This is a genomic window from Streptomyces sp. NBC_01190 (assembly GCF_045039895.1).
GTDB lineage: Bacteria > Actinomycetota > Actinomycetes > Streptomycetales > Streptomycetaceae > Actinacidiphila.
Genome location: NZ_CP108580.1, coordinates 115,344 through 172,581, shown reverse-complemented (window position 1 = coordinate 172,581; position 57,238 = coordinate 115,344). Strand labels below are relative to the sequence as shown.

The following is a 57,238-nucleotide window of genomic DNA, read 5'->3' as shown; positions in this document are numbered from 1 at the left end:
GGCGAGAGGAGACGGAGTGGTCAGGGCTGTTCAGGCGGTTCAGGGCAGTTCGGGGCAGTTCGGGGCATGCGTGAAGGCGTGCGGCTGGTATGGGGGGTACGGGGGTCAGCGCAGGTGCGGACAGCCGGACGGCGGACCCTCCGAATCGTCCACGCCGTCGGGATGAGCCTCCCGCCGCCGGGGGTGGGCAGCGGCGGTGGGGAGCGGACGACCCTGGGTGTCGTGCCGGGCGAACCACCGCTCGGTCGGCCGCGAGCGCCGCGCGTCCAGCACCATCCAGCCGCCGAGACCGAACTGGAGGAGACTGCGGCCGACGTCCTCCCAGCGGTCGCGCAGCCGCAGCAGCGCCAGGACGGCGGCGATCCGGTGGCGGGGGAGCGGCCTCTCGCGGGCCACCAGCAGACAGGGCGCGCGATGCGGGATGGACCGGGTGTGGGAGACCGATGAGTGCAGGGTGAAACGGCCGAGTACCTCGCGGGTGACCGCCCGCATCACCAGGGGGGCCAGCCGCCAGGCGGGACACGGCCGGTTGGCGGCGACGCCGAAGGGGATGTGGTGGGCGTCCTTGGCCGACAGCCGGTCCCAGCGGTCGGGGTCGAACCGCTCGGGGTCGGTGTAACCGGTGGCGTGGTAGGCCGGGTAGTCGAAGCAGAGCACGGTACCCGCCGGGTAGTGGACGTCACCCAGATCGATGTCCGCGCTGGTGACGCGGTGCGCTATACCGAAGAGCGGATACAGCCGCAGCGTCTCGTTCATGACGTTGCCGAGGTCGTGGTCGTCCTCCGGGTGCTCCGCGAGCCGCCGCTGGAGCGCGGGCCGGGTCGCCAGCACCAGCAGCAGGTGCGCCATCGCCTCGGACATCTGCACCACGGCGGTGTTGAAGAAGGTGCCCTGGAGATAGTGGGCACGGTCGCGCGGGGTCGCGAGTTCGGCGGGCAGCTCGTGCGGCACCTCGCCCGCGGCCAGTCGCCGCAGGAGGTAGCCCGTGAGGCGGGTGCGCCGCCCCATGTGCCGCAGCCGGGTGTTCTTCAGGGAGTTGATCACGTCCTCGGCGTTGTCCACGATGAGCCGCCGCGCGTCCGGCGGGCACGGCTCGCGGAACACCAGCTCGTAGAAGAACTCCGCCCACACCGGCATCATCAGGTCCCGCAGCCGAAGCAGCGTCACCTCGCCGGGAACCAGCTCGTCCAGGACGGCCGCGGCGCGGCGGGTGGCCAGGGCGGACAGCTCCGCGCTGCTACCGGCGAGGATGGCCGTGGTGGTACGGGCCACGGCGTCGTAGCGCGGACCGGGTTCGAGGTGCTCCTGGTGGACCTCGGGGCCGGGCGCGAGCCAGTACCAGAAGAGGTCGGACAGGCCCGCGCCCCGGCTGCGGCCGTCCGCCGCGGGGTGGGCGTACAACTCGGCGAAGCGCTCGGCGTCCACCTGGCTGTTGGGCACCACGACACCCTCGGCGCCGTTGATCCGGGCGAAGACCCGCACCCGCAGTCCCACCACGGCCTTGGGCAGCCAGTACGGGGTGGACAGCGCGACGGCCACCGCGGCGAGAGGCTTCAGCATCCGGCCACCACCCGCGCTCCGCGCGCCACCACCTGATCGGCGGTCAGATCCGCGCTGGCGCCCGCCCCGCAGAGCGCCATGACGTGGGCCACCTCGGCCCGCAGGCCGGCCAGCACCCGCGCCACGCCGGCCTCGCCCTCGGCGGCCAGGCCCCACAGCACCGGCCGTCCGACACCGACGGCGGCGGCGCCGAGCGCGAGCGCGGTCACCACGTCGGCTCCGGTACGTACACCGCCGTCGAGCAGCACCGGCAGCCGGCCGCCGACGGCGTCGACGACGGCGGGCAGCGCGTCGACGGAGGCCGGCGCCGCGTCGAGCTGGCGCCCGCCGTGGTTGGAGACGAACAGGCCGACCACGCCCTCGTCGACCGCGCGCCGGGCGTCGCGCGGATGCAGCACGCCCTTGACCACGATCGGCAGTTCGGTGCCGTCCCGCAGCCACCGCAGATCGTCCCAGGACAGCGCGGGGGACATCGCGATGTCCCGGGTGCGGCCGGGCGGCGCGCCGGGCAGATCGCGCATGTTCTCGGTGGCGAGACCCGGCGGCAGCTCGTGGAAGCCGTTGCGGTCGTCGCGGGTCCTGCGGCCGAAGACCGGCGAGTCCACGGTGACCACCAGCGCGGTGCAGCCCGCGGCTTCGGCCCGCCGGACCAGCGCCCGCGTGACCTCCCGCTCCGGCTGGAGGTAGAGCTGGAACCAGACGGCCGCTCCGGGCCGCACCGCGCGGGCCGCGGCCGTCACGTCGGCAACCGCCGTGGTGGCGGCCATCGAGGTGATCAGGACGGTGCCGGCCGCCGCGGCGGCGCGGGCGGTGGCCAGTTCGCCGTCCGGATGGGCCAGCCGGTGGAAGGCGGTGGGCGAGATCACGACGGGCAGTTCCAGCCGGTCGCCGAGCAGGGTGACCGCGGGGTCGGCCGGGCCCCGACCGCACAGCACCCGGGGAAGCAGGGCGAGCCGGCGGAAGGCCCGCTCGTTCTCGGCCAGCGCCCGCTCGGCTCCGGCGCCCCCCTCGTAGAAGTCCCAGTGCGCCGGATCGAGCCGGGTCCGGGCCTTGGCCCGCAGTTCCGCCAGCAGATCCCCGCCGCTCACGACGGGTTCTCGGCGGCGGCCGGCAGCAATCGGTCCGTCAGGAAGCGGCGCAGCGGGACATGGTGGATTTCCTCCCGGTCCCACTCGTTCTCCAGGTTCTCCGTGAGGTGGTGTTCGGCCAGGAGTTCACCGTCGCGGAAGAGCCGGGTCACCGGGTGGAGATAGCGGCCGTCGAGGCCGGCGGTGTCGGTCTGGGCGATCCGATCGACGGTGATATCGAACGGATTCACCTTGTCGTGGTCGGCGCCGTATTCGAGGGTGACGGTGAGATAGCGGTCGACGGCGCCGAACCTGCCCTCCCCGACGGCCTGGTGCAGCAGGTCGACGGGCACCTCCTCGTAGTAGGCGGCCGTTCCGTCGGGAGCGACCGTCACCGCGTCGGCGAGGAAGCCGAAGAGCTGCCAGAGCGCCGAGGTGCGGTTGATCCGGTCGATGATCGCGTCGGCGACGCCCTCCGGCGTGGCCGGCAGTTCGCGGTGCGGCCAGGGTTCGTCGTGGTAGCGCTGCTCCAGAATGCGGTGCAACGCCTTCACCCCGTACCGGAAGCCGTGGATGAATCCGCTGGTCGACCTCTTGAAGTCCCTTACCTGGGTAATGGTGCCGGCGAAGTAGAGATCAGGAATGTTGGTGGACTCCCAGGCGGCGGTCTGGGCCGGAAAACGGTCCTTGATGGTGAGTTCCGGCCGGCATTCCGGGGCGAAGACGGAGGCGTCGAATCGGAATCCGGTTGCCAGGATCACCCGGTCGTACAAAATTTCCTTGACAACCTCGGCCACCCGCGAGAATTTGACGGCGACACGATAGGAACCGTCGTCGGAATCCTTGGCGATGGAGAGGATCTCACCGTCCAGGAGCGCGTTCTGCGATTTCAGCTGGTAGGTGTCGAGGAAGTTGTTGTTCACCGCCCGCAGGTGCCCCACGAAGTGGGTCTGCCAGGCCAGCCGCAGTGAGCCAGGACCGGCCACATGAATCACGGCGGCGGTCTCCACGAGATTGTCCGCCGTCTCGAAGGCCGAATTACCCCGGCCGATGATCAGCACCCGCTTGCCGGTGAAGTCGGCCGGGTCGACCGAGACCTCGCCATAGCCTTCGGCCAGTTCCACGCCCTCGATGGGCGGAACGTACGGCAGGGTCACACCGGTCGCCATGATCAGCCGCTTGGCCCGGAACTCCGTGCCGTCCTCGGCGGTGGCCTCGAAGTCGCCCCCGGCGGGACGGCTGATGCCGGTGATGCGGGTGTCATGGCGGATGTTCAGCCGGTGGGTGGCGGCGAAGTCCGCCAGATAACCGACGAGGTCGTCGGCGTCCGGGAAGTAGCGCGGGGTGACCGCCGTGAAGAGCGGGGCCGACTCATCGGAGAGCAGTGAGTTCCAGTCGGTCCTGAGTTTCAGCTCCGGGTCGTCCCAGCCGGTGTGCACCTTGTTGATGGAAATGAGTTTGCGATGCCGGGGGAATGTGGTGAAAAAGGTGCCTGGCGCTGCGCCCGCCTCGACCACCAGATAGTCGCGGCCGGCCTTCTCCAGGAAATAAGCGGCCTGGATTCCGGCTGGTCCCGCGCCCACGATCAGGTAATCGACCCGTACTTCTCCGGACATGGACCCTCCCGGCTCCCAAAGGTGATGCTGCCCACCGTAGTTGAGAGTTAAAAGAGGTATCCAGACCGCGAAATGTGATACATATCACACTGGGCCGGGGGGTGTGCTGATTTCCTCGATCCCGATAGTTTCGGCGCGGCGAGCGCCGTCCTTCGGCGTTCGCAGTCGAACGGTGTACGAACGCGCCGCACCGGGTTTCCCGGCGTCCGGAACGCGAACCCGCGATCGTCCGTCAGGATCGGAGGAAGGCATGAACAATCCGGCCGAATCGGTATTTCCGCGACCGCTGCTGGAGGCCTTCGGCCGGCAGCCGGACACCCCCGCCTTCGAATTCCGGTCCCGGCCGGTCCGGCGCGGCGAGGTGCTCGACCTGGTCAGGGCTTGCGTGGCCAACCTGCGCGCGGCGGGACTCGGCCCGGGCAGCGGAGTGGCCTTCACCACCGCCGTCACGCCCACCGGGTTCGCCGCGCAGATCGCCGCCCACCTGCTCGGCTGCCGAGTCCTGGGCCTGCGGCCGGGACTGACACCCGCTCAGCTCGCCCAGGTGCTCGCCGAGGACATCGACGTGGTCGTCGCCGACGCCACCACGACAGACCCCTCGCTCGCCGCGGCGGCCGGCGCCACCCGGATCCTCGACGCCGACCGCGACCTGCTCGCCGACGTCCCGCTGCGCGGCGACGAACTGACCGCCCGCGGCCGCCCGGACGACATCGCGCTGATCACCCTCACCAGCGGCAGCACCGGCCGCCCGAAGGGCTGCGCCCAGACGTATCGTTCGCTCGGCGAGCACTGGTCGTGGCAGCCCGCGGGCTGGACCCAGGTCACCGCCCGACTGGCCGACCGCTACCGGCGCTATCTGGTCTTCGGCACCCTCACCAGCGCGGTGATGCTGGAACATCTCGCCCTCTGCCTGTTCAGCGGCGGTACGGCGATCATCCCCGAACCGCCGCTGGCCTTCCCGGAGGTCTGGGAGCGTTACGCCGTCACCGCCTGTCTGTGCACGGTCCCCCGCCTCTACCAGGTGCTCGACACCCTGCGGGCCGATGGCGCCCAGGGTCCCCGCAGTCTGCGAGCGCTCCTCGTCGCCGGGTCGCCGCTGCCCCCGCACCGGCTCGCCGAGGCGGTGGACCGGCTCGGCCCGGTCGTCCACCAGGGGTACGGCCTGACCGAGACCGGGATGCTCGCCCTGCTCACGCCGGACGACATCGCCGAGCGACGGGACCAGGTGCTGGACAGCGTCGGCCGGCCGCTGCCCGACGTCGGCATCGAGGTACGGGACCCGGCCGGCCGGCCGTTGCCGCCGGCGAAGGCGGGGGAGATCTGGGTCCGGGCCGGCGGCGCGATGTCCGGCTACTGGGGGGACCCGGAACAGACCAGTGAGGTGGTGCGCGACGGCTGGATACGGACCCGGGATCTCGGCGTCCTCGGCGCGGACGGGTTCCTGCGACTGCTCGGCCGGTCCCGCGAGGTGGTCTTCATCAACGCGATCATGTACTACACGGGGGCGATCGAGGCCGCGTTGACCGCCCAGCCGACCGTCGACCAGGCCTATGTGGTGGCTTCCCCCGACGAGCGGACCGGCGAGGCGGCCCACGCCTTCGTCGTTCCGGCGGCCGGCCACGACCTCGACGCGTCCGGCAAGGAGGCGCTGCGCTCCGCCGTGCGCGCGGAACTCGGCGACGCCGCGGTGCCCGCCACCATCACGACGCTGGACGCCGTACCCATGGCGCCGGGCGGAAAACCGGACCGCAAGGCCCTGACCGCCCTCGCCGCCGCCGGAGCCACCCAACCCGGCTGAGCCCATTCGGGTGCCGCGCCGGCGGCTCTCGCCGCGGCGTCCACCGCGGACCCGGAAGCGGCGCCGGGCGGGGTCCCGGCAGCCGGAACCCCGGGGCTACGAAGGCGGGTTGCCGGTGGAGCCCGCGATGAGCGGGGTGATCGCGAAGAGATCGTCGCAGTTGGTGATCTCCCCGGGGAAGACCAGCGACGCCTTGCTGCCCGGCGGGTAGATCCGCAGCCGGACCGAGGTCGGCAGGCAGGTCCCCTGCTGGTTGATGGTGTGGATGGTGTCGCTCGCCGTGTCTCCGGGCTTCAGCACCACGGGGGTGTAGCCGTCGTGCTCCCGGGAGGCGGGCGCACCGATCTGCCGGCCGGACGCGTCCAGCATCGAGAGCCCGGGGAAGCCGGTGAGATGGCACGTCGTCGTGCTCGTGTTGGTGAGCACCAGGTAGCGGTAGAGGTTTCCGGCGCCCGCGTCGCCGCCGCCGAGGGCCGCGGAGAGCTGCGCCGCCGTGCACATCGGGGTGGTGCCCGGCGGCGTATCGTCCGGGGACGCCCCGCCGCCGGTCGGCGTCGGGCTCGCGCCGGAGTGGACCGGGCTCGCCGGGCTCGTCGCCGTCCCGGACGGGGAGGGGGGCGGGGTCGGCCGGACCTCGGGGGAGCCCGCGCTGCCGCCCGCCGGGGGTGGCGGCGTCGTCGGGGCGGGCGTGGCGACCGACGGCGACCGGTCGCGGAGACTGCTGGCGGGCGGACCCACCACATGCGAGCCGCCGCCGGGCTGGAGCGAGCCGGCCAGGTAGAAGGCGCAGGCCGTCACCGCGACCGCGGCGGAGCCGCCGAGCGCGGCACGGACCCGGCGGCGCCGCGCGGCCCGGCGGCGGATCCGCTCGAACGATCCGGGCGGCGCCGACAGGAAGGGCGCGGGGGAGCGCAGCAGCGGCTCCAGCGGATCGGCGAAGGTCCCGTCGAGTGAACCGGGCGCGCCCGGACCTTCCGGGTCCCCGAGGCCGCCGCAGTCACCGAACGCGCCGCTGTCACCGAACGGGCCGCGGTCGCCCGGCACGTGGCGGTCGGCGGAGCGGCCGGACTCGCCGTGCTTGCCGCGCTCGCCGTCCTCGGCGGCGGAGCCGTCGGGGCGGTCGTCAGGAAATCCGGTCATGGTGTCCCCCGAGCTTGGCGCGGAGCAGTTCACGGGCGGCGTGCAGATCGGCCTTGATCGTTCCCTCCTTGCGGCCCAGCAGCACGGCGACCTCGTGCACCGGCAGGTCCGCGTAGTAGTAGAGCAGGGCGGGGTTGCGCAGCCGCTCGGGCAGCGACTGGACGAGCATCCGTACCGACGGATCGGAGTCCGGCTGCCGCTTCACCGCTTCCTCCGTCGTGACCCGGCGCATGGCCCGCCGCTCGCGCTCCATCTTGCGCCAGTGGTCGCGGACCAGGTTGGCCGCCGTCACATAAAGGAAGCCGGTCGGCTCCTCGACCTTCGTCCAGCGGGCCCACAGCCGGGTGAAGGACTCCGCGGCCATCTCGTGCGCGGTCTCGTCGTCGTCCACCAGCCGGCGGCACCAGCCCGCCAGCCGGGGGTAGACCGCCTCGAACAGCTCGGAAGCCGCGCGCTCCTGGGACTGGATGGCCGCTTTCTCCTTCGTTCTCGCCGCGGTTCTCGCCGCGCCGCCGCCCGCCGTGCCGCCCACGGGGGTGACGCCGCCCACCGGGCCGCCCGCCGCGCCCCGTGCGCCGGCCCACCGGACGGCCGCCTGTTCCCGGCTCACGAACCGGCGACCAGCGACGCATAGACGATCACATTGTCCGGGTAGCCGCCGGCGCCGCTCACCCGCGTCCCCCCACACGTGATGAGACGCAGCGCCGGATGGTCCACGTTCCCGTACACCGAGGCGGTCGGAAAGCGGGATTTCGCCATGGTCCGCACCGATTCCACGGCGAAGGTCGCGGTGGACCCGTCCTGGCGGGCCACCGTCAGCCGGTCACCCGTACGCACCTGGTCCAGATGGCGGAAGACCCCGTCGCCGTAGGCGCCGACCGTCACATGGCCGAGGAGCACCGAGGGGCCGGTCTGCCCCGGGGTGGGGGAGCCGTCGTACCAGCCGGCCGGCGCGTGCGCGGCGATCGGCGGTACCCGCACCGTGCCGTCGGCGTTCAGGCCGAGCGCGGTCACGGCGGTGTCGACGCCGATGGCCGGGATCCGCAGCCGGACCGGGACCGAGCGGGCCATCGGCGCCGCCCCGGTGGCCGGCGAGCTGGGGCGTACAGCGCTTCCAGGCGCGGTGCTCCCGGGCGCGGTGCTCGCCGGGCTTGTCGCGGTCGTCGCGGACCCGCCGTCGGCGGGTACTTGGGCGGGCGAGGTCGGGGCGCAGCCGCACAGCACGGCGAGTCCGGCGGCGGCCGGCGCGAGGAACGCCCGGGCGCGGCGGCGCGGGCGGACGGTGGCCCGTCCGCCCGCGGCGGCTGTGAAACGGGAGCGGCTCAACGCTCAGCCCCGGGTGCCGGACCTGCGGCGGCGCACCGCGGCCGCGCCGAGGGCGCCGACGGCCAGCGCGCCGGCCCCGGCGGCCACCGCCACGTCGGTGCTGTCACCGCCGCCGGCGGTGTGCGCGGCCAGGCCGGTGTCCGGAGCGCCCTTGGGGACGGCGGTGACCTGCTGCCCGCCGGTCGTCGCGGCCCCGGCGCTGCTGGCGGTGGGCGACGGGGTGGCCGGAGCCGAGGTGGCGCCGTCGCCCGAACCGCCGTTGCCGGGGTTGCCGGTGCTGCCCGCGGCCAGCGGGGTGACCGCGAAGGTGTCGAAGCACTCGGTGATCTTGGCCGGCACGACGACGGAGGCCTTGTTCCCCGGCGGGTAGACGCGCAGGCTGGTGGAGGTGGGCAGGCACGTTCCCTGGTGGTTGACGGTGTGGATGGTGTCGCTCGCGGAGGCGCCGGCCTTGAGCACCACCGGGCTGTAGCCGGGGTGTTCGCGCGTCGCGGGCTGCCCGATCGGCTGGCCGCCGGCGTCCAGCAGGGACACGCCCGGGTAGCCGGTCAGGTGGCAGGCCGTACCGCTGTGGTTGGTGAAGACCAGATAGAAGTAGAGGTTGCCGGCGCCCGCGTCGCCGCCGCGCTGGGCGACGGACAACTGCGAGGTCGCGCACATCGGGGTGGCCGATCCGGCGAGGACCGGGGTCGAGGCCGTCGCGGGGACGGCGGTGTAAGCGGCGGCGGCGACGGCCGCGGCCGCCACGGCGACTGAACGCTTGCGCATGTCCTGCTCCCTCGTCTCTCCCGCGGCCACCGGACTCGGTACGAGCCCGGGCGGGCCGGGCCGGGAATCGCGAACAGAGACGACACGGCGCCGAGTCCGGTTGTAAAGAGATGTCAAAAAGATCCGGGCCGCCGTCGTCGCCCGGCGGGGCCGGGCCGGCGCCACCGCCATGGACGGGCCGGAAAAGTTGTGGCGCCGACGTGGGGACATCAGCAGTCGCTTGCGTCACACTCATTGGCTGACGCACCGCCACGGCACCCCCGAGCATCCAGAGGTATGTCATGTCCTCGTCCAGATCGCGTCCTTGGTGGCGCGCGGCCCTCGCCGCCGTCCTGCTGTCCGCCTGCCTCTCGCCCCTGCTGCCCGCCGCACCGGCCGCCGCCGACGACGGCACCAACGCGGTCGTGGACGGCTCGGCGCGGTTCGAGGTGATCAGCCCCACCCTGATCCGGCTGGAGTACGCGGGCGACGGCCACTTCGAGGACCGCCCGACCTTCAACGCCGTCAACCGCGCGCACCCCCAGGTGGCGTACACCACGACCGTCACCGCCGACGGCTACCGGGAGATCCGCACCGCCGACGTCGTGCTGCGCTACCGGCGCGGCTCCGGCCCCTTCACCGCGGACAACACCACCGCCCAACTGTCGGTGGCGGGACAGAGCGTCACGGTCCACCCCTACGGCGGCGCCTCGGCCGGTGGCTGCTCCTTCGGGGCCCTGTGCGAGGGGGAGGCGGCGCAGCTCACCACGGGGGTGACGGTGGCCACCGACCACACCGGATTCACCGGGACCGGATTCGCGGCCGGCTTCGAGCAGACCGGCGCGAGCGTCACCGCGACCGTCGGCGGGGTGCCGGCCGCGGGCACGTACTCCCTCACCGTCCGCTACGCCAACGCCGCCGGCAGCGACGGCCAGACCACCAACCGGACGCTGACCGCGACCGTCAACGGCGCCGCCGCGGGCACCTTCACGCTGCCGCCCACCGGCGGTTGGGACACCTGGAAGACCGCCACCCTCGCCGTGCCGCTGACGGCGGGCAGCGACACCGTGCAGATCGGCCGGGCGGCGACCGACAACGGCCGGGTCAACATCGACAGTTTCGCGCTGCTCAACCCCGGCGCGACCTACCCCGGCGGCTCGGCGACCCCGCCGGGCGGCACGGCCCAGCTCGGCGGCTGGTACCGCGGTCTGGACAACCCCGCGGCGCTGCCCGTACCGCTGCACCCCGGGGTGCTCAGCCGCGACGGCTGGTACCTGCTCGACGACACCAAGACCCCGATCCAGAACACCGACGGCACCATCGCCCAGCGGCCCGCCCATGGCGGACTGCCGTACCAGGACGGCTACTTCTTCGGCTACGGCCACGACTACAAGCAGGCCCTCACCGACCTCGCCGCCGCCACCGGACCGACCGCGCTGCTGCCGAGATGGGCCTACGGCGTCTGGTACTCGCGCTACTACGCCTACACCGACGCGGATTACCGCAACACCCTGCTGCCCGCCTTCCGCAGCGACAACGTCCCGCTCGACGCCCTCGTCATCGACACCGACTACAAGTCGCCGAGCACCTGGGACGGCTGGAACTGGAACACCGGCCTCTTCCCCGACCCGACCGGCTTCATGAACTGGACCAGGACCCAGGGGCTCCAGGTCGCCCTCAACATCCACGCCTCGATCGGCGGCAACGATCCCAAGTTCGCCGCCGCCAACGCCACCGCGGGCGGCCTGGCCCAGTCCGGCGGCAACTACGTCTTCGACTGGAGCAACCCGCAGCAGGCGAAGGCCTATTTCGACCTGCACAGCTCCTTCGAGCAGCAGGGCGTCCGCGAGTGGTGGCTCGACTGGTGCTGCGACGCCAGCCAGGTCAGCGCGCCCAACATGACACCCGACGCCTGGATCAACCAGCTCTACAAGCAGCACGACGACGCCCGCGGGGTGCGCGGCTTCGCCTTCTCCCGGATGGGCGCCTCGTACCAGAACTACGGCGGCAGCTACCCGGCAGGACCGTGGGCCGAGCGCCGCAACACCCTCCAGTTCACCGGTGACACCCCGGCCAGCTGGGACATGCTCGTCTACGAGGCGCGGTTCACCGCCGACGAGGCCGCCATCGGCCTGTCCAACGTCAGCGACGACATCGGCAGCTTCCACGGCGGCCACCTGCCCGACGACCTGTACGCCCGATGGGTCCAGCTCGGCACCTTCCAGCCCGTCGACCGGCTGCACTCCGACCACGGCGACCGGCTGCCGTGGAACTACGGCGCCGCGGCGAACGCCTCGGCCGCCTCCTTCCTGCGCCTGCGTGAGGCCCTCGTCCCGTACACCTACGCGCTGGCCCGCCAGGCGTACGACACCGGTGTGCCCATCGTCCGCCCGCTCTACCTCGACTATCCCGCGTCGGACGCGGCCTACACCAACCCCGGCGAGTACCTCTACGGCGACGATGTGCTGGTCCGCCCGGTGACCACCGCCGGCACCTCGGCCACCAGCGGCGTCTGGATACCGCCGGGCAGTTGGACCGACTACTTCACCAACACCACCTACACCGGCCCCGCGACCGTCCAGATCACCAACGACCTGTCCACCATGCCGGTGCTGATCCGCTCCGGCGGCATCCTCGCCACCCGGACCGACCAGGTCGACAACGCCGCCCAGCGGCCGCTCGACCAGGTGACGCTCGACATCGGGGCCGGCGCCGACGGCGCCTTCTCGCTCTACGAGGACGCCGGCGACACCAACGCCTTCGCCGCCGGACAGTCGGCGCGGACCGCCATCACCTACGACAACGCGGCCGCCACCGTGCACATCGCCGCGGCCCAGGGGAGCTACTCCGGTCAGGTCACGGCCCGGAGCTGGACCGTCCGGCTCCGGAACCGGGCCGCGGCTCCTTCCTCCGTCACCGTCGACGGCCGTGTGCTGACCGCCGGCACCGACTGGAGCTACAACGCGACCACCCGGCAACTCACCCTGCGCACCGCCTCGTTGCCCACCAACGCGGCGCACACCGTGGTCGTCCGCGCCACGGGCTGACCGGACGTCGCCGCCTGCTGCCCCGCAGCACCCCGCGGCATCCCGCAGCACCCCGCCGCCCCGGCCGCATCCGCCGCCGGGGCGGCGAGCGCGGCGGGGTGCGCTCATTCCGGATCATTCCTGACGACGGGTGGGATGTCCCGCTCGGTCCGGCCCGGCCCCGCTCGGCCGCTTGGATCAACTCACCGCGCTGACCAGCCGACTTCGGGAATTGCCAAGCCTTCAATACGATCCTGTGATGATCACCAGAAAGGTACTGGCCGCCGGACTGGTCAGCGGCCTGTTCGCCGCGCTGTCCTGCGGTCTGCTGCCCGCCAGCGCGTCCGCGGACGACGCCGACCAACCCCCCGCCGGTCCGCCCCCCAAGGTCGAGCTGGTGCTCGATGTCAGCGGCTCCATGCGCGCCCGCGACATCGACGGCGAGTCGCGGATGTCCGCCGCCAAGCAGGCGTTCGACGATGTCCTGGACTCGGTGCCGGACGACGTACAGCTCGGGATCCGCACCCTCGGCGCGAACTACCCGGGCAACAACGTCAAGACCGGCTGCAAGGACACCCGGCAGCTCTATCCCGTCGGCCCGCTCAACCGGGACGAGGCCAAGGCCGCGGTCGCCACCCTGGCACCCACCGGCTGGACCCCCATCGGACCCGCCCTGACGGCCGCCGCCAACGATCTGAAGGGCGGCAACGGCACCCGCCGGCTCGTCCTGATCACCGACGGAGAGGACACCTGCTCGATCAACCCCTGCGATGTCGCCCGTGACATCGCCGCCGAGGGCATCCACCTGGTCATCGACACCCTCGGGCTGATACCCGACTCCCACACCCGCAACCAGCTGAGCTGCATCGCCGAGGCGACCGGTGGTACGTACACCACGGTGCAGCACCGCGAGCAGCTCACCACCAAGGTGCGGCAACTGGTCGACCGCAGCACCGACACCGGCGTCACCCCGGTGGCCACCCAGGGCGCCGGGACCTGCGCGACGGCGCCGCTGCTGAAGGAAGGCATCTACACCGACCGCGAGGTCTTCTCGCAGAACCGCTGGTACAAGGTCGAGGTCAAGCCGGGACAGGAACTGCGCGCCGCCGTCAGCGTCTTCGCCGACCGCGCGGTGAACGCCGGCTACGGCGTACTGCTGCGGGGCGTCACCCAGCACGGCCGCGAGATCGTCCGCGACGACGAGGGCGGCACCGGACGCACCGACGCGGTGTCGGCCGGCATCCGCTATCCGAAGCCGAGCGCCGACACCGGCACCCCGCCGGAGACCGTCTGCCTCCAGGTCGGCAACTCCTTCTCGGCGCCGGCCGGCGTCAAGACCATCCCGGGGCTCCCCGTCGAGCTGTCCATCGACTTCACCCACGGCCCCGACGACTCCTCCGACGTGGCCTTCTACGGTCTCGGCAGCGGCTGGTGGCTGCTCGGCCTGCTCGCCGCCACGGGCGCCGTCGGCGGTCTGCTGACCGGCTGGATCGCGCGCTGGCGCCTCAACACCGGGAGGACCGACTGATGCGTGCCGCCAAGCTCCTCAGCGCCGCCGCACTGCTCGCCGGCACGGCCCTGGCCGTCCTGGCCGGCCCGGCGGTGGCCGACACCCCGAGCCCCGTGGACTCCGCCACCGACGGGGCGACCCCGTCCGGCACGGCCACCCCCGACGACGCGCCGCCCACGGTCGCGGGGACCAACTTCCGCACCGCCACGGTCGTCCAGCAGGGCGTCCAGGCCACCGCCGACGCCTCGATCGGCGACTACATGTACTGGGTGTTCCCCGCGGACAGCGGGCAGCACGTCAAGGTCTCCGCCACGGTGACCTTCCCGTCCGCCACCGCCCGGCACGGCGCCTCCACCTGGCAGCTCGACGTCTACGACGGGCTGCGCCGCCGCCAGCCGTGCCGGTACGGCGCGCAGACCAGGTCCGCGGCGGCCGACGCCGCCACGGTCGAGCTGGTCTGCAACCTGCGTACGGTGCGGTCCTGGGCCGAGCCGTGGTCCAACGACCCGCTGCGCGGGGCGTACTACGTGCGGCTCACCGTGCTCGACCTGCCGCAGACCGACCTGGGCCTGCCGGTGAAGGCCGCGGTGGAGGCCACCTCGTCCGGAACGGCCGGCCGGCAGGCGGTGGACGGCTCGGTCGCGCCCGTGGTCTCCGCCAACGCGCCCGACGTCCGGCCCGCCGACGGCTGGGCCGGCACCTGGTGGTCACCGCGCTGGCTGTGGACCGGGGGCGGCGGCCTGCTCGCCGTCCTGGTGGCCCTCGCGGCACACCGGCTGGCCCGCGGTCCGGTCCGGCTCCGCGCGCCCTACCGCGACCGGGTCGAGGAACGGCCGCCGTACGAGCCGGGACCCTACGGCGGCTGACCGGCTGACCGGCTGACCGGCCGGCCGGCGCGCCTCGTGGGTCTCCCGGATCACGGGTCACGGGCCCGTCCGACGCGACACGTCGGGCGGGCCCTCGCCGTTCCCGGATCAGCTTCCGCCGTGGCGCGCCGGGACGGTGGTGCCGGCCGGCCCGGGCGATCCCGCCGCGCCCGCCGCTCGTGGCGCGCCGTCAGCCCTCCTCCGGCGGAGCGGCGATGTGCAGATGGGCCAAGTCGTCGGGGAGGGGGGCCGACGGGCGGAAGAGCTGCGGCGCCACGCCGTCCGTGGCCGTCGCTGGGGCGTCGGTGAGCCGCATGCGCTGGCGCAGCCGGCCGTAGAAGTCGGGCTGGCTCAGCCGGACCAGGCGCAGCGGCCGGGGCGCGGCGAACACCCCGATCCAGTCACCCGGGTCGAGGACACCGCGGAGCTGCCCGTCCACACTGACGGCGGCCTGCCCGGAATGCGGGAGCACCCGGAGCGCCACCGGCTCGTCGGCGCTGGCCACCACCGTCCGGTCGAAGGTCATGTGCGGGGCGACCGGGGTGAAGACCACCGCCCGCATCCGCGGCGACAGCACCGGACCGCCCGCGGCGAAGCTGTACGCCGTGGAGCCGGTCGGGGTGGCGACGATCACGCCGTCGGCGGAGTAGGAGGCGAGCAGCCGGCCCGCGATGTAGACGCCGAGGGCGACCTGCCGGTCCCTGGCCAGCTTCTCCAGCACGATGTCGTTGAGCGCGGTGACGTCGAGCGCCACCCCCCAGCCCTCGCCCTCGTCGGTCTCCGGCCGGACCTTGGGCGGCGGCAGGGCCGCGCCGCGCCCGTAGCTCAGCAGGGCGTCCACCCCGCTCGGCATCTCCAGCATGCGCGAGGCCCGCATCGTCAGCGTCATCCGCTCCTCGCACCCGGACTCACCGGCGAGCACCGCCTCAAGCGCCAACTCCACGTCGTCCACCGCGATCTCGGTGAGGAAGCCGACCCGGCCGAGGTCCACCCCGAGCACCTGGATGTCCTTCTTGGCCGCGACCCGCGCGCCGCGCAGAAAGGTGCCGTCGCCGCCGAGCGTGACGATGAGGTCGAGGCTGCCCGCGGCGGCCATCTCGTCGCGTCCGCTGCGGCGGTTCTCGTGGTCGCCCCAGACGTCGATGTCCACACAGCCGATATCGTGCCGGCCGCACCAGTCGCGTACCGTCCGGGCGCCGGTCACCGCCGCCGGACGTCCCTCGTGGACGACGAGCCCCAACCGACGAATCGACATGTTTCCGAACTCCCTGGAACCGAGACGGTGGCGTGTCCCGGCAGGCTATCGGCGTACGGCCCGGTGCGCCCGTGGACGTGCCGGTCCGGCGGTCCGCGGGTCCGGCCGAAGGCCCGGCGTCACAGGCTGACGCCGTGCCCCTTGCCTCCGCCGGCGCCCCGCGGCTGCCGGCAGGGGCGGACCCGGCCGGCCGGCGACCACACCGCGCGGCAGGGGCGGGCGGTGCAGCCGGGGACCGGCGCGCCGGGTCCGGCGGCGGGCGGCGGAAGCGGGGCCCGGCCGCCGTCGTAAGCGCAACCCGAGGGCAGCGGGGCGGAGTTGACCTGACGGAGCCGGCGCCCGATGAGGAGACCGAGCGGGACGGACAGCAGAGTCCAGGCGGCGAGAACCAACACGGCGATAACCAAGAAGTGCGGCATGGCGGTTCCGTATGGACGAGGCGGACGAACTGCGCTTAGCGGCGGTTTACCCTCCCACGCGCGAACCCACCCGATTCTCCGGCAGCAGCTTGGCCCCCTCGCCGTCGACGGTGGCACGCCGCGGTCGGTCGGCCCCGGGAATCTCCCGCCGATCGGTCGGCCGGCCCAGGTCACCGGCCACCGGACCGCCGGGCCGCGGCGGCTGTCGGCGGTCCGGTGGCCGGTCGCCCCCACGACGCCCGCGCCCGGGGGAGTCGGCGCGACTCGTACGGGCACTACGCCAGGTGGACATCCCGATCGGCGACATCGCGCCCCGCGTCCGCCCCCGCTTCCGATGTCAGCAAGGCGAGAGGGGCGAGGCCGAGGAGGGCGCGAGGCCGACGGGACCGGTACATCCCGCCACGCCGTGGGGTGATCCGACGGCCACCCGAGGGCGTGCGGCGGAAGATTCGCGCCCTTGTTATGCTTCCGTACGCTTCTGTCCCTGATGTCCGGACTGTCGTTCACTTAAGTCCGGGCATCGACGGGGAGAACTGATATGAGCGACCTGCCGTCAGCGGTGGTCTTCGACGCGCCTTTCTCGGACCGTACCGCCTGGGCGGCCGGTCGTACCTCCGCCTACCCGCGGAACGGCCGCAACCCGGGGGACAACAAGCTCGACCAGATCGGGCCGCGCTTCGCTCCCACCCCGGACGGGGTCTTCCACGCCCGCCGCGCCGGGACCGCGCTGTGGAACACCGACCTGGTGTCGACCGAGTACGCCCCGGGCGGCTTCGAACTGCTGCCTGGCGATCAGGTGAGCGCGACCTGCCTGGTGTACGCGACGCGCGGCGTCTGGCCGGCGCTGTGGACCTGGGGGCGTGACGGCGCCGGCGGCCGGCCGCAGCCGGGACACGGCGAGGTCGACCTGTTCGAGTACCACCCCACCAATCCGCGGCTGCTGGAGCTCACCAACCACGTCCGGGGCGCCGGGGACTACGCGCACGACGCGATCACCCCCGGCCGGCCCTTCCTGCTGAGCGTCCTCCTCGGCCAGGACAACGTGGAATGGTCGGTCGACGGTGTCCCGGTCTTCGCCGATCACCTGGGCGTGGGCCCGCGCTGGCGCGCCTGGCTCATCGTCTGCGTCAGCGTCTCGGCCGGCGCGTACGGGCATCTGCCGCCCGAGCGCGGGGTGGACGAGCTGAGCTGGCAGTGCACAGGGCTGACCGTCCGCCGTCCCGGGGCCGCGGCGCCCGCCGGACAGGCGGGGCAGGCAGGGCGGGAGGGGCAGGCCGGGCAGGCGGCGGACCCCGCCGACGGAGGGTGACCGGTCGCCGGACCCGCAGGCGATTCCCCGCGCCGCCGCGTCACTGTGCGCAGCCGTCCGGCCGTCGGCTCCGGGCCCGCCGCCAGGGCTGCCCGGCCCCTTCCCGCGTCCCTCGGCCGCCCGTTCGGTCGCTGACGACGTGCCCGGCGCGGGTCGGCGGCGGTCCATGACCCGGAATGACCGGGTAACGTGGTGTATCAGATCACTCGCGCACGGCGATGGGACAGGAATCGCCCGGCTCCGCGCGCATGACCGCGCCCGCCCCGGGCATGCGAGCAGCGCACCCGCCGGGACCCGCGGCCGGGTATCCCGAGACGAGACGGCGACTGTGATGACCGACCAGCAACCGGCGACCGACACCGCGGCCGACCGCGGCGAAGCCGCCCATCCGGGGGCCTCGCGGACCGCGACCGCGAACGCCGGCCGGGGCGCCCCGTGCTGGGTCAGCCTCTCCGCACGGGACCTGGAGTCCGCGGAGAAGTTCTACGGCAGCGTGCTCGGCTGGCAGTTCCGCTCCACCACACTCGGTGACGACTTCGCGGTTGCGCTCAGTGACGGCAAGCCGGTGGCCGGCATCGGCGCCGTCGCCACGGACCTCCAGGTCGCGGTGGTCTGGACGCCGTTCTTCGCCGTACCCCAGGCCGACGAGGCCGCCGCCCGGATCAGGGAGCGCAGCGCCACGGTCGCCCTCGGACCGCTCGCCTTCGCCTCCGGCCGCGCGCTGGTGGCCGCGGACCGCGAGGGCGCGGTCTTCGGCGTCTGGGACGGCCGGCTCCCCGACGGCTGGGAGACCTGGCACGCCCAGGGCCCCGTGGTGGTGCGGCTGCGCACCCGGGACGCCTTCGAGGCGGCCATCTTCTACGGCGGAGTGCTGGGATGGGCCGGCGACGAGCCGGGCGGCTGCTCGGTGTCGTACGAGAACGACCAGGTCGTGGTGCGCTACCGGGACGAGATCGTGGCCCGGCTCAACTCCGGCGCGGTGGAGGCCGCCCCCGACCCGCGGCTGCGGCCGCACTGGGAGGTGCAGTTCACCGTCCCCGACGTGACCGGCTGCGTCGCCGCGGCCCGCTCCCACGGCGGCACGCTGATTCAGCGCGGTACGACCGAGGTGGGCGCCTTCGCCGAACTGCGCGACCCCGACGGCGGGCGGTTCACCGTGGTGACCCAGGACTGAGGCCCGCCGCGCGCCTGTTCCGGCGGACGCCGGCCGGCAAACCGCGCTCCCTGACCGCGCGCCAGGCATCGCATTCGGGCGGCGCCAGGGTTACGGTATGGACACGGACCGGCGGGTGAGCGGCGGGGTCCTGGAAGTGGGGTGCTCGACGTGGACGATGTCAGCCTGTCGGCGCGGGAAGTCTGCGCGCTGCTGGAGTTGGAGAAGAACCTGCGGCGGCAGGATCGCGAGCTCGACCGGCGCATGCGCGTCGGGGGCTGTGCGGTCAGCCGCCCCCGGCGCGGCCCCGGGCCGGTCGCGCGGGTGTTGACCGCGCTGTCGGCCGTGCTGATGGGGCCGGCTCTGCGCAGCTCCGGCCGCTGGACGCGGCGGGTGGCGACGGTGGCGTTCACCGCGGTCTGGGCGCTGGCGAGGGCGGCCTGCCGGCGGAACAGCCCGGCGCGGGCCCGCGCGGACGCGGAAAGCGGTCAGGGACGCTGATCCGGTAGAGACCGGTAGCGATCTCCCCCGGTCGACCGGGGGAGCCCACAGCGCGTCCTGGCCCGGTACGAGTCCGCGCGGCGCCCTGCCGTCGCGCGGCCCGCGCTCACGCCACCGTGTCGCCCGACCGCCGCTGCTTGCGGTACGGCGCGGACCTGGGGCCCGCGGGCGGGGCCGGCCGGTCCGGCGCGTCCGGCGGGTCCGGGAGCAACTCCCTGGCCAGCAGCGTGGCGCCGGCCACCGCCCCCGGCATCAGCGGCACCGCCACCACCGGTACCAGGAACGCCAGCGCCAACGGCACCCCGAAGCCGAGCACCATGCCCAACCGGCCGCGCAACAGGCGCAGTTGCTCGCGCAGCGGCACCTCACGGCGCTGGAGCGCCACCCCGGCCAGCTCCAGGGTGAGGAAGAACCCCGAGACGCAGGCGCCGATCACCGGGACCACCGTCTGCCCCGCCACCGGCACGAAACCCGCGGCGAACAGCAGCACCCCGAAGGCCGTGACCCGTACCAGCACCCGCAGGCTGTCCCGCGCCGAGATCCACAACTCGCGCCACAACGGCCGCCGCGGACCCTCCGGCGGGCCGCCGTGCGCGCGGTCCACCCGCTCGGCGATGGTCTCGTAGAAGGGCTGGCCGACCAGCAGCGTGACCGCGGTGAACGAGATCAGCGCCAGCAGCAGGCCGCCGCCGATCAGCACCGCGGTCAACAGCCCCCGGAAGAGGCCGGCCCAGGGCGTCGCCCAGTGGTCCGCGAAGGGTGTGGCCCAACTCGCCAGGTCATCGGCCCACAGCGCCAGCGCGAGCAGCGCGGCGGCGTAACCGACCAAGCTGATCAGCGCCGGGACCATCCCGAAGCGCCAGTCCTTTCCGTGCCGTACCGCCCAGCGCTGTCCTTCGAACAACAGCCGCACACCCCTGCTGACATCACGCATGGGCGGATCGTAGAGCCTTCCGCCGTCCTTTCCCCAGCGGCGGGCGCACATCCCAGGCCAGCCACACGCATGTACCGCGGGAAAATGACAGAAGTCCGCTGAGCCGGTGCGACGGTGCGTAACTTTCTCGTCACCGCCGGGCCGGCGGACCTGGAGATGTGAGGCGTCCGCTCCCCCTGTGGCCGGCGCCCGCTTTCCGCCGGGCACGGGGGAGGGGGCGCCGCTCGGCCCGTCGCGTACGGTCCCCGCCCGCTTGTTACAGTCGGCCGGTGCCCGATTCCTCACGCGATTCCGCGGCCGGCGCCGGATGGCGCGGTCAACAGCCCGGCGCCTACCGGGAGCTGATGCCCGCTGACGTCCCCCGGGTCTTCTGGCTCAACCCGTCGACCCTGTGGAAGGCCCGCAACGGGCCGCTCGCCTCGCTCTTCGGCGACCCCACGGGAGCCGACCGGCAGCGGTGGGTGCGGGCGCAGTTGGACCGCGGCGCCGATCCGGATCTGGTGATCCGCCGGGACGACCCGGCGGCGTACTCCTTCCTGCTGATGGCGGACACCGGCGAGGGCGACGACCCGCAGTACGCCGTCGTGCCCGGCCTGTTGAAGGCCGGCGAGGGGACCAGGTTCGCGCTGCTGTCCAGCGACGTCCTCTACCCGGTGGGCAGCGCCAACGAGTACGGGCTCAAGTTCTTCCGCCCCTACCGGGATTACCAGGCGCCGATCTACGCGGTCCCGGGCAACCACGACTGGTACGACGGCCTCACCGGTTTCATGCGGGTCTTCTGCCGGGCCCCGGAACTCGCCAAGTCACCCCGGCCCACGGCGCTTTCCCGCGCGTGGTGGCGCACCCTGCTGTGGAAGAGCCCGGACACGCCCGACGACGCGGCCCTCGACCAGGCGCGCCTGATGCGCTCGGACCCGGCGCAGGCGGCCGAACAGCCGGGCCCCTACTGGGCGTTGGACACCGGCCCGCTGCGGATCATCGGCATCGACACCGGTCTGCTCGGGGACATCGACCAGCGGCAGGGCGCGTGGCTGCGCCGGGTCGCCCAGGGCTCCCGGCCCAAGATCCTGATCACCGGGTCACCGATCTACGTGGACGGCGAGCACCACCCCTGCGCGATCGAGGGAGGCGGCACCGTGGACGACATCGTCCGCGACCCCGCCAACAACTTCGTCGCCGCCATCGGCGGCGACATCCACAACTACCAGCACTACCCGGTCGACGTCGACGGCCGCCGGATCGAATACGTCGTCACGGGCGGCGGCGGAGCCTTCATGCACGCCACCCACATCATCCCCAAGGTCGCCGTCGGCGGGGTGACCGAGGACGAGTTCCGCTGCTACCCGATGCGCGGCGACTCGCTGGCCTTCTACAGCCGCCTGTACGGCCACCGGCTCAAACTGCGCAAGTTCTTCGAACTCACCCCGGAACAGGCCGCCGCGGTCATCGGCCGCCGGCTCGGCATCGACCCGACACGCCCCACCGACGCTCCGGTCACCCCGCGCACCCGCTTCGTCGCCACCGTGCTCGGCGTCGCCCGCACCCCGCACCACAAGGCCCGGCTGCGGCTGCCGGTGCGCAAGACCTACACCAAGGTCCTCTCACCGGGCTCCGCCACCTTCTCGCCGCCCTTCTTCAAGAGCTTCCTCCGTCTCGACGTGTCCCCCGGCGCCCTGCGGATCCGCTGCTTCGCCGCCACCGGTATGCGGGAGCAGGAACTCGACCCGCCGGTGGAGGACGACTTCACCATCACCCTCCCGACGGACCCCACCGCGCCCGCCGGGAACGTCCGATGACCACGCGCCCGCTGCCCACCGGCACGCCCGCGGCCCAGGGGGTCGACGCGCGGGGCGTCGAGGACTTCCTCGACGCCCTGGAGGCCGCGCCCGGCATCGAGCCGCACAGTCTGATGATCATGCGGCACGGGCGGCTGATCGCCGAAGGGTGGTGGGCGCCCCACACCCCCGACCGCAAGCAGCTCCTGTACTCCCTGGGCAAGAGCCTCACCTCCACCGCGGCGGGTCTCGCCGTCGCCGACGGGCTGCTCGACCTGGACGCGCCGGTCGTCTCGTACTTTCCCGAGTTCGACGCCGAGATCACCGATCCGGGCAGCCGGGCGATCCTGGTCCGGCACGTCGCCTCGATGGCCACCGGGCACCTCGCCGAAACCCACGTCAGAGCGGTCGCCCTCGACCCGCGGGAGATCGTGCGCGGTTTCCTGCTGCTGCCGCCCGACCGCACCCCCGGCACGGTCTTCGCGTACAACCAGCCCGCGACGTACTCCCTCGGCGCCATCATCCAGCGGGTCACCGGAAAGACCCTCACCGAGTACCTCAGGCCCCGGCTGCTCGACCCGCTCGGCATCGGCGAGGTGGCCTGGACGCAGCGCCCGGCCGGCCGGGACCTGGCGTTCAGCGGACTGCACGCCACCACCGACGCGATCGCCAGGCTCGGCCAGCTCTACCTCCAGGGCGGCAGGTGGCAGGGCCGGCAGCTCCTGCCCACCTCATGGGTGGCCGAGGCGACACGCTCCCAGGTGGCGAACTCCGCCGGCACACCGGAAAGCGCGGCCTCCGACTGGGAGCAGGGCTACGGCTTCCAGTTCTGGATGTCCCGCCACGGCTACCGGGGCGACGGCGCGTACGGGCAGTTCTGCGTGGTGCTGCCCGACCACGACGCGGTGATCGCGACGACCGCGCAGACCGAACTGATGCAGGATCTGCTCAATCTGATGTGGGAGCACCTGCTCCCCGCCTTCGGCCCCGAGCCGCTGCACGACGTGCGGCAGGCGGACCCCGCGCTGCGCGAGCGGCTCGCCGGGCTCCGGATCCCGCCGCTCGCGACCGTCCCGGACACCTCCGTGGACCGCGACGCCTGGTCGGGGAGCACGTTCACCCCCGAGGGCGGCCGCTGTGCGGACCAGCGGACCCTCACCGGCGCCACCCTCACCGCCGACGCGTCCGGCTGGACCCTCTCCCTCGCCGAAGGCGACAGCACGCTCGACCTCCGGTTCGGCGACGACGCCTGGACGGTCGCCGAGTCGCCCGTCCCAACGGCGGTCAGCGCCGGCTGGACGGACGCCGGCACCCTCGTCGCCTCCGTGAGGTTCCTGGAGACCCCGCATCATCTGCTGCTCACCTTCTCGCTACCGGACCGTACCTTCACCGCGCACTGGCCCTGCGTCCCGATGCCCCGCGGACCCCTGCGCTCCTACCAGGCCCCGCGGCGGTAGGGCGCCGGTGCGCGACGTGTTCGCCGGTGGCGTACTGGAGCGGCCATCGGCGCGTCTGCCGCGTTCGGGCGGCGTGGTGGCAGGAGATAGGGGAAGGCCGTAAACAGCAGTCGGATGACGAACGAGGGGTGCACCACGATGACCATCGCCGACGAGAGCCCGACCCTGTCGGACGAGCTCCGCAACCGCGCCGGATCCTTTGTGAACAGCCATGTCGACCTGTGGGTCGCGGTCGAGGACGGCGGCGTACTGGCGCTCGCCGGAAACGAGCCCGCGGCGGTGTTCCAGGCCGCCGCCGACTGGCTGCGGGAAGGCCCCGACTACGTGGTGGCGGACGCCCTGTGGACCTACCAGACCGGTGAGCCGTCCTCCACGCTGCGGATCGCCCTGCGCCACCCCGACGGCGCCGCGTAGGGCGAGCAGCGGGAGCGGGGGCAGGCAGGCCCACCGGCACCGAAACGCGAGGACCGCGGGGCGGTCGGGGGACCACGGCGCCGCCCGGTGGCGCTCGGCGCGCCGCGTCCCCCGCCCGCACGTCAAGCGGGCGCCCCGCCCCGCCGGACGAACGCCGGCGAACGCTCGGTGGTGTCGTAGCTGCGGTGGAACACCGGGGTCGTCGAGCCCGACATGGGCGGCACGATCCACGACCAGTCGGCGCCGACCTCCCGGCCCTTGCGGTCCTCCCTGGCCAGGTGCTGGAGGAAGCGCCGCGACTCGGCGTGGTGATCGGTGATGGTCACCCCGGCCCGGTCGAAGGAGTACAGGACCGCCCGGTTCAGCTCCACCAGCGCCCGGTCCTTCCACAGCGAGCGCTCGGCGCCGGTGTCCAGGCCCAGGCTCGCCGCCACCCTCGGCAGCAGGTCGTAGCGGCCGGCGTCGGCCAGATCACGGGCCCCGATCTCCGTCCCCATGTACCAGCCGTTGAAGGGGGCCGCCGGATACCGGATGCCGCCGATCTCCAGGCACATGTCGGAGACCGCGGGTACCGCGTGCCAGCGAAGCCCCCACTGGGCGTGCCACGTCCGCTCCGGATGGTCGATCGGCACCTCCAGCACGCAGTCGGACGGCAGCGGGAACATCAGCGGCTCCCCGTCGGCCCCCTCGATGATCAGCGGCAGTACGTCGAAGGGAGTCCGTCCGGCGCCCCGCCAGCCGAGCCGGATCGCCAGATCGGTGAGGTCGGCGTTGCGCGGATCGCCGATGATCCGCCCCTCCGCGGTGCGGTGCCCGGCATAGCGGATGAGCTGCTCGCTGTGGATCCGCGGCCCCGGCCGCCCCGGCGCGTCCGGCGCGAAGACGGATATGAGCGGACGGATCCGGCCGCCGTTGGTGGCGATCCGCAGGTGGTTGGCGCACTCCTCGGCGATCGCGGCGGCGCCGTCCCCGCCCGTGGTGCCCGCCGCCACGGTCAGATGCCGCAGATCACGGACCCGTAGCGACCGCCAGTACAGTCGCCCTATGCAGCGGTTGCTGTTCCGCCAGGCCACCCGGGCACCGAACTCCAGCTCCTCGGCCGTGTGCCGGTACGTCCCGGTCTCGGCGAGCTCCGCCCGCACGGAGGCGAGCCTGGCGTCCAGGGAGACGGCCACCGGTTCCTCTCGGTGGTGGAGCCGGAGGAACTCCTCCGCCTGGCGCCACACCTCCGCCCGTTGCCCGGCCGATGGGTCCGGCGGGGGTTCATCGTGCTCCGGCTGGTCGTTCTCCGGTCTGCTGAGAAGTCTGCGTAGCACAGGTACCCCGGTTCGACGGCGCTGTGACGACGCAGAGACTGCCCCAAGCGGCCGCGCCAGGGGGACGGCGACCGCAACCGTCCGTAGCTGGCGCTCGGACCCTCCGATCCGATCACCTCCCTAACCTGAGCCGACCACAACCGATCACTTGGCTGACATCGCGGCCCATTGGTGCGGACCCGTGACCAGGAGATCGTTAGCCCGGCACGTTCACCGGGCAGACGAACCGAGACGTCCGGCGGGACTGCCTGGCCGGAGGGTTCTGAGGGGAACACTGGATGCAGAAGTGGAACGGCCGCCCTTATCCGCTGGGGGCCACCTACGACGGGTCGGGCACGAACTTCGCGCTCTTCTCGGAGGTGGCCGAGCGGGTCGAACTCGCCTTGATCGACAACGCGGGCCGTGAACAGCGCGTGCCGCTCACCGAGGTCGACGGCTTCATCTGGCACGGCTACCTGCCGGGCGTACGCCCCGGGCAGCGTTACGGGTTCCGGGTGCACGGCCCCTGCGACCCCGCGCGTGGCCACCGCTGCAACCCGGCGAAGCTGCTTCTCGACCCCTACGCCAAGGCGGTGGAGGGCCAGAGCGACGGACACGAGTCGCTCTTCGGCTACCCGTTCGCCGACCCCCAGGGCATCAGCACCGCGGACAGCCTCAAGCACGCCATGTACTCGGTCGTGATCGATCCCTCCTTCGACTGGGGCGACGACCGGTCGCCCGGGCACTCTTACCACGACTCGGTCATCTACGAGGCGCATGTGCGGGGGCTGACCCGGCTCCACCCGGCCATGCCGGAGCGGCTGCGGGGGACGTACGCCGGGCTGGCGCATCCGTCGGTGATCGAGCACCTCGCCGGGCTCGGGGTGACGGCGGTCGAACTGATGCCGGTGCACCAGTTCGTGCAGGACGGGCATCTGCTGGACCGGGGCCTGTCGAACTACTGGGGCTACAACACCATCGGCTTCTTCGCGCCGCACAACGGCTACGCGTCGGCCGGCGGCCGGGGCGGCCAGGTCGCCGAGTTCAAGTCGATGGTGAAGGCGCTGCACACGGCGGGCATCGAGGTGATCCTCGACGTGGTCTACAACCACACCGCCGAGGGCAACCACATGGGTCCGACGCTCTCCTTCCGCGGCATCGACAACGCCTCGTACTACCGGCTGGTGGACGACGACCAGGCGCACTACTTCGACACGACCGGCACCGGCAACAGCCTGCTGATGCGCCATCCGCACGTGCTCCAGCTCATCATGGACAGCCTGCGGTACTGGGTGACCGAGATGCACGTGGACGGTTTCCGCTTCGACCTGGCGGCCACCCTGGCCCGGCAGTTCCACGAGGTGGACCGGCTCTCGGCCTTCTTCGACCTGGTCCAGCAGGACCCGGTGGTCTCCCGGGTGAAGCTGATCGCCGAGCCGTGGGACGTCGGCGACGGCGGCTACCAGGTCGGCAACTTCCCGCCGCTGTGGAGCGAGTGGAACGGCAAGTACCGCGACACGGTACGGGACTTCTGGCGCGGCGAGAACGGGACGCTCCCGGCCCTCGCCTCCCGGCTCACCGGCTCCTCCGACCTCTACCAGGACGACCGCCGCCGGCCCCGCGCCTCGGTCAACTTCGTCACCTGCCACGACGGATTCACGCTGCGCGACCTGGTCTCGTACAACGACAAGCACAACGAGGCCAACGGCGAGGACAACCAGGACGGCGAGAGCCACAACCGGTCCTGGAACTGCGGCGCCGAGGGCGAGAGCGACGATGCGGCGGTCCTCGCGCTGCGCGCCCGCCAGCAGCGCAACCTGCTCACCACCCTGCTGATCTCGCAGGGCGTGCCGATGATCTCGCACGGCGACGAGTTCGGCCGCAGCCAGCAGGGCAACAACAACGCCTACTGCCAGGACAACGAGACCTCCTGGACCAACTGGAACCTCAGCGCCGAGCAGCGCGAACTCATCGACTTCACCAGCCGGTTGATAGCGCTCCGGCGCGAGCACGCGGTCTTCCGCCGCCGTCGCTTCCTGCGCGGCGACACCGGCGGCACCGGAACCGGCGACGCCGTCTGGTTCCGGCCGGACGGCCACGAGATGCGCGAGGAGAACTGGCACCGCGACGACGCCCACGCGGTCTCGCTCTTCCTCAACGGCGACGCGATCACCGAACCCGACGCCCACGGCGGAAAGATCGTGGACGACTCGTTCATGATCCTGCTCAACAGCCACTACGAGTCGGTCGACTTCGTGCTGCCCGACCGTGTCTACGGCGACAGTTGGCTGGTTGTCGTCGATACCGCGGCCGAGGCGGAGGCCACCGACGAGGCCGAGGTGAAGGCGGGCGGCACCATGACCGTCCCGGCGCGCGGCACCGTCATCCTGACCAGGCCCCGCCGCACCACCTCCTCGGGGCGGCTGCGCCGCGCGCTGGCCGCCGCCCGCCGGCCGCGGTCGCGCACCTTCGGTTCGGCGCGGCGCGACTGATCACCAACCCTCCGCTTCCGCTTCCATGAGGCCGCTTCAATACGTACGCTCGTCTGACCGGCAGCGGGACGTACCAAGGCGGGGGAGAGGCGGGGGAGTTGGACGTCATCCACGAGCCGGAGGGCTCGGCTGCGCCCTGGCGGGCGAGCGGGGCCGTCGAGATCCGCTCCTCCGCCGAGGGCGCGCCGCACCTCCTCGGCTCCGGACACCGGGTCACCGGGACGCTGGTGCTGACCGCGGGCCATGTGGTGCACCGCGGCGGCGCCGGCGCCCGCCACCGGGTCCGCTTCCTCGACGGCCGGGCGGAAGCCGACCGGGACGCCGAACTGGTCTGGCACAGCGCCGGCGGCTGCCCGCTGCACGACGGCCCGTGCCCGGACGCCGACCAGGACCGCGGCCGGGGGCTCGACCTCGCGCTGCTCCGGCTGCCGCGCGCCGAGCAGCCCGCGCCCACCGCGCGCTGGGGCCGCTTCGTCACCGGCGAGCCCCAGCGGGTCACGGTCACCGGGGCGCCCGGCGGCCGGCAGCGCGACGGGCTGCGCGGCCACCTCGGACTGCCGGGCACCGTCGACCCCCGCGCCGGCCGGCGCCGGGAACCGTACGCGCCGGCCGCGTCGTATGAGACGTATGAGCCGGATGAGCGGTATGAACTTTCGCCCGACGGTGAGGCGGGCGGCGAGGGCGGCGGTGAACCGGGCGGTGAGGGATCCGCTGCGCACCAGCAGATCTGGCACGGTGTCTCCGGCGCGGCCGTGCTCTGCGATGGGCTGCTCATCGGCGTCGTACAGCGCCGGGTCCGCGAGGACGGCACCTTGTACGTGGTGCCCGCCGCCCGGCTGCTGCAACACCGCTGCCTGGTCCGGCTGCTCGCCGAGGACGCCGCCACCGCCCCGGTCGCGGAACCGGTCGAACTGCGCCCCTATCTGACCGCCCCGGCGCCGCCGCCGCGCACCCCCGCCGCGCTGCTCGACCCCGAAGCCGCCGTCGTCCCCCTGGTGGGCGACGCCCCCGACGCGGTGCTGACCTGGTGCCTGACCACCCACCCCGGGGCGTCCAGGGGCCGGCGCGCCGATGTCCGGGTCCGGCTGGTGACCGCGCCGAGCGGCTGGGGCAAGACCCGCACCGCCATCGAGGCCGTGCGACGCCTGGCCCGTATCGGGCCCACCCGGCCGCCCGGGACCGGTCCTGAACCGATGACGTGGGCGGCGGGACTGCTCACCGCCGAACCCGTCAGGCGACCCGACTGGCACCGCCTGCTCGGCGCCCTGACCCGCCCGTTACTTCTGGTGGTCGACCGGGCCGAGACCCGCGCGGACCAGCTCACGCCGCTGCTCGCCGCGCTGGCCGGGTACGACCGGGAGGTACCCGTACGCGTACTGCTGCTGGCCCGCGCCGGCGGCCCCTGGCTCAACCGGCTGCCCGAACCCTGGGCGGAACGGCTCGCCAAGGACGCCCGCCCCGGCGGACCGGTCCCCGCGATGGTCGCCGCCGACGACCACTACCGCGCGGCCCTCGCCGCGCTCGCCCCCCGCCTCGCCGCCCTGGACGGCCCGCCCGCCGCCCCGCACGAGGTCCCCGACCCGGCCGAACACGCCGCCGCCACCGGACTCGGCGGGGCCCAGGACCAGCTCAGCATCGGCGACGTCCAACTCGCCGCCCTGGCCCACCTGCTCACCCTCAGCGGCCACCGCGGCGGCGCCGACCCCCGCCAGCTCCTGCTCGAACGCGAACACGAACATGTGCTGCGCGCGGCCAGGGCCCGCGGCCTGAAGGTCGACCGCGACCTGGTGACCCTGCTGCTGACCGCCCCGGCCCTCTCCCCGGCGCCCGACGAGGCCACCCTCACCGCCGAGATCCAGGACGCGATGGCCTACCGCTACCGCCACATCAGCCGGCGCACCCAGCCGCTGCACGACTGGTCCGCCGTCCAACTCGCCTCCGACCTCGCCGAACTCCTCACCGACCTCTACCCGCCCCGCGACGACGGCCGCCGCGGCTGCCTGCCCGAGGCGGTCGCCGCCGCCCAGATCGCCTACGCCGAGCGGACCACCCGCGGGCGCGGCTTCCCCGGCCAGACGGCGGCCCGGATGCGCGCCCTCGGCCGCACCTCGCCCGGCTCCGTCCTCGCCTCCGCCCGCGAGCTCTATCCCGACAGCACCGCGGACCTCCGCCCCGGTATCCGCGGCGGTCGCTGACCGGCCGTCACTCCCGGCGGCCGGCGTTCCCCGGCCGACCGGCCGGCCACGCCTCGTCACATTACGTACGGCCCGGTGCTGGTGACGGACCGTGGGTAACCCCCCGGCGGGGAGCCGTCACGAAGCCGACATTCACCGGGAAAGCCATGGCCAGGGAACCTCGTTGGCCGCCGCTGCGTCCTTGTTACGAGATGCGGTGCCATTTCCCGAGTGTGCGCGGTGAGCGACGGAGGCCGTGGGTCGACTGCGAACAAGGGTTCCAGTGGGTGGTTTACACCGGAGTCCTGGGGCAGACGAGCACATGGTCACCGGACTGTCGAGTGAGGCCGGCCAGCGGTCCTGGGTTGTCGAGCCGGCGGTGGCACGCGGGGAAGCTCATGCGAAAGGAGTAAGCCATGTCCTGCCCGAACGTGGACTGCCGCCGCGGCGGCTGCACCAGCGACCCGAAGCCGACTCAGGCCGGTGGCACCGCCGGCAAGTAATCCGCCGGCCTGCGCGACGAGGTCGAACGTCGCGACGATCAACCGAACGAGAAAGCACGGTGCGCCGGCGCCAACGGGGACTGGTGAACTTCCGGCCGGCGCACACCTTCTCTTCTCCTCCTCGTTCCCTTTGTCCCCCCCGCTACCGTGCCTCCGGCGCAAGCTCCGCCACCTGCGGCCGCGGCAGCAGCTCGTCGGTCCGCAACAACTGGCCCGGCAGAGCCAGTTGGGCCCGCAGCGCGTACATCCCCGGGTCGTCGAGCCCGCCGATCACCGTATGCCCGTCGGTGCACCGCACCGCCAGCAGTTCGGCCGGATCGATCTCCTCGCTCTCCAGCAGATCCGCGCTGTGGCTGGTCGCGATCACCTGCCGGCGCAGACTCGCGTCACGCAGCGCCGCCAGCAGCGCCCCCGTCGCCGTGGGATGCAGCGCCGTCTCCGGCTCCTCGATCGCCACCGTGCTGTACGTCTCGCCCGGCGCCGAGAACAGCCCCACCAGCACCCCGAGTGCCCGCAGCGTCCCGTCGGAGACCGACTGCGCCGCGAACCGCCACGGGCTCTTGGCCCCCGGCACGTCCTGGGTGAACTCCACCGTCTCCGCGCCGCGCTGCACCCGGCGGGACACGCCCCGCACCCCCGGCACCATCTGCCGCAGATAGCTCTCGATCCGGATCCGGTCCTCCCGGCCCTGCCCGGTCCGGCCCATCCGGTGCAGTACCCCGGCGACGTTCGCGCCGTCGCGCCGCAGCGACCGGCCGGCGTCGGGCGCGCCGGACGCGCGCATCGCCTGCGGTTCGAGGTTGAGCACGCTGACACCGGCCAGCCCCTCGTAGACCGGCCGGAACGCCTTCAGCCGCGCCGCGTCCGCCAGCAGCAGCCGCCGGGGGTCGGCGGCGGGCATACCCGGCTCGGTGGCCGACACCGGTTTCCCGGCCTCGACCCGGAAACCGGCGGTGCTCCCGGCCGCGCCGCCGCGCCCCTGGAACCGTACGCCGCACTCCTCCCGCGCCACCCGGAAGCCGCCCGATCTGGCGCCGGCCACCTGAAGCCGGTACTCGCCCTCGAAACCGGGGCCGCGGAACTCCAGGTCGATGCCGAATCTGCTCGGATGGCCGATGGATTTCCGCCGCACCTCGGCCAACCCGCCCCGCGCCTCCAGGGCGTCCTCGAGCGAGGTGCGCAGCGATTCCGAGACCAGACGCAGCGCGTCGAGGAAATTGCTCTTGCCCGATCCGTTCGGCCCGACGAGAAAAACCAGTCCGCCGAGCTCCACATCGGCGGCGGCGATGCTGCGGTACTGCCTGAGCCGGACCCGGGTGAGCGAGAAGTAGTCGTCCTGCATGGGGCCAGTCTGTCAGCAGCCGGGACCACTCTCGTCCCCGGAGGCGGAAAGTCGGCCAAGCCGGTTGTCCGGAGCGGAGGTTGGCTAACGCCGACTGCCGCCCCCGCCGCCGCCCCCCGCCGTCCCGCCCGCCTCAGTCGACCGCCATGTGCAGCCGGACCGTGGTACCCGTCCCGGGGTCGGAGCGGATCTGCACCAGATCACAGAGCTGCTGCACCAGCCACATACCGCGCCCGCCGAGCTGGTCCGGACGCGGCCGTATCCGGCCCACCAGCGGATCGGACAGATAGCCCGAGTCATGGAACTCGCAGATCATCACCGTCCCGCCGGCGGCCTCCTCGCCCCACATCCGCAGCGTCCCGCCGCCGCCCCCGTACCGCAGGCTGTTGGAGGCCACCTCGGTACAGACGATCAGCAGTTCCCGCAGGCGGGCGCCCTTCATCCCGTGGCGGGCCGCGCAGGAGGTCACCGCCTCCCGCACGGCCGGCAGGTCGCCGAAACCGAAGGTGAGCTCGTTGCCCCCGTCCTGCGGCGCCGGCAGCGCGTCGAAGGCGAAGGGCTCCTCGCCGTAGTCCGGGCCCTCCTCGGGGAGCCCGTCCCGCAGCACCAGCGGATGGCAGCGCCGGGCCAGGGCCAGCTCCTCCTCGCCGAAGGTCGTCGTGTCGTAGGGACAGAGCAGCCACCACATGGGGGAGCGGGCGAACGCCATGTTCAGCAGCCACTCGTGGTAGCGCAGCTCCGCCGTCTCGCCCTCGGTGCGGCCGCTCCACCGGGACTCGCCGATCGCGTGCACCGGGCTGCCGTCCGCCGACCGCTCGGCGATCCACGCCTGCCAGGCCGGGATCATCCGCCCGGGGTTGCGTCCCACCGTCGCCGTGTCCAGGAACGTCACCCGCCCGGCCGCGCCGCTGCCGGGCAGCTCGGCGCGCAGCAGCTCCTCCTTCGGCTCGTCGACGGCGAGCAGCACCACCGCGCCGCCGCGCAGCGCCTCCTCGATGTAGGCGAGCGCGCCGGCCACGAAGGCGTGCTGACCGTCGTACGGGTAGAGCACATGCCGGAAGCCGGGGCCGGCCTGGCCGCTGGTCCCGGTCATGGCCCCAGCTCCACCCGGATAAGGGGGCTGTCGTAGCCGAGCAGGTCCCAGACCCGGCGGACCGTCTCGTTGGCACGGTCGAGCACCACCCGGCGGCCGGGCAGATCCCGTGCCGACCGGGCCAGCGCGGTCATTCCTGCGGCGTCCATCCACTCAAGTTTCTCGCAGTCCAGCCGCACCGTGCCGCACTGGGTCAGCAGCTCGCGCAGGGCGGTACCGAAGGCCGCCGCCCCTTCCGTGTCCACCAAGCCGCTCACGCTCCAGCAGTCGGTCGTGCCCGCGCTGAACAGCCGGAACGAGGGCCCCACCGCACCCGTGCCCAGATGGAGGGGGTGCACGCCGGCGACCGTGTCCAAAGTGGCGGCGCTGAAGCCGGTCCGATGATAGGCGCAGACCACGATAGTGCCGCCGAGGGCCACCATCGCGTCGAGCGTGAGTTCGTGCCGGGCCGCCGCACCCGGACCGGCGTCGCCCCAGCTCGGGCGGTCCCAGCGGGCCAGCACCCGCAGCGCCCTGAACCCCTCGCGGCTGGCCGCCTCGGCCTCCCGGCGGACCCGGCCCAGCAGGCTCTGCCGGGGGTCCTCGTGGGCGGTGCCGGCGCCGAGGTCGAAGAGGGGGTCCGCGCCGCCGCGGCCCGAGACGTCCCGCACGGCGGGCTCGGGTCCCGGCTCGTCCGCCCCGACCGAACCGAGGATCAGGACCTTGTCGCCGACGAGTGCGCCGTGCGCGGTGAACGCCCTGGCGGTGCCGGAGAAGTCCTCCCCGGGACCGACCAGCCAGCACACATGGTCGCCGACCTCGACGGGATCGAGCGTGGCGAGCCCACGCACGGTCCTCACACCTGACTCCCATCGAGCGGTCGCACACCTGACGGCAGCGAATTTACCCGATGCGCCCGTGGACCCTCGTCCGAGCGACCCCGGGGGGCGAAGCCTGCCGCGCCTAACTGTCCGACAAGGAGTTGACCAGGTTGGTCACCAGATCCAACTCGGTGCCCGCGGCGGTCAGCTCCCGCCCGCTCTTGGCGATCAGGCTCTTGTCCTGCTCGGTCGTGCCGTCCCGGCAGTCGGCCGCCGCCTGACCGAGCTGGTCCAGCGCCTTGGACCAGTGCGACTGCGTCCGCGGTTCGGTGAGGGCCGGATACACCTGGGCCTTCTGCACATCGCTGAGCAGCGTCGCGCAGTCCCCCTGCATGCTGGTCAGGTCAGCGGCCCGCTGATCGTCCTGAATGCTCGTCAGATCGCGGGCCGCCGCGGTCAGCAGGCCCTCGCCCCCCTTCGCGTACCACTCCCGGACGGAGGCGGCGGTGTCCGGCGACACACCGGCCGTCGCCCGCCCACCACTGCCGGCGCCCGTCCCGTCCGGTGAACCGTGTCCGCCGGACCGGATGTTGGTGGTGACCAGGATGATGCCGAGCACCGCCGCGAAGGACAGCGTGCACACCAAGGCGGGCACAAGCCGTGACTTCTTCGGTCTTTCGGTGTCCGGCGCCCATCTGTCGCCTATCTCTTCCATGTTCCGCACAACGCCCCCAAGGCTTGGTTCTACTCGGAGACCGGGACTATCTCAGCAAGTCGAACCAGTCGGTCCAGTCGTTGCCAGGTTGTGACAAAAAGATGTCGGATTCCTCTGTCCGGGTGGAACCGGACGATCGCCGCGAGCGGTGAGCGTGGCCGGCGCGGCAACCGTCCATAGTCGTGGATAGCCGTGCGTACCACCACTGATCGGGCAGGAGAGCACACATGGGTGTTCGAGTCGCAGTCGTCTACTACAGCGCCACGGGCAACGTCCACGCCTTGGCGCAGGCCGTCGCCGAAGGTGCCGCGAGCCGGGGCGCCGAGGTCAGACTGCGCCGGGCGGCGGAACTCGCGCCGGACTCCGCCATCGACGGCAACCCGGCCTGGCGCGCCCACGTCGACGCCACCAAGGACCAGGTCGCCGAGGCGACCGTGGAGGACCTGGAGTGGGCCACCGCCTACGCCTTCGGCTCACCGACGCGCTACGGCAACGTCGCCGCCCAGCTCAAGCAGTTCATCGACCGGACCGGCCCGCAGTGGCAGGCCGGTGTCTTCCACAACAAGCCCGCCACCAGCTTCACCTCGTCGATCAACCGCCACGGCGGGCAGGAGTCCACCATCCTGTCGCTGAACAACGTCTTCTACCACTGGGGCTGCCTGATCGTGCCGGTCGGCTACACCGACCCGCTGATCTTCGCCTCGGGCGGCAACCCGTACGGCACGAGCTGGCCGAGCGGCGGCGGTGAGGGCCCCGACCAGGCCACCCTTGAGTCCGCCAAGTACCAGGGCCGGCACCTGGCCGACATCTCCGGTCGGCTGGAGGGCTGACCCGGCGGCCCGCCCGCCCCTGGGGTGCCGGCCCCTTGGGTCGCCCTGGCGCCCTCGCCGCCCTCGCCGCCCTCGCCGCTCTCGCCGCTCTCACCGAACGGGTTGAACGGGTTGAACGGGTGAAACCTGCCGGATCGGTCCAGGGCGTCGGCCGGTCCGGGCGCGCCGGCTGGGATGCTGGACCCCGCAAGTCCGCGATCGACGGGCACCGCTTCGGCCGTGACCGCGGATCCACCCCTTCTACGCCGCGGGAGGCCGGCCCTGCTGGTGCTCTCAGTCTTCTTCGCCTTCCTCGGCGCGGCCAGCAACGCCACGGGTACCGTGCTGCAACGCAAAGCCGCCCTGTCCGTGCCGTCGGAGGACGCCCTCAAACCGCGGATCCTGGCGGACCTGGTGCACCAGCCGATCTTTCTGCTGGGCATCTGCGGCGTGGCCGGCGCGGCCCTGTTCCAGGCGCTCGCCCTGGTCACCGGACCGCTCGCGCTCGTCCAGCCGGTGTTCATCCTGGAGCTGCCGCTCGCCTTGCTGATCAGCCTGCCGGTGCTGCACCGCGCCCTGCCCCGCTCCGGCTGGATCGCGGTCGGCTTCATGGTGGTCGGACTGGTCTTCGGCCTGGCGTGCGCGGCCCCTTCCGGCGGCCATCCGCAGGCTCCGCTGGCCAAGCTGCTCCCCGCGGTCGCGGTGTGCGTCGGGGTCATCCTCTTCACCGTGACGGCGGCCCGGCACCGGCGCGCGGGCCCGGCCCGCGCCGCCCTGCTGGCGACCGGCTCCGCGGTGGGGAACGCGCTCACCGCGGCGCTGCTGAAGTCGTCCGCCGACACCTTCTCCTCGGACGGGCTCGACGCCTTCCTGACGACCTGGCAGACCTACGCCTTCGCGGTGACCGGGATCGTCGCCGTCTTCCTGCTGGAGAACGCCTTGCAGGCGGGCCCCATCGCCGCCTCCCAGCCCGCGCTGACCCTCGGTGACGCGGTGGTCAGCCTGATCCTCGGCATCACCGTCTACGGCGAGCAGGTCCGTACCGGCTGGTGGCTGCTGCCGGAGCTCGCGGCCATCGCGCTCATCGTCACCGGCACCATCCACCTCTCCCGGGCCGTCCCGCTGACCCGGGAGCTCGCCAACTGACCGGAGCGCCCGCGCCGTCCCGCGCGGACGGCGGCCCGGCCGGGGCGCGTCAGTGCTCGGTGTCGTCCGCCGCCGCGGGCGTCCGGGCCTGCCGCGCCGGCTCCGGCACGGCGGGACCGCCGGCCGTGGCCGAGGCGACATCGGCCTCCGCCGCCTCGGCGGCGGCCCTGGCCTGCGCGCCCGACAGGCGGCGCAGCGGCACCTCGCGGATGGTCAGCATCAGCAGGAAGCAGAGCGCCGCCACACCCGCCACGATGAGGAAGACCAGGTGCATGGAGTCGGCGAAGCCCTGCTTGAAGGGCGCCGCGAGCGCCGGGTCCAGCTGCCTGATGAACGAGGAGTCGCTGAGCACCGCCTTGGCGCTGGCCGGCGAGACCGCGCCGGGATGGGCGCGCACCGCCGCCTGGAAGTCGGGGTTGCCCGCGGCGTGCCGGAAGGCCTTGGTGATGTTCCCGGTGACGGTGCTGAACAGGATGGACAGGAAGACCGCGGTCCCGGCCGTGCCGCCGAGCTGGCGGAAGAAGGTGGCCGACGCGGTCGCGGTGCCCATGTCCTGCGGCGGCACCGCGTTCTGCACCGACAGGGTCAGCGTCTGCATGGTGAAGCCGAGCCCGACGCCCATCAGCGCCATGAAGCCCATCGTCTCGGGCAGCGGGGTGTCCCACTGCACCTCGAAGTGGAAGAGCAGCATGGCGACACACATCAGCGCGGTGCCGATCACCGGGAAGATCTTGTAGCGGCCGGTCCGCGCGGTGGTCTGGCCGGTGGCGATCGAGGCCGTCATCATGCCCAGCATCAGCGGCAGCATCAGCAGACCGGACCTGGTCGGACTGGCTCCCTTCACGATCTGGAGGTACTGCGGGATCATCAGCAGCCCGCCGAACATGGCCATGCCGACGAGCACGCTCAGCAGGCTGGTCCGGCTGAACACCTTGTTGCGGAACAGCCGCATCGGGATCAGCGCCTCGTCACCCATCGCGAACTCGACGAGCACCCAGGCCACCACCCCGACGACGCCCGTCACGAAGCAGGCGACCGCCCGCACTGACAGCCACCCCCAGGACTGGCCCTGCTCCGAGACGAGCAGCAGGGGCACCACACCGACCACGATGGTCAGCGCCCCCCACCAGTCGATCCGGTGGTCGCGCCGCTTGTGCGGCACGTTGAGCACCTTCGCCACCACGATCAGCGCGAGGATGCCGATGGGTACGTTGACCAGGAACACCCAGCGCCAGCCGGAGATGCCGAGAATGCTGCTCCGGCCGGCCAGGAAGCCGCCCACCAGCGGTCCGGCCACGCTGGACGTACCGAACACGGCGAGGATGTAGCCCTGGTACCTGGCCCGTTCACGCGGCGGCACGATGTCACCGATGATCGCCAGCGCCAGCGACATCAGACCGCCCGCGCCCAGCCCCTGGAAGGCGCGGAAGACCGCCAGCTCCACCATCGAGTGGGAGAAGGTGCAGGCGATCGAACCGATGATGAAGATGCTGATCGCGGCCAGGAAGAACGGCTTGCGCCCGTAGATGTCGGAGAGCTTGCCGTACAGCGGGGTGGCGATGGTGGAGGTGATCAGATAGGCGGTGGTGGTCCACGCCTGCTCGTTCAGTCCGTGCAGGTCGTCGGCTATGGTCCGGATCGCGGTGCTGACGATGGTCTGGTCGAGCGAGGCGAGGAACATGCCCAGCATCAGACCGCTGAGGATGGTCAGGATCTGACGGTGGGACAGGCCGCCGGGCGCCGCGTCCGACGCGGTGGCCGCGGCCGGGCCGGGCCGGCCGGCCGGGCCGCCGTTGGCGCTCTGACCGGTCCGATGGGTGGACGTCACGTGGGGGTCTCCTGATTCCGGCCGGACGCTGCGGACGTACGGCGGGGGCACGGGGGCGGATGCGGACACGAGTACGGGTGCGAGTGCGGCTGTTGCTGCGGCCGCGGTGCGCCGGACGCCTCAGGGAGCCGCTCCCGAGGCGGCGTCGCCGGCCTGCGGTCCCGCGGGTCCGGGCCGCAGACGGTGCGCCGCGAAGTCGTCGTTGAACCGGCGCAGCAGCCGTACGAACGTCTGCCGGTCCTCGGCCGGCCAGTCGCCCAGCACGTGGGCGAGTTGCTCGTCGCGCCGCGCGCGGTGGGCGCGTACCGCGTCGAGACCGGCGTCGGTCGCGGAGAGCAGCGCCCCGCGCCGGTCGACGGGGTCGGGCTGCCGCTCCACCAGGCCGCGTTCCACCAGCGAACGGATCTGCCGGCTCACCGTGGAGAGGTCGAGCAGCGTGTCGGCGGCCAGATCCGTCGCGCGTCGGGGGCCGGAGTCGGCCAGGTGCCCGAGTAGCAGCCGGTCGCCCCACTCGTCCGTCGGGAGCCGCTGCTTCCAGGCCCTGACGTGCCGCACCATCCGGAGCATCTCGTCGCCGAGCGCTGCGCTGTCCTCGGCCGCGCTGTCCCGCGGGGACCCGTCGTCACCTCGCGCCGCCATCGCCCACCTCGCGTCCATGTACTTACTCGTGTCCATGTACTTACTTGGCCTTCGCAAGTAATAGTAGATGATAAGTACATCCGCTTCGACCCCGCCGCCGGGCGATTCCGCGGTCTCCGCGCCGTCCGAGGGCGGCCCGCTCGGGTACCGACCGGCAGGACCTCCAGGTGCGGGCAGGTAGGGTCTGATCGCCGGGCAGCCGTCCGGAAGAGCAGCGGAGCGGCCCAGGAGTGACATTGCCGGAGGAACAGGGCGCCCCGGTCGGCGATCTCCGCTACCGGACCGTGGCGGCCGCGCTCCGCCAGGCGATCATCGCCGGTGAGTACGCCTCCGGTGCGAAGCTGCCCACCGAGGGGGCGCTGGCCGAGCGTCACGCGGTGTCCCGGGGCACCGTCCGGCACGCGCTCGCGGTGCTGCGCTCGGAGGGTCTGGTCACCTCGCGGCGCGGCGCCCGGCGCACCGTGCTCGGGGGCTCGCCGGCCCAGAGCTTCGCCGAACTGCTGAGCTTCACCAGTTGGGCCCGGTCCATCGGTGAGAAGCCGGGCGGCCGGGTGGACCGCATCGTACGGCGGCCTGCCGACGCCTCCGAGGCGGAGCGGCTCGGTCTGGCACCGGGCACGGAGGTCTGCCTGGTCCTGCGGGTCAGGACGCTCTCCGACGAGCCGGTGATGGTCGAACGGACGGTCTACCCGGCCCGGGTGGGCGCACTGGTCGCCGCCCTGCCGCCCGACGCGGTCTCGCACACCGAGGCCCTGCTCGAACAAGGCGTGATGTTCACCGACGCAGAGCACACCATCGACCTGGCCTGGGCCGACGCCGACGACACCCGGCTGCTGGACTGCCCCGCCGGGCAGGTGCTGCTGCGCGAGCGGCGCCGCTCCACCGATCCGACCGGGGTGCCGATGGAGTGGTCGGAGGACCGCTATCTGCCGGGCACGGTGGCCTTCACGGTGCACAACTCGGTGGCCGCCTCGACGCTTGGACGCCGCCACAGTCCGCGCCCGGCGCCGGGCGGATCCTGACCTGACCTGACCTGACCTGACTCGCCCGGCCCGACCCCCGCGACCCGTCCCCAACCGGCGGCCCGCCTCGGCCGCGCCGCCGCTAACCGCGCAGCAGGCCGGTGAGCAGCGGCAGGAAGTGCTCGAACGGCGGGGTGACGGCGCCGGGTTCCTTCGCCTCCTCGTCCCAGCGGCGGACGGCGACCGCGTCGGCCGCGCCCGGCAGCGCGGCGAACTCCGCCGCTTCCCGCGCCGTCATCACCCCGCCCTGCACCCGCAGCGTGTGCTTGGACGCCTCCGACAGCCGCTCGTGGTAACCCGGATCCACCGCGCACAGATAGCGCTTGGCGGCCACGTGCAGCCGGACCGGCTCGGTGACCCGCGGTCCGAACCAGCGGCCGAGCAGGTCGGCGCCGGTGTGACTGTGCCGGTTGTCGGTCCCGGCCATCAGGGCGTGCCCGCTGACGGTGCCGGTGGCGCCGGCGCCGCCCGCGCCTTCCGCGGTGTCGCCGCTCCGGTCGCTCTCGCCGGCGTCACCGCTGTCAGCGCTCTCGTTGAAGTGGCCCACATCGTGCAGCAGGGCGGCGGCCACCAGATGCGGCGGGGCGCCGGCGGCCTCGGCCCGGGCGCCCGCCTGGCACATGTGCTCGGCCATGGAGACCGGCTCGCCCAGGTACTCCGCCGCGCCCGCCCCGGCGAAGAGCGCGGCCAGCGGCTCCAGGCTGTCCGCCCGCCGCAGCACCGTGAGGCGGCTCGCCAGCCCGTCGAGGTCGGCGTAGCAGCCCTGGAGGTGGCGCGAGCCGTCCTGGGCGAAAGCGGTACGGGCGTGCAGCAGCCGGGTGTTGTCGAAGACCAGGCAGTCGCCGGGCGACAGCCGCAGGTCCAGTCGCAGCTCCGGGCGGAGCAGCAGCTCCGCGAAGGTCCGGTAGGCGGCGTAGAACGCGTCCAGTTCGGCGGCGGGGAGCCGCAGCGTGCCGATCGAACGGTTGTTGAAGCGCACCTCGCGGATCCGGCCGAGCGGGTCGGTGTCGATCAGCGGGCGGTCGGCGCGCAGTTCGGTGCCCGCGTCGCGGAAGACGAACGGCACCGGGGTACGGGTGAGGGTCCCGAACGCCGCCGGGTCGGTCGCCCGCAGCAGTGAGGCCGCGGCGAAGCCGTCGACGAGGCCGGACTCGCCGCCCGCCGCCTCGTTGACCAGGCAGTGCAGGAGCTGGATGGTCGGCACCGGGTCGCGGTAGGGGTTGTCGGTGTGCGGGGTGATGCGGGCCGAGGTGAAGGCGAGGTTGTTGGCCGCCGGCTCGACCCGTACGTCGAAGAGCCTGCCGTAGTTGGTCTCCCGCACATGGCCGAAGCTCTCGGCAACCGCGAGCACCTGGCCCTCGGACCCGGGCACGTCGTGCAGCAGCATGAAGCCCAGCCGCAGCACCGACTCCAGCATCCGGGCCCGCACCCCGGGCTCGTCCAGGTACGCCGGCCAGCTCGCCCGCGGCAGCCGCCCGGCGAGGTCGGCGGCCGTCCAGAGCTCCTTGCCGTCCTCGGTGCGCCGGTCGCCGCGGTCCACGCCGCCGGGCCGGTTGGCCGCCAGCCAGGAGAGCGGGTAGACCGAGCGGTGTCCGTCGGGGTACCAGACCACCTCGACCGACGGCTCCCCGTCGCTGCTGGGCCCGGCTACCGGTCCGTTTACCGCTCCGATTACGGGTCCGGTCACCGTGCCGGGCCGCAGCCCCGCGGGCAGTGAGCTGATCTGGAACAGCTTCTGTCCTGACCGCGGGTCGCGGCAGTCCGGGCACGGACAGTTGTCGCGCAGCCACATCGCCGGCAGGTCGTCGATCGGGAAGCTGGGCAGGGCCGGCACGTTCTCTCCTCGGGACAAAGTTGTACAGCCAACTTTGCCGACCGTCGCAGCCCCGACCGACGGCCGGACGACCACCCGGTGTCGCCCGGGTGAACCCCTGCCGGGGCGGTCGGACCGGCTCCCGGATCCGCACGCCCGTGCAACCCGTGGGCCGTGCCGGGGGTAAGTAAGGGTGGCAGGGCCGTCAGATGGCCCTGCCGGTCGACGCCGGCCCATGGTCCGGCACGTGGAGGAACATGATGAAGTTGCGTACGACCGTCTCCGTCGGGGCCCTTGCCGCGGTCGCGGTCCTCAACGGCGCCGCGGCCCAAGCCGCGGCGCCCGTCGCCGAGTCCGGCGCCACCGCGCACGCCGCCCACGTGCTGGTGGTGCGGCCCGGGCAACTGGTGGACGCCGGGCACGGCAACGACCTGAAGCTGACCCGGACGGAGCGGTGCATAGGCACCCCGCCGGACGACTGGTGGACCTGCAAGAGCGTGGTCGACGGCAACCAGCCCGTCGGCACGGTCGGTCTGCAAACGGCGAGTGACGCCACCGGGACCTTCTGGTCGCCGCTCTACATCGGGAACGGCGGGGCCGCCGCCCGGATCACCCTGGTGGCGGACGGGGTGACCTACGACGCCCAGGTGGTCAGGCTTGTCGGCCACCCCAACTACGCCACCGGGTACGCCTGGGGCGCCCCTGAGGACCCGCCCGGCTCGGGTGACATCCCGCAGATCACCGTCTACGACGCCAAGGGGAGGATCCTCGCGCGGTCCTGAGACCGGCGGCCGTGAGCCCAGGAGGCGGCGCGCCCATCGCCCGAGCCCGCCGCCGCCGCGGCTCACCCGGCGTCGGGTGGCGGCAGGCGGTGCAGGCGTACGGCCGTCAGCCGGCCCCCGGTGACCTCGGCGGTCATGTACGTGCGGTGGGGCTGCCGCCGCCGGTCCGTGGGCGAACCGGGGTTGAGCAGCCGCAGCCCCGTCGGTGTGGTGGTGTCCCACGGGATGTGGCTGTGGCCGAAGACCAGCACGTCCGCGTCGGGGAAGCGCTCGTCGCAGCGCTTCTCCCGGCCGGCGGCGGCGCCGGTCTCGTGGACCACCGCGAAGCGCACCCCTTCCAGTACCACCGTCGCCGTTTCGGGCAGCCTGGCCCGCAGCCCCGGTCCGTCGTTGTTGCCGAAGACTCCGACCAGGCGCCGCGCCCGCGCCTCCAGCAGGTCGAGCGTGCCCTCGTCCACCCAGTCGCCGGCGTGGAACACCACATCCGCGCGGTCGGCCGCCGCCAACAGCTCGGCGGGCAGTTCCCGCGCGCGCTTGGGCACGTGGGTGTCCGTGGTCAGCAGCAGGCGCATCCGGAACCACTTTCCTTATCGGCCTTATCGGCGCGTCCGTTCATCGGGCGCGGCGCGCCCGGTCCGTCCATTGGACCGCGGACCCGGACCTGGGCGGCGTCATCGTGAGCTGGCCCGGGGCCATGCCGCTCGGCGGACGCTCGGTCCGGCGTAAACCCGCGTGCGGGCCGGTGGCGGTGTGCGCTACCTTCTGCCACGCGGCGGGCGGCTCCGCGGTGTGCTTCCTTCTCTCTTCCTGCAAAGAATCCAGCGCACCCGACTTCCGCCCGCCATCGACGCGCCGTGCCGCGTCCGCCGACCGGGCGGACGCGCTCGGCTGTTCCGGCGGGGGGTCGCCGGTCGAGGGGGGACCGCGGTATGACGACCACGCCACGCGTGGCGGCGGGACGGGAGGGGGCCCGGGGGATCTCGGCGCTGATGCTGGCCCGGCGCGGCGCCGTCTTCCTGCCCGGCGGTGCGGGAGAGCCGGTTTCTCCGGCGGATCCCGCGGCGGCCGCCGGGATCGCGCTACTTGAGGCGGACCTGCTCGACCGGGGTTACCTGCTGGCGCCCGGACTGCGGGAGAAACTGACGGCGCGTGGCGTGCTCGCGCTGACCGCCGCCGGGCGGACGCTGCTCGCCGACATCGACGAGGCGCTCGGCGCCGACCGGGACCACACCCCGCTCTTCCGCGACTTCCCTGACAGCACGCCCCGCGACACCCTCGGTTTCTATGTCGACCGGGTGCTGACGCTGATCGCGCAGCGATCCGACCAGCCGTGCGTGCTCTGCGGCCTGGACGGGCGGGTGCGGCCGGTCGCGCCGTGCGCCCACCTGGTCTGCCGTACCTGCTTCGACGGCTCGGACTTCGCCGCCTGCCCGGTCTGCCATCGCCGGATCGACCCCGACGACCCCTTTCTGCTCCCCGGCCGGCCCCGGCAGCGGGCCGCCGAGGACCGCCCGCTGCCGGACCGGCCGCGCGTCCTGACGTACGGCGGGGACCTCGCCGCCCGGAGCCGGGCGGCCGGCGACGAACTGCTCGGTCTGCTGACGCGGCCCGCCGCGCTCTCCCCGCGCGACACCGACGACCTGCTCGGCCTGCTCGCCGTCCACGGGCCGACCGATCTGGCCTGGCTGCCCGCGGTCCTGCCGGGGCGCGAGACCAAGGCCAGGGTGCTGGCCTGGCTGCTGGAGCAGGCGGCCGACCCGCCCGCCGGAAACCCGGCGCGGACCGGCGGCCCGGCCCGGCCGCAGGACCCGGCGACCGCGAACCCGGCGACCGCGGAGCCCCTGCTGACCGGCGACGACGTACGGGCCGCGGTCGGCGCGCGCCTGGACACCGCGACGGACATCCTCAGGCTGCTCGCGGTACGCGCCGGGGGCGACGCCGGACTGGTCGACTTCCCGCGCGTCGCCCCGCTGCCGCGCCCGCTGCGCCGGACCCTGCTCGCCGCGCTCGACCGGCTGGACCCGGCGTCGGCCGTACCCGACATGCGACGGCACCGGGCGGCGTGGACCCGCGTGGCGCACGCCCTGCATCCCTTCGAGTTCGCCGGGCGCTTCCCCCGCGCGGCCCTCGCCGTGGCGTCGCTGCGCGCCCTGCCGCTCGGCGACGACCTGCTCGGTGCGCGGCTGCGCGCGGCGGCCGGCGCCCCGGCCGGGGGCGGACCCGGCCCGCGGACCGGCGCCGTGGTGGACGGCGGCGGACGGGTGCGGGTGAACTCCTGGTCCGGACGGCTGGAGACCGCCCTCGCCCGGGGCGAACTGCCTGCGGCGACGGCCCTGTTGGCGCAGCGCCCGGGAGAACTGGTGCGCCGGCTCGACCATCTGCTGCGGATCGCCGGGGACGACCCGGACACCGTGCTCGCGGCGCTCGGGCCCGCCGCGCGCCGGGTCGCGCCCGCCGTGCTGCTGTCGGCTCTGGGCGCGCTGCGCGGCCGGCGGCGGGCGCCCCGGGACCGCGTGTTCTTCCCCAAGGGCGGCAGCGCGCGGGCCCACATCACCGCCGATCTGCGGGCGCCCGCACCGGTGGCCTCGGTGGAGGCCGCGGTCGCGGTCCTGCTCGCCGAGGTGCTGCGACGGGCGGCCGCCCAGGGCCCGGTGGACACCGCGGTCGTCGACACCGGGCTCGGCGGGCTGATCGCGCCGTTCGCCGAACGCACCGCGTCACGCGCCCTGGTGACGCTGCCGCGCGGCAGCGAACTCCCGCTCGCCGACGGCCGCCTGCTGCGGCTGTTCCTGCACTGGATGGAGAGCGAGGAGTCCGGGCGGACCGACCTCGACCTGTCCGTCGCCTTCTTCGACCACGCCTGGACGCATCTGGGCACCTGCGACTACACCGCACTGCGGTTCCAGGGGGAGGCCGCCGTCCATTCGGGGGACCTCACCAGCGCGCCGCCCCCGAAGGGCGCGTCGGAGTTCGTCGACCTGGACCCGGCCCGGCTGGAGATGGCCGGTGTCCGGTACGCGGCCGCCGTGGTGCTCGCCTACAACAGCGTGCCCTTCGTCCGGTTGGCCGACGCCTTCGCCGGGATCATGGCGCGCGACGAACCCGGCCCGGTGGGGCCGGTGTTCGACCCCCGGGCGGTCGAGCAGCGCTTCGATCTGACCAGTGGCGCGCTGGTCTGCGTACCGATGATCCTTGACCTGCGGACCCGCACCCTGCGCTGGCTCGACGTGACGCAGGACGTGACCGGGACCGACCACGCGATGCACCGCCACCTCGATGTCCTCGGGCTGCTCGGCCGCACGCTCACCGAGCTCTTCGCCTCCGGCGCCCGGGTCGGCCTCGGCGAACTCGCCGTCTGGCAGGCGGCGGCCCGCGCGTCCGTCGTCCAACTCCGCGACGGAGACGGCACGGTGACCACCTACGGCCGCAGGCCCGGTGAGGCGGTGGCGGACTTCGCCGCGCGGATCGGGGGCCCGGACAGCGAACCGCCGCGTCCCCTCGACCCGGCACGCACCGGGGCGGCCTTCCTCTTCCGAGGTGACTTCACGCCCGCGCCCGGCAGTTCGGTGTACGCGCTCCACCCGGGCGACCTCGACCCGTCCCGGCTGCGCCTGCTGACCGCCCCTGACGTGGTCAACTCCCTTGCCCCGAACTGAGGTCCGGACCCGGCGGCACGCCGACCTCGCCGGGGACCGCCCCCAGCTCAGGGGGCGAGCAGGATCCGGCCGCCCACCGAGCCCTTCTCGACGAGGCGGTGCGCCTCGGCCGCCTCGCCGAGCGGCAGGATCCGGGTGCGGATGTCGACCAGGCCCTGGCCGACGGCCTTGAGGGCGCCCTGGGCGGCGGGCCGCGCCTGTTCGGGATGGGCGGGCAGGTAGAAGCCGATCGAGAAGCCCAGCATGGCCTGGCTGCCGAACCACAGGCTGTTGGTGGGCACCGTGTGCTCCCAGTCACCACTGGCGTTGCCCACCAGCAGCATCCGGCCCAGCGGCGCCATCACCCGCAGGCTGTCGGTGCGCACCTGGCCGCCCACCGGGTCGACCACCACGTCGAACCGCCGCTCACCGACGCTCTCGATCAGATCCTCGCCCGCGACGACCTCGTCGTAGGGCAGCGTGGAGGCCCGCCCTTGGTCCAGTGAGGCGCGGCGCACCGTACCCACCACGCTGTCGGCGCCCAGGGTGCGGGCGACGCCGGGAAACGCGGCGGCCAGCCCGCCCAGGGCGCCGTGCACCAGCACCCGCTCGCCCGCCTTGAGATGCGCGACCTCGGTCAGGGCCAGGTACGCGGTGGCGGCGTTGGGCACGGCCGCGACCGCCAGTGCCGGGTCGACGCCGGTGCCGTCCAGCGGCACCGTCAGCGAGGCGTCCACGACGGCGACGGAGGCGTAGCCCCCCTCCGCGCCGGTGCCGGACAGGGTCACCACCGGCTCGCCGACGCGGAAGCCGGTCACCCCGTCGCCCAGCGCCCGGATGATGCCGGCCACTTCGAGCCCCGGCACGTACGGGGGCCGCGGCAGGCCCGCCCGGTCCTGGTAGCGGCCCTGGCGGATGAAGACGTCGATCAGGCCGACGGCGGCGTGGCTGACGTCGATGGCCACCTGACCCGGCCCCGGCGCCGGGTCAGGCAGCTCGGTGACCTCGAACACGTGCGGTTCCCCGAAAGCGGTGACAACGGCGGCGTGCATGGCCGCTCTCCTCTCATCGACTGGCCGCGGACTGGCCGCGGACTGCTCGCGCAGTGGCCGCGTGGTGGCTGCGAAGGGCTCGCGGCCCGGTCGCGCGGCGCACCGCGGCGCTGCCGCGGACTTGACGCAATCGGATTGCGTTATCTCCACGCTAACACCCCGAGAGGGTCTAACGCACTCGGCTAGCGTTATATTGGAGGCATGCAGACGCGTGCCCGCTCGCAGGCGGCCAAACTCCGCCGCGCCGAGGACCTCCTCGACGCCGCCCGCGCGCTCGCCGCCGACCGTGGCGGGGTCCGCCACATCACCCTCGCGGCCGTCACCGAGGCCGCGGGTCTGCACCCGTCCGCCGTCAGGCGCTACTTCGACAGCAAGGAGGAACTCCTCCTCGAACTCGCCGAACGCGGCTGGGGCGAGTGGCGGGACCTCCTCACCGCCCACCTGGCCGGCGCCCGCGATCTCGCCCCCGCGCAAACCGCCGCCGCGGTGGCCACCACCCTCGCCGCACAGCCGCTCTTCTGCGACCTGCTCACCCATGTGCCGCTCAGCCTCGAAGGGGAGGTCGGTATCGAACGCGCCCGCCGCTTCAAGACCAACTCCTTCGCCGCTCACGACGTCATCGTCGGCACGCTGACGGCCACCGGCACGATGACCGAAGCGCGGGTGCGGGACCTCATCACCGCGGCCCTGGGGATGACCGCCAATCTGTGGCAGCTCTCCCATCCCACCGCCACCCTTGCCGAGCTCTACGTCCAGCACCCCCGCTGGGGCCACGCGGCACTCGACTTCGAGGCGCGCCTCACCCGCCTGCTCCAGGCCACCGCCATCGGCCTCACCGCCCCCGACGCCTCCGTACCGGCGGACCGCCCGCCCCGGTAGGGGGCGGGCGGGCCTGGGGCGGGCGGGCCTGGCGGGGGAGTGCGGCCCGGAGGCTACCGCGCCGCCACCCGGACGACGGACTTGCCCGCGCCCGGAGTGGTCTGCTCGGCGATCATCCGCGGCACCTCGTCGAAGGCGTGGACACGACCCAGCGGCACGGCGATGGCGCCCTTTTCCGCGAGCCCCGCCAGGTGGTCCCATGCGGCGGCCTCGGCGTCCGGGGCGAGCGGAGTGGCGAGTACCCCGACGGCCGTGTAGTTGCGCAGCAGCATGTCCATGCTGTCCAGCGCCACGGGAGCGCCACTGGCCAGTCCGGCGAGGGCGATCCGCCCGCCCCGGGCGATGCCCTTGAGCGCGGTGGCGGCCGTTTCACCGCCCACCGGGTCGAAGATGAGGTCCACGCCCTGTCCGCCGGTGAGGTCGGCGATGCGGGCCGCCAGGTCGTCGGTGCGGTAGTTGACGACCTCGTCCGCGCCGTGGCGCGCGGCGAACTCCAGCTTCTCCTGGCTGCCGGCGACCGCGATGACCTTCGCGCCGAGCGCTTTGCCGAGCTGCGTCGCGGTGGCGCCGCTGCTTCCCGCGGCGCCCAGCACCAGCAGGGTCTGTCCGGCCTGTAGCGGGGCCCGCTCCACGAGCGCCGCGTACGCGGTACGGAAACCGATCGGGAAGCCGCCCGCCTCCTCGTCGGTCATCCCAGCGGGGATACGGATGGTCGACCCCTCGCGCAGGTAGGTGTAGTCGGCGTATCCGCCCCACCCTTCCAGGAAGCCGGTGATGCCGGTCACCTGGTCACCGACCGCGAACCGCGAGCCGGGCGGCACGGCGACGACCTCGCCCGCGGCCTCCTCGCCGAGCCCGAACGGGGGCTGCCCGAGCAGCGGGAAGTGGCCCGCGGCCATCATCGCGTCCGGCAGACCGGCCCCCGCGGTCCGCACGCGGATCAGCAGCTGGCCGGCTGCCGGCTCCTCCCAGGTCATCTCCTGGAGTTCGACCGCTTCCCGCGGATCGCCGAACTTCACCAGACGCCATGCACGACCGGAAAACATCTCGTCTCTCTCCTGCTGGTCCGTCACTGTCCTCGGCGCCGCGAGCCGCGTCCGGATCCGCCCGGCGGGCATGCCGGATCACTCCGGGCGCGGGGTGTGGCCCGCCGGAGGAGGGGGTGTGCGGATCCCGGTGGCTTCCGGCCGGGCCCGTGACGGGCCCGGGGGCCGACAGGACGCCGACCGTACGCCCACCAGACAGGGCCGGACGCCCACCAGACGCGGCCGGCGGCACCGCTGGCCACGCTACGGCCGTCCGGCGGCCCGGACCATGATCACGCGTCCACGAAACTTGCGCGATCGTCTGGGCGGGGTGGTTCGGTGTGTTCCGGGCGGGCCGGGGCGGCGGCCGCGGGTCGGTCGGCGCGGGGGAGGCCGGTCGCGGTCGTGACCTGCGGAGCCGTACCGTTGGCAGGAGGACCTGAGGCGGAAGGGCGGGCTATGCGGCGGGACGGTGCGGGGGAGACGCGGGCCGAGGACACCAGGCTCACTCGCGCCGCCCAGGCGGGCGATGTGACGGCCCTGGGCCTGCTGCTGGAAAGCCACCGCGCGGGTATGCGCGCCGTGGCCCTGAGCGTCCTCGGCCCGGGACCCGACGTGGACGATGTCGTGCAGGACGCGGCGCTGGTCGCGCTCCGCCGGATCGGGGACGTGCGGGACCCCGCGGCGGTCGGTCCATGGCTGCGGATGATCGTCCGCAACGCCTGCCGGTCCCTGCTGCGGAGCACGCCGCTGACGGAGCCCGCCGACGACCTCTCGCTGCCGTCCCCGGACGGCCTTCCCGAACAGTGGCTCGAGCGGAACGCGCTGCGCGACTGGATCTGGGAGGCGATCGAGCAGCTCTCCCCGGCGCTCCGCATGCCGCTGGTGCTCCGCCACTTCAGCAGCCAGGTCACCTCCTACGAGCAGATAGCCGCCGCCTGCGGGATCCCGGTGGGCACGGTCCGCAGCCGGCTCAGCCAGGCCCGTACGAACCTCGCGGACGCGCTCACCGCCGTGGCGGCCACCGCGCACGACGACCACGCGCGGCGTACCGCCGCCAGCAGGACCCAGGCCCACGAGACGCTGGCCGCCGCCGAGCGCGGGGAGTTCGGCAAGCTGGTTATGGAGCGCTGGTCCCCCGAGGTGGCCCTGCTCAGCGGGAACGAGCCGGTGGGCGACAGCGGGCTGCTCGTCCGCGGTATGGAGGCGGATCTCGCCGCGGGCGTCCACCAGCGGCTGGCCCGTGTGGTCGCCGGGCGCTCGCTCGCCGTCTGGGAGATGGACATGATCAACCTGGGCGACGACCCGGAGCACTGCCCCTCGGCGGTGGCCTGGCTGATGACGCTCGACCAGGGCCGGGTGCACCGGCTGCGGCTCTTCCACCCCCGGCCGCCGGGCACCCCCGGCACCCCGGTGCCCGCGCCCGCCGTCGTGTGACCGCTGTCACACACGTGGGATCGAACTTTCCCGCCGCCTGTGCGTCCTGTCGGTGTTGTCGCACACCCTCTGGATCCGGAGTCTGTTATGAACACCCCCGCCCGCCGGCCGCTCGCACCGGGAACGCACACCATCGAGGTGGAAGGCGTCGTCCAGCGTTATCACGTGTACGGCACCGGACCGGTGTGCGTCGCGCACTCCGGCGGTCCCGGCATCTTCTGGGAGTACCTGCGGATGCCGGCGCTGGAGCGGCACCTGACCATGGTGTACCCGGAGCCGATCGGCACCGGCGGCTCCGGCCGGCTGCCCTCCCACCCGAACGGCTACACCCGGGCCCGCTACAGCCGCTTCCTGCTCGCCCTGCTCGACCACCTCGGCGTCGGCGCGGCCCACCTGCTCGGCCACTCGCACGGCGGTTTCGTCGTCCAGCACTTCGCCCTGCACCACCCCGACCGGGTCGCCGGGATCGTGCTGTACGAAAGCGCGCCGGTGACCGGGCCCGAGCACGGCGCGGAGGCGATGCGGCAGCTCCAGCGGTTCGCCGCCCGGTACGAGGGGCAGCCGGAGCTGCCGGCGGTCCTCGACGCGTTCGGCGCCATCCCCACCATCACCGACGACGAGCAACTCGACACGGTGGTACGGGGCCTGATCCCGGCGTACTTCGCCGACTACTGGTCCGACGAGGAACGGTTCGCGCCCCTGCGCGCCTCCGTCCGCGGCACACACATCTCCGGGCTCGACGAAAACCTCGTGCCCGACACCATCGACGACCGCGAGCAATTGGGCACCCTCACCATCCCGGCCCTGATCGTCGTCGGCCGCCACGACGTCATCTGCGGCGTCCGCTGGGCCGAGGAACTCCACCAGCTCATCCCCGGCTCCCACCTCCTGATCCTCGAACACAGCGGCCACTTCGGCCACATCGAGGAGCCCGACCTCTTCGCGGAGACGGTGACCCGCTTCGTGACAGCGGGGGGCGACCTCGTGCCCTCTCAGGAACCGTCGGCGTAGTAGCGGTCGTAGAAGGCGGCGTGCTCCTCGATCGAGAAGCCGGTCAGTTCATCCTCCGCCCCGGGCGGGGTCGGCCGGCCAAGCGCCGCCGCCTCGGCTGTCAGGTCCGGGTCCAGCGGTGGAGCTGGTGGGCGATCTGGTGGATGCCGAGGGCGCCGGTGGCCGCGTCGCGGGCCAGGACGACGGCGGCCTTGGGCGGATAGTCGAGGGAGATGTCGTGGAGGGCGAGGTAGGCCTCGCAACTGGCCCAGGCGAAGGGCCCGTTGGAGTGCTCAAGAGAGGGCAGCCGGACCAGGGTGTGCAGCAGGGCCGCCGCCTTGAGGCGGACGGAGCCGTAGATGTCCCGTTCCATCGCATGCGCCTGGACCCGGGCGACCGCCGCGATCAGCGGACCGAGGTCGTCCACCTGGGGGTCGCCGGGCAGCCGCTCGGCGGCACGGAGCAGGAAGGAGACGTCGAGCGCCGGGGGATCGGAGAAGCTCACGCGGCGTGATTCCGCCCGGCGCGGTCCTCGGCCTGACGCTCGGCGGCGCGCTGCTCCGCGCTCGGATCGAAGCCGCCTGCCTCGGCGGCGAACGCCTCACTGGTCCGCGCCACCGCCGCGTCGAACGCCGCCAGGAACTTCGCCTCCACCGCGGTGGCCCGCTCATACGCGGCCGACAGGATGTAGTCCTGCATACTCACCCCGGCCGCCCGAGCCGCCGCGGCGATCGCCGCCCGCTTGCGCGGATCGGAGAACCGCAGGCTGAGGGCGGTGGGCTTTCCCGGCTCCGACTCTCGCGACGTACTCATGATACCGACGGTACCACCGATACCACTCAGGCCGGCCCCCTGCACGCCGGAGCGTTCCCTCCAGCCGCGACGCGGCCCCGCCGCCCGGGTGGGTGCGGCGGGGCCATCGGCGCGACCGGCAAGGTGACTCGGTGAGCTGCTGCCCCCCGGGGCGATCGGCCTCCCGGTCGGGCTCTTTACGCGCCGGCCGGCAACGGCCGGTCACCGGCCGCGGTGACCGCGGACCGGTCGCGGTAGTGGTAAGTCCCCGTCAGCAACAGCGCCACCGCGGTGACGCAGACCGTGACGGTGACCGCGGCCTTCATATGGGGGAACAACTGGTGGTGCGCCGTCGTGGTCGTCCCGCTGCCGAGAATCGAGGTGACGACCGCGAGCATGATCGCGCCGCCGATCTGGAGACCGGAGTTCAGCAGCCCGGACGCCAGCCCCTGCTCATGATCGGAGATCCCCGTGGTGGCCTGCACGTTGACCGACGGGAAGCAGAGCGCGAAGCCCACGCCGAGCAGCACGATGGTCGGCAGCAGGAAGTCGGCGTAGTTCATCGACGGATCGACACGCGGGAACAGCCCGTAGGAGACCGCGAAGGCGAGCAGCCCCGTATACCGGGTGACTTACCCATCGGTCATTTATCCGGCGGCTCCGTGGCGGGGGAGTGGCCCACGGCCGCGTCCCGGCCGAAGGGCGCGGCGAGGGGAGGGGACGGCGAGGGGACGGCGGCGAGAGGAGGGAACGGCCCCCGCGCGTCATGGTCCTGCCTCGTCGACGGCGCGTCGGCCCGGTCCGGGCCGGCGGTCCGTGCGTGCTCCCGGGTGACGGCTTCGCCTTCCGGATGCGTCGAGGGCGCCGAACGTAAGCCTCGGCGCCCGCGGTGCTACAGGGTGGGAGCCATGGCCAATCCCGCCGACTCGAAGGCCGACCGCCGCTCCGCCGGGAGCCGGGCGGCGTCACGGCTGTCACCGCCGATATGGCTGCTGGAGGCGCTGCGGCCGCGGCGGGCCCCCATCCCGTGGGCCGCCGTGCTACGGGCGTCCGTCGCGCTGGCCCTGCCCCTGGCTCTGGGTTTCGCGGTGCACCGGCCCTCGTACGGCGCCATCGTGGCGATCGGCGCGGTTTTCGGTGTGCTGTTCGACAGCGCGGACGCCTACCGGCTACGGGTGCTGAAGATCGCGGTCCCGCAGCCGTTCGGCGCGGCCGGCGTCGCCCTCGGCACCCTCGTCCACGGCCACGGCTGGGTGGCCGTCGTGGCGCTGACCTTCGTCGCCATGGTCTCGGGCATGATCTCGTCGATCGGCCAGGTCGCCTCCTCCTGCGGGCTGCTGCTGCTCCTCAACTCGGTGCTGGGCGCGGGGCTGCACTTCCCCCGGCCGTGGTGGACGGCGCCGCTCCTCTTCCCCATCGGCGGCCTGCTCGTCCTGGCCCTGTCGCTGATCGGCTGGCCGCTGCGCCGGGCCGCGCCGGAGCGCGACGCGGTCGCCGGAAGCTATCGCGCCGTGGCGGCCATGCTGGAGGCGGCGAACCGGCAGGACTACGACCTGCAGCGCCAGGCGGTCACCACGGCCATGAACCACGCCTATGACAGCATCCTGTCCCGCCGCACCCGTGACATCGGCCATCGCAGCCCGCGGGTGCGGCTGCTGGCCCAGCTCAACGCGGTCACCCCGCTGCTGGAGGCGTCGGCGGCGATGCACGTGCCCGACCACACGGTGGACCCCGCGGTCCCCGACATGGTGCGGGACCTGGCCGGCGCCGTCGCCGCCGGCCGGACCGGCGGCCGGCCGCCGGCGCTGCCCTTCGCCGGCGCCCCGGCCAACCGGGCCCTCAACGCGGCGCTGCGCCACGCGGCATCGGTGGTGGGCGAGAGCGAGCCGGTGCTCGACAGCGTCACAGACCTCCTCGGCCGGCCCACCACCCTGCGCGACCGGGCCCGGCTGGCGGCCCTCGACGTGCTGCTGCCCGGAGCGTCCTGGCGGTACGGAGTGCGGCTCGCCCTGTGCGTGGGCATCGCCCAGATCCTCGTGTCGGTCGTGGCGGTCCCCCGTTCGTACTGGATCGCCGTCACCGTCACCTTCGTCCTCAAACCCGACCTGGGCTCGGTCTTCTCCCGGGCGGTCACCCGCGCGATCGGCACGGTGGTGGGACTGGTGGTGGCGGCCGCGGTCGTGTCGAACATCCAACCGGGCTGGTGGGACGTGCCGGTGATGGCGGTCCTCGCCGGTCTCGTCCCGGCCGTGTCGGCGATGGGGTACGGGTTCCAGACGGCGTCCACCACACCGGTGATCCTCCTGCTCACCGACATCCTGAGCCGGCAGGGCATCGGCCTGGTGCTCCCGCGCTTCCTCGACAGCCTGATCGGCTGCGCCGTCGTCCTGGTGGCGGGATATCTGCTGTGGCCGGAGAGCTGGCACACCAGGGTGGGGGACCGGTTGGCGGACACGGTCGACGACGCCGCCGAATACATGGCCAGCGCCTTCGGTGCGGGTGCGGGTGCGAGTGGTGCCGGTCCGGGTGCCGGTGCCGGTGCGGTCGCCGGGGCCGGCGGCACCCAGGCCGCCCAGGCGCGGATGCGGCGGCGCGTCTACCGGGCCCTGTCCGTCGTGCGCTCCGAGTTCACCCGCGCTCTCGCCGAGCCGCAGCCGGCCGGTGGACGGGCCGCGTCCTGGCTGCCGCTGGTGATCGCGGTCGAGCGGATCATTGACGCGACGACCGCCGCGCGGGTCCGTATCAACTACGGAGCGCCGGCGCCGGCTCCGGCGTCGGTCGCCGAACTGGAGTCGCAACTGCGCCAGTTGGCCGGCCAGGTGAGATCGACCCGGCCGGCCGACGGGGCGCCGGCTCGTGCGCCGGACGGCGGGGAAGGGGTACTCGGACCCTTGTGGCAGGAGGTGGAGGCGGCCCAGGCGATCGCCTTCTCGGGCCCCGCTGGTCCTGGCGGGCCGAGCGGTCCCCGCGGGCCGAGCCTGGGCGGCTGACCTCCGGCCAGGCCGTCCGCAGAGGCTGGAGGTCGGCGCTTCTCACGGGTCAGGGCGCGATGACGAGGTGGCTGATCAGCCCCTGGTCGAGGGTGAAGCGGTAGTGGAGGTCCACGACGCCGCCGGGGAAGTCCCCTTCGAGCCGCTGGGTGACGGTGCAGCGGTCCGGGCCGTCGCAGGCCGCCCCGAGGAACGTGGTGGTGTACGTGTACTCGGACGCGGCGCGGTCGAGCCACTGCTCGATGGCCGGGATCCCCTCGTACGTACGGCCGTCGTCCACCACCGTCGCGCCCTCGGTGAGGGTGGCCGAGGCGCCGGCGGTGTCACGTTCGTTGTGCGCCTTCAGATACCGCTGGACGACCTCGGGCAGGTCGGCGGCATCGGCGGGCATGGTGTGGTCGGTCATGACTGCCTCACTGATGGTTTCACTGCTAAAATAGAAGTAGGTGACTTTCATTTTAGCAGTAACTCGGGAGGGTGTGGCGATGGCTCGTCGGATCAGGCTGGAGGACCGTGAATGTCCGCTGTCGACGACGGTGCGGCACGTCGGGGAGTGGTGGACGCTGCTGATCCTCCATGACGCCTTCGACGGCTACACGCGCTTCGACCAGTTCCAGCAGAGCCTGAACATCTCCACCAGCATGCTCACCGCCCGGCTGAAGAGCCTGGTGACCGAGGGGTTGCTGGAACGGCGCCCGTACCAGGCCAATCCGGTGCGCCACGAGTACGTACTGACCGAGCGCGGCCGTTCGCTGCGGCCGGTGGTGGTGGCGCTCGCGGCCTGGGGCAACCGGCATCTGCCGTCCGACCGGCGCACCATGATCCTCGTCGACGCCAAGAGCGGCGAGGAGGTCGAGCCCGTGCTGGTGGACGCCCGCACCGGCCGGAACCTGGACGACAGCGAGGCGTTCGTCTTCACCGCGGGACCGGCTGCAGGCGACGGGATGCGCGCCCGGTACGCCGAACTCGACCGGCGGCGCGACGCCCGCGCCGACACGGTGCGCGACTAGGCGCCCGCTTCGGGGCGATACGACCCGCCGGTGCGGTCCGGGTCGGCCAGGGCGCGGTTTCCGCCCTGGCCAACGGCGACAACGCCGTGCTCACCGCCCGCCGGCCGCACCTGCCGGAGGAGTGGGCCCGCGAACACGGCGACAGGGCGTGCGGCTGGTACGGCTCGGTCGAGGGGACGCCCGACGCCGACGTCAGGAAGAGCTTCGAGCTGAACTTCTTCTCCGTGGTCGAGGTGCTGCGGGCGGTGCTGCCCGGCATGCGCGCCCGCCGCAGCGGATGGGTCGTCACCATGTCCTCGGTCGCCGCGCTGGGGAGCCCCACGGGCTTCGGGTACTACGGCGCGTCCAAGGCCGCGGTCGAGAACCTCACCGGGGCGCTGCGATCGGAGGTGGAACCGCTGGGCATCAAGGTGCTCGCGGTCGAGCCGGGCGCCTTCCGCACCAGCGCCTACGCGGGCTTCGCCGACGAACCCATCGTGGAGACGGTCGACGCGTATCTGCCGCTGATCGAATCGGTCCGCGCCCTCTTCGTCGGCCGGGACGGCCGGCAGGAGGGCGACCCCTACCGGGGCGTGCGCGCCGTCGTCGCCGCGATGGACGCCGAGAACCCGCCGCACCGGCTGGTCCTCGGCGGCCAGGGCTATGACACGGCGGTCGGGACGCTGCAAGGCATGCTGACGGAACTGCGCGCCCACGAACCGGCCTCGCGGGGAGCGGACTTCCCGCCAGGAGAGTGACCCCGAGCCGTCAGCGGACCGGGACCCCGGTCAACCAGGGGTCACAGATCCCGGAGCTCGTCGGGTGTGCGCCCGACCGCTTCCACGATCTCCCGCTCCTCGGCGCCCTGGGCGAGCGCCGAGGCGCTCTCCGCCTTCAGATCCTCCGCCGCCGCTTCGAGCGCGCCCTCGGCTTCCTCGTACCGCTGCGCGGCCAAACTGAGCTTCGCTGTGTCCACCCCCCTATCCTGCCACCCACCCCCCCAACCCCGCCGCCGACATTCCCCCGTGCCGGGAAATCGGGTGGCTCGTGGACACACTCCCCGAAAGCCTGAGCGCCACGAACGCGGACCCCGTCGACCAGACTCGGCGACCCGTGGGTAACC

The 57,238-nt window shown here is 73.2% G+C and carries 49 protein-coding genes; 23 read left to right on the top strand and 26 right to left on the bottom strand.

Translation table 11 applies throughout. The features are described from left to right. Positions 1 to 105 precede the first annotated feature (105 nt). The 3 genes from OG519_RS00770 to OG519_RS00760 are packed head-to-tail and all read right to left on the bottom strand — an operon-like array spanning position 106 to position 4,243. Positions 106 to 1,560, bottom strand: coding sequence for a cytochrome P450 (locus OG519_RS00770; RefSeq protein ID WP_405577373.1), 1,455 nt, complete (start codon positions 1,558 to 1,560; stop codon positions 106 to 108). Next, positions 1,554 to 2,648, bottom strand: a complete 1,095-nt coding sequence (locus OG519_RS00765) for an alpha-hydroxy acid oxidase (RefSeq protein ID WP_405577371.1) — start codon at positions 2,646 to 2,648, stop codon at positions 1,554 to 1,556. The genes OG519_RS00770 and OG519_RS00765 overlap by 7 nt, the downstream gene beginning before the upstream one ends. Continuing rightward, positions 2,645 to 4,243, bottom strand: coding sequence for an NAD(P)-binding domain-containing protein (locus OG519_RS00760; protein ID WP_405577369.1), 1,599 nt, complete (start codon positions 4,241 to 4,243; stop codon positions 2,645 to 2,647). Before OG519_RS00760 ends, OG519_RS00765 begins: the two co-directional genes overlap by 4 nt. Positions 4,244 to 4,493: 250 nt before the next feature. Between OG519_RS00760 and OG519_RS00755 the strand changes: the two genes are divergently transcribed. Then, on the top strand, positions 4,494 to 6,041 hold the full coding sequence (locus OG519_RS00755; RefSeq protein WP_405577367.1) for a class I adenylate-forming enzyme family protein: 1,548 nt from the start codon (positions 4,494 to 4,496) through the stop codon (positions 6,039 to 6,041). Between the two features lie 96 nt (positions 6,042 to 6,137). Here OG519_RS00755 and OG519_RS00750 read toward each other — a convergent pair whose 3' ends face one another. The 4 genes from OG519_RS00750 to OG519_RS00735 all read right to left on the bottom strand — a co-directional run bounded on the left by OG519_RS00750 (position 6,138) and on the right by OG519_RS00735 (position 9,275). After that, positions 6,138 to 7,181, bottom strand: a complete 1,044-nt coding sequence (locus OG519_RS00750) for a DUF4232 domain-containing protein (RefSeq protein ID WP_405577365.1) — start codon at positions 7,179 to 7,181, stop codon at positions 6,138 to 6,140. Continuing rightward, complete coding sequence (locus tag OG519_RS00745; protein ID WP_405592376.1) at positions 7,165 to 7,650, bottom strand: RNA polymerase sigma factor; 486 nt, start codon at positions 7,648 to 7,650, stop codon at positions 7,165 to 7,167. Before OG519_RS00745 ends, OG519_RS00750 begins: the two co-directional genes overlap by 17 nt. A 137-nt stretch (positions 7,651 to 7,787) precedes the next feature. Next, complete coding sequence (locus OG519_RS00740; protein ID WP_405592374.1) at positions 7,788 to 8,405, bottom strand: class F sortase; 618 nt, start codon at positions 8,403 to 8,405, stop codon at positions 7,788 to 7,790. 105 nt (positions 8,406 to 8,510) lie between these two features. Next, a complete protein-coding gene (locus OG519_RS00735; RefSeq protein ID WP_405577363.1) occupies positions 8,511 to 9,275 on the bottom strand; it encodes a DUF4232 domain-containing protein in 765 nt (254 codons plus the stop codon). A 281-nt stretch (positions 9,276 to 9,556) separates the two neighbouring features. Here OG519_RS00735 and OG519_RS00730 point away from each other — a divergent pair, with 281 nt between their 5' ends. From OG519_RS00730 to OG519_RS00720, 3 genes are all read left to right on the top strand, one after another. Next, positions 9,557 to 12,301 (top strand): TIM-barrel domain-containing protein, encoded by a 2,745-nt coding sequence (locus OG519_RS00730; protein ID WP_405577361.1) that lies wholly within the window; start codon positions 9,557 to 9,559, stop codon positions 12,299 to 12,301. A 238-nt stretch (positions 12,302 to 12,539) separates the two neighbouring features. Continuing rightward, positions 12,540 to 13,808, top strand: a complete 1,269-nt coding sequence (locus OG519_RS00725) for a VWA domain-containing protein (protein ID WP_405577359.1) — start codon at positions 12,540 to 12,542, stop codon at positions 13,806 to 13,808. Continuing rightward, on the top strand, positions 13,808 to 14,656 hold the full coding sequence (locus OG519_RS00720; protein WP_405577357.1) for a hypothetical protein: 849 nt from the start codon (positions 13,808 to 13,810) through the stop codon (positions 14,654 to 14,656). Before OG519_RS00725 ends, OG519_RS00720 begins: the two co-directional genes overlap by 1 nt. 190 nt (positions 14,657 to 14,846) lie before the next feature. Here OG519_RS00720 and OG519_RS00715 read toward each other — a convergent pair whose 3' ends face one another. Beyond that, on the bottom strand, positions 14,847 to 15,911 hold the full coding sequence (locus OG519_RS00715) for an NAD(+)/NADH kinase (RefSeq protein WP_405577355.1): 1,065 nt from the start codon (positions 15,909 to 15,911) through the stop codon (positions 14,847 to 14,849). 119 nt (positions 15,912 to 16,030) lie between these two features. Then, complete coding sequence (locus tag OG519_RS00710) at positions 16,031 to 16,330, bottom strand: hypothetical protein (protein WP_405577353.1); 300 nt, start codon at positions 16,328 to 16,330, stop codon at positions 16,031 to 16,033. Positions 16,331 to 16,868: 538 nt separating this feature from the next. On the opposite strand from OG519_RS00710, the gene OG519_RS00705 reads away from it, so the two are divergent. The 3 genes from OG519_RS00705 (at position 16,869) to OG519_RS00695 (ending at position 19,293) form a co-directional block, all read left to right on the top strand. After that, positions 16,869 to 17,639, top strand: a complete 771-nt coding sequence (locus tag OG519_RS00705; protein WP_405577351.1) for a beta-glucanase — start codon at positions 16,869 to 16,871, stop codon at positions 17,637 to 17,639. 331 nt (positions 17,640 to 17,970) lie between these two features. Further along, a complete protein-coding gene (locus OG519_RS00700; RefSeq protein ID WP_405577350.1) occupies positions 17,971 to 18,813 on the top strand; it encodes a VOC family protein in 843 nt (280 codons plus the stop codon). Between the two features lie 150 nt (positions 18,814 to 18,963). Beyond that, positions 18,964 to 19,293 (top strand): DUF3040 domain-containing protein, encoded by a 330-nt coding sequence (locus OG519_RS00695; RefSeq protein ID WP_405577348.1) that lies wholly within the window; start codon positions 18,964 to 18,966, stop codon positions 19,291 to 19,293. Positions 19,294 to 19,399: 106 nt separating this feature from the next. Here the strand turns inward: OG519_RS00695 and OG519_RS00690 are convergent, their stop codons facing one another. Continuing rightward, a complete protein-coding gene (locus tag OG519_RS00690; protein WP_405577346.1) occupies positions 19,400 to 20,227 on the bottom strand; it encodes an EI24 domain-containing protein in 828 nt (275 codons plus the stop codon). 269 nt (positions 20,228 to 20,496) lie between these two features. Between OG519_RS00690 and OG519_RS00685 the strand changes: the two genes are divergently transcribed. The 3 genes from OG519_RS00685 to OG519_RS00675 all read left to right on the top strand — a co-directional run bounded on the left by OG519_RS00685 (position 20,497) and on the right by OG519_RS00675 (position 23,873). Then, positions 20,497 to 22,023, top strand: coding sequence for a metallophosphoesterase family protein (locus tag OG519_RS00685; protein ID WP_405577344.1), 1,527 nt, complete (start codon positions 20,497 to 20,499; stop codon positions 22,021 to 22,023). Next, a complete protein-coding gene (locus tag OG519_RS00680) occupies positions 22,020 to 23,459 on the top strand; it encodes a serine hydrolase (protein ID WP_405577342.1) in 1,440 nt (479 codons plus the stop codon). Before OG519_RS00685 ends, OG519_RS00680 begins: the two co-directional genes overlap by 4 nt. 114 nt (positions 23,460 to 23,573) lie before the next feature. Next, positions 23,574 to 23,873, top strand: coding sequence for a hypothetical protein (locus OG519_RS00675; RefSeq protein ID WP_405577340.1), 300 nt, complete (start codon positions 23,574 to 23,576; stop codon positions 23,871 to 23,873). Positions 23,874 to 23,995: 122 nt separating this feature from the next. Here the strand turns inward: OG519_RS00675 and OG519_RS00670 are convergent, their stop codons facing one another. Continuing rightward, positions 23,996 to 25,099 carry a nitric oxide synthase oxygenase gene (locus OG519_RS00670; protein ID WP_405592372.1) on the bottom strand — a complete coding sequence of 368 codons (1,104 nt, stop codon included), beginning with the start codon at positions 25,097 to 25,099 and terminating at the stop codon, positions 23,996 to 23,998. Positions 25,100 to 25,467: 368 nt separating this feature from the next. Here OG519_RS00670 and glgX point away from each other — a divergent pair, with 368 nt between their 5' ends. Next, positions 25,468 to 27,660, top strand: a complete 2,193-nt coding sequence (gene glgX, locus OG519_RS00665; RefSeq protein WP_405577338.1) for a glycogen debranching protein GlgX — start codon at positions 25,468 to 25,470, stop codon at positions 27,658 to 27,660. Positions 27,661 to 27,758: 98 nt separating this feature from the next. Beyond that, a complete protein-coding gene (locus OG519_RS00660; RefSeq protein ID WP_405577336.1) occupies positions 27,759 to 29,855 on the top strand; it encodes a trypsin-like peptidase domain-containing protein in 2,097 nt (698 codons plus the stop codon). Positions 29,856 to 30,479: 624 nt separating this feature from the next. On the opposite strand, the gene OG519_RS00655 is transcribed toward OG519_RS00660, so the two are convergent. From OG519_RS00655 to OG519_RS00640, 4 genes are all read right to left on the bottom strand, one after another. Then, positions 30,480 to 31,679, bottom strand: a complete 1,200-nt coding sequence (locus OG519_RS00655; RefSeq protein ID WP_405577334.1) for an AAA family ATPase — start codon at positions 31,677 to 31,679, stop codon at positions 30,480 to 30,482. A gap of 133 nt (positions 31,680 to 31,812) precedes the next feature. Then, the gene (locus OG519_RS00650) at positions 31,813 to 32,772 is read right to left on the bottom strand and encodes an anti-sigma factor RsbA family regulatory protein (protein WP_405577332.1); all 960 of its coding nucleotides are present in this window, start codon (positions 32,770 to 32,772) and stop codon (positions 31,813 to 31,815) included. Further along, positions 32,769 to 33,611, bottom strand: a complete 843-nt coding sequence (locus OG519_RS00645; protein ID WP_405577330.1) for an MEDS domain-containing protein — start codon at positions 33,609 to 33,611, stop codon at positions 32,769 to 32,771. The genes OG519_RS00650 and OG519_RS00645 overlap by 4 nt, the downstream gene beginning before the upstream one ends. Before the next feature lie 103 nt (positions 33,612 to 33,714). Further along, complete coding sequence (locus OG519_RS00640) at positions 33,715 to 34,227, bottom strand: hypothetical protein (protein WP_405577328.1); 513 nt, start codon at positions 34,225 to 34,227, stop codon at positions 33,715 to 33,717. Positions 34,228 to 34,514: 287 nt separating this feature from the next. On the opposite strand from OG519_RS00640, the gene wrbA reads away from it, so the two are divergent. Both wrbA and OG519_RS00630 read left to right on the top strand, forming a co-directional pair. Beyond that, entirely contained in the window at positions 34,515 to 35,117 is a 603-nt protein-coding gene (gene wrbA / locus OG519_RS00635; RefSeq protein WP_405577326.1) for an NAD(P)H:quinone oxidoreductase, read from the top strand. 261 nt (positions 35,118 to 35,378) lie between these two features. After that, positions 35,379 to 36,242 carry a DMT family transporter gene (locus OG519_RS00630; RefSeq protein ID WP_405592370.1) on the top strand — a complete coding sequence of 288 codons (864 nt, stop codon included), beginning with the start codon at positions 35,379 to 35,381 and terminating at the stop codon, positions 36,240 to 36,242. 49 nt (positions 36,243 to 36,291) lie between these two features. Here the strand turns inward: OG519_RS00630 and OG519_RS00625 are convergent, their stop codons facing one another. Continuing rightward, on the bottom strand, positions 36,292 to 38,070 hold the full coding sequence (locus OG519_RS00625; RefSeq protein WP_405577324.1) for an MDR family MFS transporter: 1,779 nt from the start codon (positions 38,068 to 38,070) through the stop codon (positions 36,292 to 36,294). 120 nt (positions 38,071 to 38,190) lie between these two features. Further along, positions 38,191 to 38,745, bottom strand: a complete 555-nt coding sequence (locus OG519_RS00620) for a MarR family winged helix-turn-helix transcriptional regulator (protein ID WP_405577322.1) — start codon at positions 38,743 to 38,745, stop codon at positions 38,191 to 38,193. Between the two features lie 200 nt (positions 38,746 to 38,945). Between OG519_RS00620 and OG519_RS00615 the strand changes: the two genes are divergently transcribed. After that, positions 38,946 to 39,731, top strand: a complete 786-nt coding sequence (locus OG519_RS00615) for a GntR family transcriptional regulator (RefSeq protein ID WP_405577320.1) — start codon at positions 38,946 to 38,948, stop codon at positions 39,729 to 39,731. Positions 39,732 to 39,813: 82 nt separating this feature from the next. On the opposite strand, the gene OG519_RS00610 is transcribed toward OG519_RS00615, so the two are convergent. Continuing rightward, a complete protein-coding gene (locus tag OG519_RS00610; protein ID WP_405577318.1) occupies positions 39,814 to 41,565 on the bottom strand; it encodes a TauD/TfdA family dioxygenase in 1,752 nt (583 codons plus the stop codon). 236 nt (positions 41,566 to 41,801) lie between these two features. Between OG519_RS00610 and OG519_RS00605 the strand changes: the two genes are divergently transcribed. Next, complete coding sequence (locus OG519_RS00605) at positions 41,802 to 42,326, top strand: hypothetical protein (protein ID WP_405577316.1); 525 nt, start codon at positions 41,802 to 41,804, stop codon at positions 42,324 to 42,326. Between the two features lie 62 nt (positions 42,327 to 42,388). Here OG519_RS00605 and OG519_RS00600 read toward each other — a convergent pair whose 3' ends face one another. After that, entirely contained in the window at positions 42,389 to 42,898 is a 510-nt protein-coding gene (locus OG519_RS00600; protein WP_405577314.1) for a metallophosphoesterase family protein, read from the bottom strand. A gap of 357 nt (positions 42,899 to 43,255) precedes the next feature. On the opposite strand from OG519_RS00600, the gene OG519_RS00595 reads away from it, so the two are divergent. Continuing rightward, on the top strand, positions 43,256 to 45,982 hold the full coding sequence (locus OG519_RS00595) for an MXAN_6230/SCO0854 family RING domain-containing protein (protein ID WP_405577312.1): 2,727 nt from the start codon (positions 43,256 to 43,258) through the stop codon (positions 45,980 to 45,982). A 47-nt stretch (positions 45,983 to 46,029) separates the two neighbouring features. Here OG519_RS00595 and OG519_RS00590 read toward each other — a convergent pair whose 3' ends face one another. Further along, on the bottom strand, positions 46,030 to 47,013 hold the full coding sequence (locus OG519_RS00590; protein WP_405577310.1) for a zinc-binding alcohol dehydrogenase family protein: 984 nt from the start codon (positions 47,011 to 47,013) through the stop codon (positions 46,030 to 46,032). A gap of 201 nt (positions 47,014 to 47,214) precedes the next feature. Between OG519_RS00590 and OG519_RS00585 the strand changes: the two genes are divergently transcribed. Then, positions 47,215 to 47,892: a TetR family transcriptional regulator gene (locus tag OG519_RS00585; RefSeq protein WP_405577308.1), complete on the top strand. Its 678-nt coding sequence runs from the start codon at positions 47,215 to 47,217 to the stop codon at positions 47,890 to 47,892. A 53-nt stretch (positions 47,893 to 47,945) separates the two neighbouring features. Here the strand turns inward: OG519_RS00585 and OG519_RS00580 are convergent, their stop codons facing one another. Next, positions 47,946 to 48,938 (bottom strand): zinc-binding alcohol dehydrogenase family protein, encoded by a 993-nt coding sequence (locus OG519_RS00580; protein ID WP_405577306.1) that lies wholly within the window; start codon positions 48,936 to 48,938, stop codon positions 47,946 to 47,948. A gap of 438 nt (positions 48,939 to 49,376) precedes the next feature. Between OG519_RS00580 and OG519_RS00575 the strand changes: the two genes are divergently transcribed. Further along, positions 49,377 to 50,354 (top strand): RNA polymerase sigma factor, encoded by a 978-nt coding sequence (locus OG519_RS00575; RefSeq protein ID WP_405577304.1) that lies wholly within the window; start codon positions 49,377 to 49,379, stop codon positions 50,352 to 50,354. A gap of 87 nt (positions 50,355 to 50,441) precedes the next feature. After that, complete coding sequence (locus OG519_RS00570) at positions 50,442 to 51,365, top strand: alpha/beta fold hydrolase (protein WP_405577302.1); 924 nt, start codon at positions 50,442 to 50,444, stop codon at positions 51,363 to 51,365. 100 nt (positions 51,366 to 51,465) lie between these two features. Here the strand turns inward: OG519_RS00570 and OG519_RS00565 are convergent, their stop codons facing one another. The 3 genes from OG519_RS00565 to OG519_RS00555 all read right to left on the bottom strand — a co-directional run bounded on the left by OG519_RS00565 (position 51,466) and on the right by OG519_RS00555 (position 52,750). After that, positions 51,466 to 51,849 carry a fic family toxin-antitoxin system, toxin component gene (locus OG519_RS00565; protein ID WP_405577300.1) on the bottom strand — a complete coding sequence of 128 codons (384 nt, stop codon included), beginning with the start codon at positions 51,847 to 51,849 and terminating at the stop codon, positions 51,466 to 51,468. After that, positions 51,846 to 52,157, bottom strand: a complete 312-nt coding sequence (locus OG519_RS00560) for a DUF1778 domain-containing protein (RefSeq protein WP_405577298.1) — start codon at positions 52,155 to 52,157, stop codon at positions 51,846 to 51,848. The genes OG519_RS00565 and OG519_RS00560 overlap by 4 nt, the downstream gene beginning before the upstream one ends. 176 nt (positions 52,158 to 52,333) lie before the next feature. Further along, on the bottom strand, positions 52,334 to 52,750 hold the full coding sequence (locus OG519_RS00555) for a hypothetical protein (RefSeq protein ID WP_405592368.1): 417 nt from the start codon (positions 52,748 to 52,750) through the stop codon (positions 52,334 to 52,336). A gap of 294 nt (positions 52,751 to 53,044) precedes the next feature. Between OG519_RS00555 and OG519_RS00550 the strand changes: the two genes are divergently transcribed. After that, positions 53,045 to 55,126 (top strand): FUSC family protein, encoded by a 2,082-nt coding sequence (locus OG519_RS00550; protein ID WP_405577296.1) that lies wholly within the window; start codon positions 53,045 to 53,047, stop codon positions 55,124 to 55,126. A gap of 49 nt (positions 55,127 to 55,175) precedes the next feature. Here the strand turns inward: OG519_RS00550 and OG519_RS00545 are convergent, their stop codons facing one another. Continuing rightward, the gene (locus tag OG519_RS00545; RefSeq protein WP_405577294.1) at positions 55,176 to 55,532 is read right to left on the bottom strand and encodes a nuclear transport factor 2 family protein; all 357 of its coding nucleotides are present in this window, start codon (positions 55,530 to 55,532) and stop codon (positions 55,176 to 55,178) included. A 79-nt stretch (positions 55,533 to 55,611) separates the two neighbouring features. Between OG519_RS00545 and OG519_RS00540 the strand changes: the two genes are divergently transcribed. Both OG519_RS00540 and OG519_RS00535 read left to right on the top strand, forming a co-directional pair. Beyond that, entirely contained in the window at positions 55,612 to 56,136 is a 525-nt protein-coding gene (locus OG519_RS00540) for a winged helix-turn-helix transcriptional regulator (protein WP_405577293.1), read from the top strand. An 86-nt stretch (positions 56,137 to 56,222) separates the two neighbouring features. Beyond that, the gene (locus OG519_RS00535; protein WP_405577291.1) at positions 56,223 to 56,873 is read left to right on the top strand and encodes an SDR family NAD(P)-dependent oxidoreductase; all 651 of its coding nucleotides are present in this window, start codon (positions 56,223 to 56,225) and stop codon (positions 56,871 to 56,873) included. A gap of 41 nt (positions 56,874 to 56,914) precedes the next feature. Here OG519_RS00535 and OG519_RS00530 read toward each other — a convergent pair whose 3' ends face one another. After that, a complete protein-coding gene (locus OG519_RS00530; protein WP_405577289.1) occupies positions 56,915 to 57,091 on the bottom strand; it encodes a hypothetical protein in 177 nt (58 codons plus the stop codon). Positions 57,092 to 57,238 lie beyond the last annotated feature (147 nt).

Excerpts from the sequence above, each read along its gene's own strand:
- OG519_RS00770 (WP_405577373.1), bottom strand. The coding sequence starts at position 1,560 with ATGCTGAAGCCTCTCGCCGCGGTGGCCGTCGCGCTGTCCACCCCGTAC.
- OG519_RS00760 (WP_405577369.1), bottom strand. The coding sequence starts at position 4,243 with ATGTCCGGAGAAGTACGGGTCGATTACCTGATCGTGGGCGCGGGACCA.
- OG519_RS00755 (WP_405577367.1), top strand. The coding sequence starts at position 4,494 with ATGAACAATCCGGCCGAATCGGTATTTCCGCGACCGCTGCTGGAGGCC.
- OG519_RS00750 (WP_405577365.1), bottom strand. The coding sequence starts at position 7,181 with ATGACCGGATTTCCTGACGACCGCCCCGACGGCTCCGCCGCCGAGGAC.
- OG519_RS00735 (WP_405577363.1), bottom strand. The coding sequence starts at position 9,275 with ATGCGCAAGCGTTCAGTCGCCGTGGCGGCCGCGGCCGTCGCCGCCGCC.
- OG519_RS00730 (WP_405577361.1), top strand. The coding sequence starts at position 9,557 with ATGTCCTCGTCCAGATCGCGTCCTTGGTGGCGCGCGGCCCTCGCCGCC.
- OG519_RS00725 (WP_405577359.1), top strand. The coding sequence starts at position 12,540 with ATGATCACCAGAAAGGTACTGGCCGCCGGACTGGTCAGCGGCCTGTTC.
- OG519_RS00720 (WP_405577357.1), top strand. The coding sequence starts at position 13,808 with ATGCGTGCCGCCAAGCTCCTCAGCGCCGCCGCACTGCTCGCCGGCACG.
- OG519_RS00715 (WP_405577355.1), bottom strand. The coding sequence starts at position 15,911 with ATGTCGATTCGTCGGTTGGGGCTCGTCGTCCACGAGGGACGTCCGGCG.
- OG519_RS00710 (WP_405577353.1), bottom strand. The coding sequence starts at position 16,330 with ATGCCGCACTTCTTGGTTATCGCCGTGTTGGTTCTCGCCGCCTGGACT.
- OG519_RS00705 (WP_405577351.1), top strand. The coding sequence starts at position 16,869 with ATGAGCGACCTGCCGTCAGCGGTGGTCTTCGACGCGCCTTTCTCGGAC.
- OG519_RS00700 (WP_405577350.1), top strand. The coding sequence starts at position 17,971 with ATGACCGACCAGCAACCGGCGACCGACACCGCGGCCGACCGCGGCGAA.
- OG519_RS00690 (WP_405577346.1), bottom strand. The coding sequence starts at position 20,227 with ATGCGTGATGTCAGCAGGGGTGTGCGGCTGTTGTTCGAAGGACAGCGC.
- OG519_RS00680 (WP_405577342.1), top strand. The coding sequence starts at position 22,020 with ATGACCACGCGCCCGCTGCCCACCGGCACGCCCGCGGCCCAGGGGGTC.
- OG519_RS00675 (WP_405577340.1), top strand. The coding sequence starts at position 23,574 with ATGACGAACGAGGGGTGCACCACGATGACCATCGCCGACGAGAGCCCG.
- glgX (WP_405577338.1), top strand. The coding sequence starts at position 25,468 with ATGCAGAAGTGGAACGGCCGCCCTTATCCGCTGGGGGCCACCTACGAC.
- OG519_RS00655 (WP_405577334.1), bottom strand. The coding sequence starts at position 31,679 with ATGCAGGACGACTACTTCTCGCTCACCCGGGTCCGGCTCAGGCAGTAC.
- OG519_RS00650 (WP_405577332.1), bottom strand. The coding sequence starts at position 32,772 with ATGACCGGGACCAGCGGCCAGGCCGGCCCCGGCTTCCGGCATGTGCTC.
- wrbA (WP_405577326.1), top strand. The coding sequence starts at position 34,515 with ATGGGTGTTCGAGTCGCAGTCGTCTACTACAGCGCCACGGGCAACGTC.
- OG519_RS00620 (WP_405577322.1), bottom strand. The coding sequence starts at position 38,745 with ATGGACACGAGTAAGTACATGGACGCGAGGTGGGCGATGGCGGCGCGA.
- OG519_RS00605 (WP_405577316.1), top strand. The coding sequence starts at position 41,802 with ATGATGAAGTTGCGTACGACCGTCTCCGTCGGGGCCCTTGCCGCGGTC.
- OG519_RS00600 (WP_405577314.1), bottom strand. The coding sequence starts at position 42,898 with ATGCGCCTGCTGCTGACCACGGACACCCACGTGCCCAAGCGCGCGCGG.
- OG519_RS00595 (WP_405577312.1), top strand. The coding sequence starts at position 43,256 with ATGACGACCACGCCACGCGTGGCGGCGGGACGGGAGGGGGCCCGGGGG.
- OG519_RS00590 (WP_405577310.1), bottom strand. The coding sequence starts at position 47,013 with ATGCACGCCGCCGTTGTCACCGCTTTCGGGGAACCGCACGTGTTCGAG.
- OG519_RS00585 (WP_405577308.1), top strand. The coding sequence starts at position 47,215 with ATGCAGACGCGTGCCCGCTCGCAGGCGGCCAAACTCCGCCGCGCCGAG.
- OG519_RS00580 (WP_405577306.1), bottom strand. The coding sequence starts at position 48,938 with ATGTTTTCCGGTCGTGCATGGCGTCTGGTGAAGTTCGGCGATCCGCGG.
- OG519_RS00575 (WP_405577304.1), top strand. The coding sequence starts at position 49,377 with ATGCGGCGGGACGGTGCGGGGGAGACGCGGGCCGAGGACACCAGGCTC.
- OG519_RS00570 (WP_405577302.1), top strand. The coding sequence starts at position 50,442 with ATGAACACCCCCGCCCGCCGGCCGCTCGCACCGGGAACGCACACCATC.
- OG519_RS00560 (WP_405577298.1), bottom strand. The coding sequence starts at position 52,157 with ATGAGTACGTCGCGAGAGTCGGAGCCGGGAAAGCCCACCGCCCTCAGC.
- OG519_RS00550 (WP_405577296.1), top strand. The coding sequence starts at position 53,045 with ATGGCCAATCCCGCCGACTCGAAGGCCGACCGCCGCTCCGCCGGGAGC.
- OG519_RS00545 (WP_405577294.1), bottom strand. The coding sequence starts at position 55,532 with ATGACCGACCACACCATGCCCGCCGATGCCGCCGACCTGCCCGAGGTC.
- OG519_RS00540 (WP_405577293.1), top strand. The coding sequence starts at position 55,612 with ATGGCTCGTCGGATCAGGCTGGAGGACCGTGAATGTCCGCTGTCGACG.